The organism is Streptomyces sp. BYX5S (genome assembly GCF_054724165.1).
The window spans coordinates 7543906-7600110 of record NZ_CM138829.1 but is presented as its reverse complement, the minus strand read 5'-3'; the positions used below and the strand labels follow the sequence as shown (position 1 = coordinate 7600110).

General features: G+C 70.0%; 54 protein-coding genes and 4 tRNA genes (2 of these 58 cut by a window edge). 42 read left to right on the top strand and 16 right to left on the bottom strand.

Translation table 11 applies throughout. The features are described 5' to 3' along the window. Positions 1 to 299, bottom strand: partial view of an EamA family transporter RarD gene (gene rarD, locus ACYBSK_RS34285; protein WP_460244412.1) — the 5' portion only. 715 nt of this gene lie to the left of the window's left edge; 299 of the gene's 1014 nt are visible here — the first part of the coding sequence; its start codon is at positions 297 to 299; its stop codon lies off the left edge, out of view. A gap of 132 nt (positions 300 to 431) precedes the next feature. Then, a complete protein-coding gene (locus ACYBSK_RS34280) occupies positions 432 to 1289 on the bottom strand; it encodes an SDR family oxidoreductase (RefSeq protein ID WP_460244411.1) in 858 nt (285 codons plus the stop codon). 136 nt (positions 1290 to 1425) lie between these two features. On the opposite strand from ACYBSK_RS34280, the gene ACYBSK_RS34275 reads away from it, so the two are divergent. Next, complete coding sequence (locus ACYBSK_RS34275) at positions 1426 to 1764, top strand: winged helix-turn-helix transcriptional regulator (RefSeq protein ID WP_457481949.1); 339 nt, start codon at positions 1426 to 1428, stop codon at positions 1762 to 1764. A gap of 60 nt (positions 1765 to 1824) precedes the next feature. On the opposite strand, the gene ACYBSK_RS34270 is transcribed toward ACYBSK_RS34275, so the two are convergent. From ACYBSK_RS34270 to ACYBSK_RS34250, 5 genes are all read right to left on the bottom strand, one after another. Further along, positions 1825 to 2931, bottom strand: coding sequence for a 2-oxoacid:ferredoxin oxidoreductase subunit beta (locus tag ACYBSK_RS34270; RefSeq protein ID WP_460244410.1), 1107 nt, complete (start codon positions 2929 to 2931; stop codon positions 1825 to 1827). Beyond that, complete coding sequence (locus tag ACYBSK_RS34265; protein ID WP_460244409.1) at positions 2924 to 4870, bottom strand: 2-oxoacid:acceptor oxidoreductase subunit alpha; 1947 nt, start codon at positions 4868 to 4870, stop codon at positions 2924 to 2926. Before ACYBSK_RS34265 ends, ACYBSK_RS34270 begins: the two co-directional genes overlap by 8 nt. 274 nt (positions 4871 to 5144) lie before the next feature. After that, positions 5145 to 5804 carry a LuxR C-terminal-related transcriptional regulator gene (locus tag ACYBSK_RS34260; protein ID WP_457481948.1) on the bottom strand — a complete coding sequence of 220 codons (660 nt, stop codon included), beginning with the start codon at positions 5802 to 5804 and terminating at the stop codon, positions 5145 to 5147. Between the two features lie 871 nt (positions 5805 to 6675). Then, entirely contained in the window at positions 6676 to 8070 is a 1395-nt protein-coding gene (locus ACYBSK_RS34255; protein ID WP_457481128.1) for a sensor histidine kinase, read from the bottom strand. A 131-nt stretch (positions 8071 to 8201) separates the two neighbouring features. Continuing rightward, positions 8202 to 9398, bottom strand: coding sequence for a sensor histidine kinase (locus ACYBSK_RS34250; RefSeq protein ID WP_460244408.1), 1197 nt, complete (start codon positions 9396 to 9398; stop codon positions 8202 to 8204). A 194-nt stretch (positions 9399 to 9592) separates the two neighbouring features. Between ACYBSK_RS34250 and ACYBSK_RS34245 the strand changes: the two genes are divergently transcribed. The 13 genes from ACYBSK_RS34245 to ACYBSK_RS34185 all read left to right on the top strand — a co-directional run bounded on the left by ACYBSK_RS34245 (position 9593) and on the right by ACYBSK_RS34185 (position 21439). After that, positions 9593 to 9991 carry an NADH-quinone oxidoreductase subunit A gene (locus tag ACYBSK_RS34245; RefSeq protein ID WP_457481126.1) on the top strand — a complete coding sequence of 133 codons (399 nt, stop codon included), beginning with the start codon at positions 9593 to 9595 and terminating at the stop codon, positions 9989 to 9991. A 5-nt stretch (positions 9992 to 9996) separates the two neighbouring features. Beyond that, the gene (locus ACYBSK_RS34240; RefSeq protein WP_457481947.1) at positions 9997 to 10632 is read left to right on the top strand and encodes an NADH-quinone oxidoreductase subunit B; all 636 of its coding nucleotides are present in this window, start codon (positions 9997 to 9999) and stop codon (positions 10630 to 10632) included. Beyond that, positions 10629 to 11666: an NADH-quinone oxidoreductase subunit C gene (locus tag ACYBSK_RS34235; protein ID WP_460244407.1), complete on the top strand. Its 1038-nt coding sequence runs from the start codon at positions 10629 to 10631 to the stop codon at positions 11664 to 11666. The genes ACYBSK_RS34240 and ACYBSK_RS34235 overlap by 4 nt, the downstream gene beginning before the upstream one ends. Next, positions 11663 to 12631: a complex I subunit 1/NuoH family protein gene (locus tag ACYBSK_RS34230; RefSeq protein WP_457481124.1), complete on the top strand. Its 969-nt coding sequence runs from the start codon at positions 11663 to 11665 to the stop codon at positions 12629 to 12631. Before ACYBSK_RS34235 ends, ACYBSK_RS34230 begins: the two co-directional genes overlap by 4 nt. Continuing rightward, the gene (locus ACYBSK_RS34225; RefSeq protein ID WP_457481123.1) at positions 12631 to 13263 is read left to right on the top strand and encodes a NuoI/complex I 23 kDa subunit family protein; all 633 of its coding nucleotides are present in this window, start codon (positions 12631 to 12633) and stop codon (positions 13261 to 13263) included. The genes ACYBSK_RS34230 and ACYBSK_RS34225 overlap by 1 nt, the downstream gene beginning before the upstream one ends. Beyond that, a complete protein-coding gene (locus ACYBSK_RS34220) occupies positions 13260 to 13913 on the top strand; it encodes an NADH-quinone oxidoreductase subunit J family protein (RefSeq protein ID WP_460244406.1) in 654 nt (217 codons plus the stop codon). Before ACYBSK_RS34225 ends, ACYBSK_RS34220 begins: the two co-directional genes overlap by 4 nt. Then, positions 13913 to 14302 (top strand): NADH-quinone oxidoreductase subunit NuoK, encoded by a 390-nt coding sequence (gene nuoK, locus ACYBSK_RS34215; RefSeq protein ID WP_460244405.1) that lies wholly within the window; start codon positions 13913 to 13915, stop codon positions 14300 to 14302. Before ACYBSK_RS34220 ends, nuoK begins: the two co-directional genes overlap by 1 nt. Further along, a complete protein-coding gene (locus ACYBSK_RS34210) occupies positions 14299 to 16326 on the top strand; it encodes an NADH-quinone oxidoreductase subunit 5 family protein (RefSeq protein ID WP_460244404.1) in 2028 nt (675 codons plus the stop codon). Before nuoK ends, ACYBSK_RS34210 begins: the two co-directional genes overlap by 4 nt. 6 nt (positions 16327 to 16332) lie before the next feature. After that, positions 16333 to 17907 carry a complex I subunit 4 family protein gene (locus ACYBSK_RS34205; protein WP_460244403.1) on the top strand — a complete coding sequence of 525 codons (1575 nt, stop codon included), beginning with the start codon at positions 16333 to 16335 and terminating at the stop codon, positions 17905 to 17907. Next, complete coding sequence (locus ACYBSK_RS34200) at positions 17904 to 19484, top strand: NADH-quinone oxidoreductase subunit N (protein ID WP_460244402.1); 1581 nt, start codon at positions 17904 to 17906, stop codon at positions 19482 to 19484. Before ACYBSK_RS34205 ends, ACYBSK_RS34200 begins: the two co-directional genes overlap by 4 nt. Before the next feature lie 48 nt (positions 19485 to 19532). Continuing rightward, on the top strand, positions 19533 to 19988 hold the full coding sequence (mscL, locus tag ACYBSK_RS34195; RefSeq protein WP_457481118.1) for a large conductance mechanosensitive channel protein MscL: 456 nt from the start codon (positions 19533 to 19535) through the stop codon (positions 19986 to 19988). A 198-nt stretch (positions 19989 to 20186) separates the two neighbouring features. Beyond that, on the top strand, positions 20187 to 21050 hold the full coding sequence (gene htpX, locus ACYBSK_RS34190; protein ID WP_457481117.1) for a zinc metalloprotease HtpX: 864 nt from the start codon (positions 20187 to 20189) through the stop codon (positions 21048 to 21050). Beyond that, positions 21047 to 21439: a YccF domain-containing protein gene (locus tag ACYBSK_RS34185; protein WP_457481116.1), complete on the top strand. Its 393-nt coding sequence runs from the start codon at positions 21047 to 21049 to the stop codon at positions 21437 to 21439. Before htpX ends, ACYBSK_RS34185 begins: the two co-directional genes overlap by 4 nt. Here the strand turns inward: ACYBSK_RS34185 and ACYBSK_RS34180 are convergent. Further along, positions 21436 to 22695 (bottom strand): APC family permease, encoded by a 1260-nt coding sequence (locus tag ACYBSK_RS34180; RefSeq protein ID WP_460244401.1) that lies wholly within the window; start codon positions 22693 to 22695, stop codon positions 21436 to 21438. The two genes, ACYBSK_RS34185 and ACYBSK_RS34180, sit on opposite strands and share 4 nt — an antisense overlap. A 179-nt stretch (positions 22696 to 22874) precedes the next feature. Here ACYBSK_RS34180 and ACYBSK_RS34175 point away from each other — a divergent pair, with 179 nt between their 5' ends. Continuing rightward, positions 22875 to 23147, top strand: coding sequence for a GlsB/YeaQ/YmgE family stress response membrane protein (locus ACYBSK_RS34175; protein ID WP_457481114.1), 273 nt, complete (start codon positions 22875 to 22877; stop codon positions 23145 to 23147). Positions 23148 to 23232: 85 nt separating this feature from the next. Here the strand turns inward: ACYBSK_RS34175 and ACYBSK_RS34170 are convergent, their stop codons facing one another. Next, a complete protein-coding gene (locus tag ACYBSK_RS34170) occupies positions 23233 to 23721 on the bottom strand; it encodes a YajQ family cyclic di-GMP-binding protein (protein ID WP_457481113.1) in 489 nt (162 codons plus the stop codon). A 225-nt stretch (positions 23722 to 23946) separates the two neighbouring features. Here ACYBSK_RS34170 and ACYBSK_RS34165 point away from each other — a divergent pair. The 5 genes from ACYBSK_RS34165 (at position 23947) to ACYBSK_RS34145 (ending at position 28007) form a co-directional block, all read left to right on the top strand. Continuing rightward, positions 23947 to 24028 (top strand) — tRNA-Tyr (locus tag ACYBSK_RS34165). Between the two features lie 219 nt (positions 24029 to 24247). Beyond that, complete coding sequence (locus ACYBSK_RS34160) at positions 24248 to 24841, top strand: hypothetical protein (RefSeq protein ID WP_460244400.1); 594 nt, start codon at positions 24248 to 24250, stop codon at positions 24839 to 24841. Positions 24842 to 25077: 236 nt separating this feature from the next. Beyond that, the gene (locus ACYBSK_RS34155; RefSeq protein WP_460244399.1) at positions 25078 to 26991 is read left to right on the top strand and encodes a RiPP maturation radical SAM C-methyltransferase; all 1914 of its coding nucleotides are present in this window, start codon (positions 25078 to 25080) and stop codon (positions 26989 to 26991) included. A gap of 404 nt (positions 26992 to 27395) precedes the next feature. Beyond that, positions 27396 to 27698 (top strand): DUF5825 family protein, encoded by a 303-nt coding sequence (locus tag ACYBSK_RS34150; RefSeq protein WP_460244398.1) that lies wholly within the window; start codon positions 27396 to 27398, stop codon positions 27696 to 27698. A 96-nt stretch (positions 27699 to 27794) separates the two neighbouring features. Further along, entirely contained in the window at positions 27795 to 28007 is a 213-nt protein-coding gene (locus ACYBSK_RS34145; protein WP_356375939.1) for a hypothetical protein, read from the top strand. 124 nt (positions 28008 to 28131) lie between these two features. Here ACYBSK_RS34145 and ACYBSK_RS34140 read toward each other — a convergent pair whose 3' ends face one another. Then, positions 28132 to 28788 (bottom strand): SDR family oxidoreductase, encoded by a 657-nt coding sequence (locus ACYBSK_RS34140; RefSeq protein ID WP_457481110.1) that lies wholly within the window; start codon positions 28786 to 28788, stop codon positions 28132 to 28134. A gap of 147 nt (positions 28789 to 28935) precedes the next feature. Next, the gene (locus tag ACYBSK_RS34135; RefSeq protein ID WP_460244397.1) at positions 28936 to 30186 is read right to left on the bottom strand and encodes an amidohydrolase family protein; all 1251 of its coding nucleotides are present in this window, start codon (positions 30184 to 30186) and stop codon (positions 28936 to 28938) included. Between the two features lie 262 nt (positions 30187 to 30448). On the opposite strand from ACYBSK_RS34135, the gene ACYBSK_RS34130 reads away from it, so the two are divergent. From ACYBSK_RS34130 to ACYBSK_RS34090, 9 genes are all read left to right on the top strand, one after another. Beyond that, a tRNA-Thr gene (locus ACYBSK_RS34130) sits at positions 30449 to 30521 on the top strand. Between the two features lie 46 nt (positions 30522 to 30567). Next, positions 30568 to 30640 (top strand) — tRNA-Met (locus ACYBSK_RS34125). Positions 30641 to 30733: 93 nt separating this feature from the next. Further along, on the top strand, positions 30734 to 30898 hold the full coding sequence (gene rpmG / locus ACYBSK_RS34120) for a 50S ribosomal protein L33 (protein ID WP_003948671.1): 165 nt from the start codon (positions 30734 to 30736) through the stop codon (positions 30896 to 30898). A 153-nt stretch (positions 30899 to 31051) separates the two neighbouring features. Beyond that, positions 31052 to 31504, top strand: a complete 453-nt coding sequence (locus tag ACYBSK_RS34115) for an FAS1-like dehydratase domain-containing protein (RefSeq protein ID WP_457481108.1) — start codon at positions 31052 to 31054, stop codon at positions 31502 to 31504. Positions 31505 to 31509: 5 nt separating this feature from the next. Continuing rightward, positions 31510 to 31938 (top strand): MaoC family dehydratase, encoded by a 429-nt coding sequence (locus tag ACYBSK_RS34110; RefSeq protein ID WP_457481107.1) that lies wholly within the window; start codon positions 31510 to 31512, stop codon positions 31936 to 31938. Between the two features lie 168 nt (positions 31939 to 32106). Beyond that, positions 32107 to 32664, top strand: coding sequence for a TetR/AcrR family transcriptional regulator (locus ACYBSK_RS34105; RefSeq protein ID WP_457481106.1), 558 nt, complete (start codon positions 32107 to 32109; stop codon positions 32662 to 32664). 88 nt (positions 32665 to 32752) lie between these two features. Beyond that, complete coding sequence (locus tag ACYBSK_RS34100) at positions 32753 to 34189, top strand: DHA2 family efflux MFS transporter permease subunit (RefSeq protein WP_460244396.1); 1437 nt, start codon at positions 32753 to 32755, stop codon at positions 34187 to 34189. Between the two features lie 29 nt (positions 34190 to 34218). Further along, a complete protein-coding gene (locus ACYBSK_RS34095; protein ID WP_460244395.1) occupies positions 34219 to 34599 on the top strand; it encodes a DUF3291 domain-containing protein in 381 nt (126 codons plus the stop codon). A 62-nt stretch (positions 34600 to 34661) separates the two neighbouring features. After that, the gene (locus ACYBSK_RS34090; RefSeq protein WP_460244394.1) at positions 34662 to 35717 is read left to right on the top strand and encodes a UDP-N-acetylmuramate dehydrogenase; all 1056 of its coding nucleotides are present in this window, start codon (positions 34662 to 34664) and stop codon (positions 35715 to 35717) included. A gap of 19 nt (positions 35718 to 35736) precedes the next feature. On the opposite strand, the gene ACYBSK_RS34085 is transcribed toward ACYBSK_RS34090, so the two are convergent. Next, positions 35737 to 36369 (bottom strand): NAD(P)-dependent oxidoreductase, encoded by a 633-nt coding sequence (locus ACYBSK_RS34085; protein ID WP_457481102.1) that lies wholly within the window; start codon positions 36367 to 36369, stop codon positions 35737 to 35739. A 108-nt stretch (positions 36370 to 36477) separates the two neighbouring features. On the opposite strand from ACYBSK_RS34085, the gene ACYBSK_RS34080 reads away from it, so the two are divergent. Both ACYBSK_RS34080 and ACYBSK_RS34075 read left to right on the top strand, forming a co-directional pair. Next, a complete protein-coding gene (locus tag ACYBSK_RS34080; protein ID WP_457481101.1) occupies positions 36478 to 37077 on the top strand; it encodes a TetR/AcrR family transcriptional regulator in 600 nt (199 codons plus the stop codon). A gap of 30 nt (positions 37078 to 37107) precedes the next feature. Next, positions 37108 to 37872: a DsbA family protein gene (locus ACYBSK_RS34075; protein ID WP_460244393.1), complete on the top strand. Its 765-nt coding sequence runs from the start codon at positions 37108 to 37110 to the stop codon at positions 37870 to 37872. Position 37873: 1 nt separating this feature from the next. Here the strand turns inward: ACYBSK_RS34075 and ACYBSK_RS34070 are convergent, their stop codons facing one another. Together ACYBSK_RS34070 and ACYBSK_RS34065 are read right to left on the bottom strand one after the other, a co-directional pair. Next, positions 37874 to 38896, bottom strand: a complete 1023-nt coding sequence (locus ACYBSK_RS34070; RefSeq protein WP_460244392.1) for an adenosine deaminase — start codon at positions 38894 to 38896, stop codon at positions 37874 to 37876. A 121-nt stretch (positions 38897 to 39017) separates the two neighbouring features. Then, a complete protein-coding gene (locus ACYBSK_RS34065) occupies positions 39018 to 40265 on the bottom strand; it encodes a pyridoxal phosphate-dependent aminotransferase (protein ID WP_457481098.1) in 1248 nt (415 codons plus the stop codon). 201 nt (positions 40266 to 40466) lie between these two features. Between ACYBSK_RS34065 and ACYBSK_RS34060 the strand changes: the two genes are divergently transcribed. The 11 genes from ACYBSK_RS34060 (at position 40467) to ACYBSK_RS34010 (ending at position 54560) form a co-directional block, all read left to right on the top strand. Beyond that, positions 40467 to 40539 (top strand) — tRNA-Trp (locus ACYBSK_RS34060). A gap of 107 nt (positions 40540 to 40646) precedes the next feature. Beyond that, positions 40647 to 40925 (top strand): preprotein translocase subunit SecE, encoded by a 279-nt coding sequence (gene secE / locus ACYBSK_RS34055; RefSeq protein WP_457481097.1) that lies wholly within the window; start codon positions 40647 to 40649, stop codon positions 40923 to 40925. Positions 40926 to 41002: 77 nt separating this feature from the next. Then, positions 41003 to 41857 carry a transcription termination/antitermination protein NusG gene (nusG, locus tag ACYBSK_RS34050; RefSeq protein ID WP_457481096.1) on the top strand — a complete coding sequence of 285 codons (855 nt, stop codon included), beginning with the start codon at positions 41003 to 41005 and terminating at the stop codon, positions 41855 to 41857. Positions 41858 to 42050: 193 nt separating this feature from the next. Next, a complete protein-coding gene (gene rplK / locus ACYBSK_RS34045; protein WP_040252631.1) occupies positions 42051 to 42485 on the top strand; it encodes a 50S ribosomal protein L11 in 435 nt (144 codons plus the stop codon). Between the two features lie 77 nt (positions 42486 to 42562). Next, on the top strand, positions 42563 to 43294 hold the full coding sequence (rplA, locus tag ACYBSK_RS34040) for a 50S ribosomal protein L1 (protein ID WP_457481095.1): 732 nt from the start codon (positions 42563 to 42565) through the stop codon (positions 43292 to 43294). Positions 43295 to 43434: 140 nt separating this feature from the next. After that, complete coding sequence (locus tag ACYBSK_RS34035; RefSeq protein ID WP_460244391.1) at positions 43435 to 44136, top strand: hypothetical protein; 702 nt, start codon at positions 43435 to 43437, stop codon at positions 44134 to 44136. Between the two features lie 73 nt (positions 44137 to 44209). After that, positions 44210 to 45157 carry a hypothetical protein gene (locus ACYBSK_RS34030; protein WP_460244390.1) on the top strand — a complete coding sequence of 316 codons (948 nt, stop codon included), beginning with the start codon at positions 44210 to 44212 and terminating at the stop codon, positions 45155 to 45157. Between the two features lie 266 nt (positions 45158 to 45423). Next, positions 45424 to 45954, top strand: a complete 531-nt coding sequence (gene rplJ / locus ACYBSK_RS34025; protein WP_457481092.1) for a 50S ribosomal protein L10 — start codon at positions 45424 to 45426, stop codon at positions 45952 to 45954. 144 nt (positions 45955 to 46098) lie between these two features. Then, positions 46099 to 46488 carry a 50S ribosomal protein L7/L12 gene (gene rplL / locus ACYBSK_RS34020; protein WP_460244389.1) on the top strand — a complete coding sequence of 130 codons (390 nt, stop codon included), beginning with the start codon at positions 46099 to 46101 and terminating at the stop codon, positions 46486 to 46488. 589 nt (positions 46489 to 47077) lie between these two features. Beyond that, the gene (gene rpoB / locus ACYBSK_RS34015) at positions 47078 to 50563 is read left to right on the top strand and encodes a DNA-directed RNA polymerase subunit beta (RefSeq protein WP_457481090.1); all 3486 of its coding nucleotides are present in this window, start codon (positions 47078 to 47080) and stop codon (positions 50561 to 50563) included. 97 nt (positions 50564 to 50660) lie between these two features. After that, positions 50661 to 54560: a DNA-directed RNA polymerase subunit beta' gene (locus tag ACYBSK_RS34010; protein ID WP_457481089.1), complete on the top strand. Its 3900-nt coding sequence runs from the start codon at positions 50661 to 50663 to the stop codon at positions 54558 to 54560. A gap of 56 nt (positions 54561 to 54616) precedes the next feature. Here the strand turns inward: ACYBSK_RS34010 and ACYBSK_RS34005 are convergent, their stop codons facing one another. Both ACYBSK_RS34005 and ACYBSK_RS34000 read right to left on the bottom strand, forming a co-directional pair. After that, positions 54617 to 55627: a M48 family metalloprotease gene (locus ACYBSK_RS34005; RefSeq protein WP_460244388.1), complete on the bottom strand. Its 1011-nt coding sequence runs from the start codon at positions 55625 to 55627 to the stop codon at positions 54617 to 54619. 65 nt (positions 55628 to 55692) lie between these two features. Beyond that, positions 55693 to 56205, bottom strand: the 3' portion of a protein-coding gene (locus ACYBSK_RS34000) for a Pycsar system effector family protein (RefSeq protein WP_460244387.1). Its footprint extends 6 nt past the window's final position; 513 of the gene's 519 nt are visible here — the last part of the coding sequence; its start codon lies beyond the right edge, outside the window — the gene reads right to left on this strand; it ends in the stop codon at positions 55693 to 55695.

Here is a 56205-nt window from a genome sequence, read left to right as displayed (position 1 = left end):
CAGTTGACCGTGATGACGGCGGCGGCGACGGTGACGAGCCCCAGCCGCTTCGGCTGCCGGACCAGCTCCTTGGCCCAGCCCCACTTCCGTACGAAGAGCAGCGCGAGGCCCACGACGGCCAGCGACCACACCATGCGGTGGGCGAGGATCTCCCCGGACCCGGCGGGCTTCAGCACGGGCCAGAACAGGGGGACCAGGCCCCACATGCCGTAGGCCGCGAACCCGTTGAGCAGGCCGATGCGGCCCTCGTTCTTCCCTTGTCCCCGCAGCCCCGGTTCCGCTCCGGCCCCGTCCCGCATGACCCCTCCTCATGACACCCGGCAGCCCGGCGGCGGCCCCCACGAAGGTAGCGCCGCCGGGGGCCGTCCGTCATGTACGTATCGGCATACGGTCCTGACGCATCCGCCGGTGTCCGCCGGAGGAGACAGGTCCTAGCGCAGGGCCGCGGCGATGGCGTCGGCGATCGGGGTGGTGGGGCGGCCGATGAGCCGTGCCAGGTCCCCGTCGCCGCGCGCGAGCAGGCCCTGTTCGATCGCGGTGTCCACGCCCACGAGGATGTCGGCGAACGGGGCGGGCAGTCCGGCGCCGAGCAGGATCTCCCGGTTCTGCTCGGGCGCGACCGGGCGGTAGACGATCTCCTTGCCGGTCTGCCGGGCGATCTCGGCGGCGTACTCGGCGAGCGACCAGGCGACGTCGCCGCTCAGCTCGTACGCCGTGTTCTCGTGGCCCTCGCCGGTCAGTACGGCGACGGCGGCCGCGGCGTAGTCGGCGCGCGAGGCGGAGGCGATCCGGCCGTCGCCCGCGTTCGCCACGACGGCGCCGTGCTCCAGGACGGGGGCCAGGTTCTCCGTGTAGTTCTCGTGGTACCAGCCGTTGCGCAGGAACGTGTACGGCAGGCCGGAGTCGAGGATCGCCCGCTCGGTCGCCTTGTGCTCGGCGGCGAGCTCGAAGTCCGCGTCCGGGCCGCCCAGCACGCCGGTGTACGCGAGCAGGGCGACGCCCGCGGCCTTCGCGGCGTCGATCACGGCCTGATGCTGCGGGACGCGCTGTCCGACCTCGCTGCCGGAGACCAGCAGCACGCGGTCGCCCGCGCGGAAGGCGTCCGCGAGCGTCTCGGGCGCGCTGTAGTCGGCGACGCGCACCTCGACGCCGCGCTCGGCCAGGTCGGCGGCCTTGTCCTTGTTCCGCACGACCGCGGCGATCTCCGGGGCGGGGACGCCCGCGTCGAGCAGGCCGGTGACGACGAGGCGGCCGAGGTGGCCGGTGGCGCCGGTGACTACGTAGCTCATGTCTGAAATCTCCCTGATGAGGCGGTTCACCCTCCACGGTAGGGGAGCAGCTAAACATTCGTAAGTACCCACTTTGAAGTAAGGTACTGGTGTGACGGTAAGCAGGGTGAAGCAGTGGACGCAGACCGGCGCGGAGATGTGTCCCCAGCGCCTCGTGCTGGAGCACGTCACGAGCCGCTGGGGCGTGCTCGTACTGCTCGCGCTGGAGGAGCGCCCGTACCGGTTCAGCGAGCTGCGCCGGGAGCTCGGCGGGGTCAGCGAGAAGATGCTCGCGCAGACGCTGCGGACCCTGGAGCGCGACGGAGTGGTGCACCGCGACGCCCAGCCCGTGATCCCGCCCCGCGTCGACTACTCGCTCACCGGCCTCGGCCGCGAGGCCGCCGCGCAGGTGCGCGCGCTCGCGGACTGGACGGACCGGCGGCTGCCCGAGGTGACGGCGGCGCGCCAGGCGTACGACGAGGTCAAGGACGCGTGAAACGCGCGAGGTCCGGGCGCGCAACGCCGCGCCCGGACCTCGTCGCTCACGTGCGGGCGCTCAGCCCACGACCGTCCAGGTGTCGCCCCCGGCCAGCAGCGCGCCGAGGTCGCCCTTGCCGTCCCGCTCGATCGCGGCGTCGAGCTGGTCGCTCATCTGCACGTCGTACACGGGGCGCTCGACGTCGCGCAGGACACCGATCGGCGTGTGGTGCAGCGTGTCCGGGTCGGCGAGCCGGGAGAGCGCGAACGCCGTGGTCGGGGACGCCGCGTGGGCGTCGTGGACCAGGATGTCCGCCTGGTTGTCCGCCGTGACCGGCACGACCGCGAGGTCGCCGGTGACCGGGTCGCGCACGACGCCCTTCGCGCCCTCGGGGCCGAAGGTGATCGGCTGCCCGTGTTCGAGCCGGATCACCGCCTCCTCGGCCTGCTGCTTGTCCTTGAGGACCTCGAAGGCGCCGTCGTTGAAGATGTTGCAGTTCTGGTAGATCTCGACGAGCGCCGTGCCCCGGTGATCGGCCGCCGCGCGCAGCACCGAGGTGAGGTGCTTGCGGTCGGAGTCGACGGTGCGCGCCACGAACGACGCCTCCGCGCCGATCGCGAGCGACACCGGGTTGAAGGGCGCGTCGAGCGAACCCATCGGCGTCGACTTGGTGATCTTCCCGACCTCGGAGGTCGGGCTGTACTGGCCCTTGGTGAGCCCGTAGATCCGGTTGTTGAACAGCAGGATCTTCAGGTTCACATTGCGGCGCAGCGCGTGGATGAGGTGGTTGCCGCCGATCGACAGCGCGTCGCCGTCACCGGTCACGACCCAGACGCTCAAGTCCCGCCGGGAGGAGGCGAGTCCGGTCGCGATGGCCGGGGCGCGGCCGTGGATGGAGTGCATCCCGTACGTGTTCATGTAGTACGGGAAGCGGGACGAGCAGCCGATTCCGGAGACGAAGACGATGTTCTCCTTCGCCAGGCCGAGCTCGGGCATGAAGCCCTGCACGGCGGCGAGGATCGCGTAGTCGCCGCAGCCGGGGCACCAGCGCACTTCCTGATCGGACTTGAAGTCCTTCATGGACTGCTTGGCCTCGGCCTTGGGGACCAGGGACAGAAGCGTCTCCGCGCCGTCCCCCGTCTCCCCGGCGGTCTCCTCGGTCTCCCTGGTCTGCGTGTCAGCCATCGATGGCCTCCTTGAGAGCGGTGGCGAGCTGCTCAGCCTTGAACGGCATGCCGTTGACCTGGTTGTAGCTGTGGGCGTCCACCAGGTACTTCGCCCGTACGAGTGTGGCGAGCTGACCGAGGTTCATCTCGGGGATCACCACCTTGTCGTAACGCTTCAGGACCGTGCCCAGATTCCTCGGGAACGGGTTGAGATGGCGCAGATGGGCCTGCGCGATGTGCTCGCCCGCGCCCCGCAGCCGGCGGACCGCTGCGGTGATCGGGCCGTACGTCGAACCCCAGCCGAGGACCAGCGTGCGGGCCTCGCCGGTGGGGTCGTCGACCTTGATGTCGGGCACGTCGATGCCGTCGATCTTCGCCTGCCGGGTGCGGACCATGAAGTCGTGATTGGCCGGGTCGTACGAGATGTTGCCCGTGCCGTCCTGCTTCTCGATGCCGCCGATCCGGTGCTCAAGCCCCGGCGTGCCGGGGACCGCCCAGGGGCGGGCGAGGGTCTGGGGATCGCGCTTGTACGGCCAGAAGACCTCGGTGCCGTCCGCCTCGGTGTGGTTCGGGCCGGAGGCGAACTGCACGCGCAGGTCCGGGAGTTCGTCGACCTCGGGGATGCGCCACGGCTCGCTGCCGTTGGCCAGGTAGCCGTCCGACAGCAGCATGACCGGGGTGCGGTAGGTGACCGCGATCCGGGCGGCTTCGAGCGCCGCGTCGAAGCAGTCGGCGGGCGTCCTGGGCGCGACGACCGGGACCGGGGCCTCGCCGTTGCGCCCGTACATCGCCTGGAGCAGGTCGGCCTGTTCGGTCTTGGTCGGCAGGCCGGTGGAGGGGCCGCCGCGCTGGATGTCGATGACGAGCAGCGGCAGTTCGAGGCTCACGGCGAGGCCGATGGTCTCGGACTTGAGCGCGACACCGGGGCCGGACGTGGTCGTGACGGCGAGCGAGCCGCCGAAGGCCGCTCCGAGGGCGGCGCCGATCCCGGCGATCTCGTCCTCCGCCTGGAAGGTCCGCACGCCGAAGTTCTTGTGCTTGCTCAGCTCGTGCAGGATGTCACTCGCGGGAGTGATCGGGTACGAGCCCAGGTACAGCGGCAGATCCGCCTGCCGCGAGGCGGCGATCAGCCCGTACGACAGGGCCAGGTTCCCCGAGATGTTGCGGTAGGTGCCGGTGGGGAAGGCGGTGGCGGCGGGGGCGACCTCGTAGGAGACCGCGAAGTCCTCCGTCGTCTCCCCGAAGTTCCAGCCGGCGTGGAACGCGGCCAGGTTCGCCTTCATGATCTCGGGCTTGCGGGCGAACTTCTGCTTCAGGAACCGCTCGGTGCCCTCGGTGGGCCGGTGGTACATCCAGCTGAGCAGCCCCAGCGCGAACATGTTCTTGGAGCGCCCCGCGTCCTTGCGCGAGAGGTCGAACTCCTTCAGCGCCTCGACGGTGAGCGTGGTCAGCGGCACGGGGTGCACGTGATACCCGTCGAGCGAACCGTCCTCCAGGGGACTGGTGTCGTAACCGACCTTCTGCATCGCCCGTTTGGTGAACTCGTCCGTGTTGACGATGACTTCGGCGCCGCGCGGCACGTCCCCGATGTTCGCCTTCAGCGCGGCCGGGTTCATCGCCACCAGCACGTTCGGGGCGTCGCCCGGCGTGAGGATGTCGTGGTCGGCGAAGTGCAGCTGAAAGGACGAGACACCCGGCAGGGTCCCCGCGGGGGCGCGGATCTCGGCCGGGAAGTTCGGCAGCGTGGACAGATCGTTGCCGAACGACGCGGTCTCCGAGGTGAAGCGGTCCCCCGTGAGCTGCATGCCGTCACCGGAGTCACCCGCGAACCGGATGATCACCCGGTCCACGCGCCGTACGTCCTTGCTCGATGCGCCTGCCGCTGCGCGCTGCTCGCCGACCACAGCGTTGTCGGTCTCGTCGGCCTGCTCGGTGGTGCTACTGACCTGGCTGGTCACTGAACTGGACCTCCCTCGAGGCGGCTGTGCGGGCACGGCCGTCCCACCGGCCCACCCACAGCCCACCCTACGTCTGTAAGGGTCGCCTTCCTGAGGCAATCCGTATGGCGGACCAGGAAATGAGACGGCAAGTCGCCCCGTTTTGTTACGGAAGACGCGCTCGATCGGTCGTCGGTTTCGGGCGTTTCGGACTCCGACCGGTGCGGATGCCGGTGCGGTGGCCGGGGGTGGTCGGTGTCGTCCGGCAGGTGCTATCTGACAGGGTGTCAGGTAATCAGGAGTTCAGGTAGGTGAGAACCGCCAGTACACGGCGGTGATCCCCGTCACTCGGGGACAGGCCCAGCTTCAGGAAGATGTTGCTCACGTGCTTCTCGACGGCGCCGTCGCTCACCACGAGCTGCCGCGCGATCGCCGAGTTCGTACGTCCCTCCGCCATCAGGCCGAGCACCTCGCGCTCGCGCGGCGTGAGATTGGCCAGCACGTCCTGCTTGCGGCTGCGGCCCAGCAGCTGCGCCACCACCTCGGGGTCGAGGGCCGTGCCGCCCTCGGCCACGCGGACCACCGCGTCCACGAACTCCCGGACCTCGGCGACCCGGTCCTTCAACAGGTAGCCGACGCCGCGGCTCGAACCCGCGAGCAGTTCAGTGGCGTACTGCTCCTCCACGTACTGCGACAGCACGAGTACCCCGAGGTCCGGGAACCTCGCCCGCAGGCGCACCGCCGCGCGCACGCCCTCGTCGGTGTGCGTGGGGGGCATCCGGACGTCGGCGACCACCACGTCCGGCAGTTGTGCCTGCTCTCCGAGCTCCGTGATGGTCTTGACCAGTGCCTCGCCGTCGCCGACGCCCGCGACGACCTCGTGTCCGCGGTCGGTGAGCAGCCGGGTCAGGCCCTCCCTGAGCAGCACTGAATCCTCGGCGATGACCACCCGCACCTTGTCCTCCACGTTCCTCGGCCCCCCACCGCAGAGGCGTCCCGGCACGGTGCGCGCCAGAAACGATCGCCGCTGCTGCCCTTCAGCATTCCAGGGTTGGGGGGCGGACGGGGAGGTTACGCGGCGCCCCTCGCGGCGCGGCCGAGCGGGCACGGTGACGGCCCCTCACCGGGGCGTTGGTGTGACGGCCTGCCGTCCCTACGTCGCGGGGCTCTGCTGCGCCGCCGCCGGGGAGGCTTGAGGTGGCGGCTTCCCGCCGGGGCGTTGGTGTGACGGCCCCCCCGTCCTTACGTCGCGGGGCTCTGCCCCGGGCCCCGCTGCTCAATCGCCGCAGGGGCTTGATGGGCCATCCGCCGCCGAGGCTTGGTGGGCCATCCGCCGCCGAGGCTTGAGGTGGCCGATCCGTCGCCGGGGCTTGATGGGCCCATCCGCCGCAGAGGCTTGATGGGCCCATCCGTCGCCGGGGCTCGATTGGGCCCGCGCATCGCCGGGGTCCGATTGGGCCCACCCGTCGCCGGGGTTCGATTGGGCCCGCGCACGCCGGGGCTCGATGCGGCTCGCCTGCCCCGCCTCGGGTGATCAGCCGCCAGCACGGTTCCCGCCCCCGCAGGGCTACCGCATCCCGCCTTGGGCAATCTGCCGCCTGGGGCGGCAGGGTGGGCAAGGCGGCCCCCGGTGCCGCGCAATGGTGGGGACGGGGTTCGGCAACGGGTGGGTCGGCGAGGTGTGGTGCGGCGCATTGGGGAGATGGGGGCCGGTCACGGATGGGACGGCGGCCCCCCCCCCGGCGCCGCGCGCGTCTGGGTGACGGGCCCCCGCCACGGGTGGGACCCCGGTGCCGCGCAACCGGGAGACGGGACCCCGCCGCGGGCTACGACCGACGCCACGGCAGCTCCGCCGTTACCCGCGTCGGCCCACCCGTCGGAGACTCCACCACCAGGATCCCGTCGACCGCGTCGAGACGCCCCGCGAGCCCCGCCAACCCCGACCCGCCGGAGGCCACCGCTCCGCCGCCCCCGTTGTCGTACACCTGCACCATCAACCGGTCCCGCGACCGCCACACGTCGACCTCGGCCCGGGTCGCCCCACTGTGCTCGCTCACGTTCCGCAGGAGCTCGGTCACGGTGAAGTAGGCGATCCCCTCGATGGCCGGCGCCGGCCGCTGCTCCAGGTCGACCTCCACCCGCACCGGCACCGCGCACCGTGACGCCACCGCCGACAACGCCGCGTCGAGCCCCCGGTCGGTCAGCACCGCCGGGTGGATCCCGCGCGCCAGGTCCCGCAGCTCCTGAAGCGCCGTCTTCACCTCACCGTGCGCCTCGCCCACCATGCGCGCCGCCGTCGCCGGGTCCTCGCTCAGCTTCTCCTTGGCCACACCGAGATCCATGGCCAGCCCGACCAGCCGCGCCTGCGCGCCGTCGTGCAGATCCCGCTCTATGCGCCGCAGGTCCGCCGCCGCCGTGTCGGCCACGACGCCCCGGTCGGACTCCAGTTCCACCACGCGCGACGCCAGCCGCGACGGGCCGAGCAGCCCGACCACCATCAGCCGGTCCACCGTCGTCAGCGCCCGTATCACCCACGGCGTCGCCAGCGTGACGAGCAGCCCGGCCCCCGCCGTCACCGCGATCTCGAACGGGTTGTCGAGGTACACGGCGTGCGTGGCGTCCCCGTACAGCTGGATGCCGTCCTGCCCCGCGTACATGGGGAGCACCCACCGCCACAACGGGTACGTGAGCATCGACCAGCCGGTCGCCCAGAACGTCAGCCCCACGGAGAACCCGAACACCGCCCACGGCATGTGCAGCACCCCGAACAGCAGATGCCGCCACGAGACCCCGCTCTTGAGCGTCGCCCCGATCCACCCCATCGGCCCGCCCGACCGCGGCCGCAGCGGCTCCGGCGTACCGACCTCCACCCCGAGCAGCCCCCGCGCCCGCACCCGCTCCAGCGCCCCGAGCCCACGCGCCCCGGCCAGCGCCCCCGCGAGCACCGGAACCCCGATGAACGTGATCAGCAGGCCCACCCCGAGCGAGGTCATCGTCACGGCCCACACGAAGCCGATGATGCTGAGCGGCAGGCTGAGCAGCAGATATCCGAACTCCCGCCACGTCCGCCCCTCGATCGGCGCCCGCAGCCCGGCCGGCAGCCGGTCCAGTCCGCGCGGCGGCCGCGAACCGCCACCGCGACGCTCCTCTTCGTAGGAGGACGAGTACGAGTACGCGTACGTGTCACGGTCCTCGCCGTATCCGTACTGGTGCGTGGCCATCGGTGTCCGTCCGTTCTGCTCGGGTCTGCCGGGGAGCCGTCGTTGCGCTGTCTCGGGCTCTGCTTCAAGCCTCCTCGCGGTCGTGTCCCGCGACCATGCGGCCGGTCGGCGTCTTCGACCGGGGGTTTTCCCTACCTCTGCCGTGTCGGCCCGGTCCGGTCGCGCCACGGAAGCTCCGCCGTGACCGTGGTCGGGCCGCCCTCCGGGGAGATCACGACGAACAGGCCGTCCACCGCGCTCAGCCGGTCTGCGAGGCCCGCCATACCGGTGCCCTTGTGGACGCTCGCGCCGCCCCGCCCGTCGTCGTACACCTGGATGAGCAGCCGGTCCCGCGAGCGCCACACGTCCACCGACGCCGACCGCGCGCCACTGTGCTTGCTCACGTTCTGGAGCAGCTCGGAGACCGTGAAGTACGCGATGCCCTCGATCGCCTCGGCGGGCCGGGCCGGCAGCTCGGCCGTCACCTTCACCGGCACCGTGCAGCGCGAGGCCACCGACGACAGGGCCGCGTCGAGTCCGCGGTCGGTGAGGACCGCCGGGTGGATGCCGCGCGCCAGGTCCCGCAGTTCCTGAAGCGCCAGCTTGACCTCGCCGTGCGCCTCGTCGACCATCGCCGCCACGACGTCGTCGGCCTGGCCCTCCAGGAGCTTCTCCTTCGCGAGACCCAGCCCCATGGCCAGATTGACCAGCCGCGCCTGCGCCCCGTCGTGCAGATCCCGCTCGATGCGCCGCAGGTCCGCTGCGGCCGTGTCGACGACCTGCCCCCGGTCCGACTCCAGCTCCGCGATCCGCCGCTCCAGCTCGTCGGACGGCGAGAGCAGCGCCCGCACCATCGCCCGGTCCGCGTTGCCGAGCCCGCGCGCGATGAACGGCAGCACCGGCCACAGCACGAAGAGCCCGACCAGCGTGATCGTGAACGTCAGGATGGCCCACGGCAACCGGATCACCTCGTACAGCACCGTGCGCCAGCCCACCGGGTCCTTCAGCCCGGTCCACAGCCAGCCGAAGAAGCCGCCCGAGCGTTTCAGCGGCAACGGGCTCGGCTCCTCGATGCGCACCCCGAGCAGCGCCCGCGCCCGCCCGCGCTCCGCCTTGCCGAGCAGCCGCGCGCCCCGGAGGCCGCCCGCGATCAGCGGCAGGCCGATCACCGTGACCGTGAGGCCCGCGCCGAGCGCCACCATCGTGACGGCGTACACGAATCCGAGGACGGCCAGCGGAAAGCTGCTCAGGAGATACGCGATCTCCTTCCACGTGGCGCTGTCGTACCCCAACCGCGGCGGGGGCAGCACCGGGTGGTCGTCGTCAAAGGTGGCGTGTGGCTCGGTCATAGCCGAAAGAGTGCCCTGGTGCGGGGCGGGGCGCCATGAGGACGACCGCCAAGTCGAGCGGGGGATAACCCCACCTCGATCCACATCCCACCCGAGCCCCTCGGCCCCGGGCTGCTTACCGTCCCTTTAACAGGGCCTAGACTCCCGTGCGTACAGATCGTCGAACACAACGAAGACACGAGGGGCGCAGGTACGTGACGGGATCGGACGTGACCGTCATCGCGGCGGACTACTTCCAGTCGTACTCGGTGGTCGGACTGCTCGCCGTCGTCGGCGTGCTCTTCGTCGCCGTCGCCTTCAGCGCGGGAAAACTGCTGCGCCCGGTGGTCCCCACCAGGGAGAAGTTCCTGACGTACGAGTGCGGCGTGGACCCGGTCGGCGACGGCTGGGCGCACACCCAAGTCCGCTACTACGTGTACGCCTTCCTCTACGTGATCTTCGCGGTCGACTCGATCTTCCTCTTCCCCTGGGCCACGGTCTTCGCCGCGCCGGGCTACGGCGCGACGACCCTCGTCGAGATGTTCGTCTTCCTCGGCTTCCTCGCCGTGGGCCTGCTGTACGCATACAAGAAGGGCGTCCTTACGTGGGCGTGAGTGACGTGGACGTGAGCGCTGTGACCCCCGCGGAGCAGGAGCCGACGCCGGAGCCGGTGTTCCTGCCCGAACCGAAGAAGCTGGGCGTGCTCTCGCGGCTCGCCCCCGAGCCGATGAAGGTGGTCCTCAACTGGGGCCGCCGCTACAGCCTGTGGGTCTTCAACTTCGGTCTCGCCTGCTGCGCCATCGAGTTCATCGCCGCCTCCATGGCGCGCCACGACTTCATCCGGCTCGGCGTCATCCCGTTCGCGCCGGGGCCGCGCCAGGCCGACCTGATGGTCGTGTCCGGCACGGTGACCGACAAGATGGCCCCGGCGGTCAAGCGGCTGTACGAGCAGATGCCCGAGCCCAAGTACGTCATCTCGTTCGGCGCCTGTTCCAACTGCGGCGGCCCGTACTGGGATTCGTACTCCGTGACCAAGGGCGTCGACCAGATCATTCCGGTCGACGTGTACGTGCCCGGGTGCCCGCCCCGTCCCGAGGCGCTGCTCCAGGGCATCCTCAAGCTCCAGGAGAAGATCGCCCGCGAGTCGCTCGGCGAGCGGTACGCGTCCGCCGACGCGGCGGCCGGCCGGCCCTCCACGGCGGCGCTGAGCAGCGGCCTCGTCCAGCCGCCCGCGCCTTCCGGGGGTGAGCGATGAGCTGGCTGCCCGCCCCCGTCGACGAGCTGTTCGGCGCCGAGGCCACGGTCGAGGAGGCGTACGACCTGCTGACCGTCGACGTCCCGGCCGCCGAGTGGATCACCGCGCTCACGACGGCCCGTACGACGCTGGAGTGCACGTACTTCGACTGGCTGAGCGCGGTCGACGAACCGGAGTCCGGCTTCCGCGTGTGCGCGCACGTCGCCGCCGTCGCCCCCGGGTCCGTACGCCGGCTGCTGCTGCGCACGACCGTTCCGCACGCCACGCCCGTGCTCGCGTCGGCGGTCGACGTGTACGCGGGCGCGGCCTGGCACGAGCGCGAGACGCACGAGATGTTCGGCGTCGACTTCACCGACCACCCGGGCCTCGACCCGCTCCTCCTGCCCGACGGCTTCGAGGGCCACCCGCTGCGCAAGGACTTCGTGCTCGCGGCGCGCGTCGCGAAGGCGTGGCCGGGCGCGAAGGAGCCGGGTGAGCCCGAGCACGGTGGCCCCAAGCGCCGTCAGATGCTGCCGCCGGGCGTCCCCGACCCGAACGAATGGGGCCCGCAGAAGGGTCAGTTGCCGCCTGCTCCGGCACGGCCCGCGCGGGGCGCGCGCGCCGCGGGCGCCGGTGCGGCGGGTGCCGCGGGGGAGCGGCCCGCGCGGCGCACCCGGTCCGTGAGCCAGGGCTCGGCCAGTCAGGCCGCCGCGCCGGCGGGCGAATCCCCGCAGGCCCCGGACGCGGCGCCGCGTCCGGTACGGCGCTCCCGCAGCGCCTCCCAGGGCTCCGCCTCGCAACGCGCGACACCCACCGAGCCCACCGAGCCCCAGGCCCCGGCTCCGGCCGCGGAACCTCGTTCGAGCGACGCCCCCTGGCACCACGCCAAGCCGGCCTTCGACGAGGAACCGAAGAAGCCGGAAGCCGCTCCGGCGGCCACTCCTGACGACGCTCCGAAGGCCGCTCCTGACGCCGCTCCGGAAGCCACCCCGGACGCCGCTTCGGACGCCGCTTCGGACGAGAACCCGACAGACACCAACGGAGGCAACGAGTGAACGACGCCCTCGACGTCGCCCTGCGCCTCGTCGTCGTCTTCGTCGCCTTCCTGGTGCTGCCCCTGGTCGTCGGCCAGACCGAGCACAAGGTCATGGCCCACATGCAGGGCCGCCTCGGCCCCATGTACGCGGGCGGTTTCCACGGCTGGGCCCAACTGGTCGCCGACGGCGTCAAGTTCGCGCAGAAGGAGGACGTGGTCCCGGCCGACGCCGACCGCCGCGTCTTCCAACTCGCCCCCGCGGTCGCCCTCCTCCCGTACCTCCTCGTGCTGCTCGCCATCCCCGTCGGTCCCGGCGACGGCGCGGTCGGCGCCGTCATCGACGCGGGCATCTTCTTCGTCCTCGCGGTCATGGGCGTCGGCGTGCTCGGCTCGCTGATGGCGGGCTGGGCGAGCGCCAACAAGTTCTCCCTCCTGGGCGGCCTGCGCACCGCCGCCCAACTCCTGGCGTACGAACTCCCGATGCTGCTCGCGGCGGCCTCCGTGGCCATGGCCGCGGGAACGGTCTCCCTGACCGGCATCCTCGACGCCTTCGAGTGGTGGTGGCTGCCCTGGCAGATCGTGGGCGCGCTCGTCTTCTTCGTGGCGGGCCTCGCCGAACTCCAGCGCCCTCCCTTCGACATGCCGGTCGCCGACTCCGAGATCATCTTCGGCGCGTACACCGAGTACACGGGCCTGCGCTTCGCCCTTTTCCTGCTCGCCGAGTACGCGGGCATCGTGGTGCTCTGCGGTCTGACCACGGTGCTGTTCCTCGGCGGCTGGCACGGCCCCTGGGGCGCCGACGGCCTGGGCTGGGTGTGGACCCTGCTCAAGACGGCGGTGCTCGCCTTCGTCGTGATCTGGCTCCGCGTCACGTACCCCCGACTGCGCGAGGACCAGCTCCAGAAGCTCGCCTGGACCACCCTCGTGCCCCTCGCCCTCGCGCAGATCGCGCTCACCGGAATCGTGAAGGTGGCGATCAACTGATGCCTCCGATCCCTGGCAGCGGCCTGGCCAAGGGCCTCGCCGTCACCCTCCGCACCATGACGCGCAAGACCGTCACCGAGCAGTACCCCGACGCCCAGCCCGAACTCCCGCCCCGCACGCGCGGCGTGATCGGCCTGTTCGAGGAGAACTGCACGGTCTGCATGCTGTGCGCCCGCGAGTGCCCCGACTGGTGCATCTACATCGACTCCCACAAGGAGACGGTGCCGCCCGCCGCGCCCGGCGGCCGCGAGCGCAGCCGCAACGTCCTCGACCGTTTCGCCATCGACTTCTCCCTCTGCATGTACTGCGGTATCTGCATCGAGGTGTGTCCTTTCGACGCGCTGTTCTGGTCCCCGGAGTTCGAGTACGCCGAGACCGACATCCGCGAGCTCACCCACGAACGCGACAAGCTCCGCGAGTGGATGTGGACCGTCCCGTCCCCACCCGCCCTCGACCCCGCCGCCGAGGACCCCAAGGAGCTCACGGCGGCCCGCAAAACCGCGGACAAGCTGGCGGCGGCCCAAGAGGCGGCTGCCCAGGAAGCAGCAGCCCAGGAGGCAGCGGCCCAGGAGGCGGCTGCCCAGGATCCGGCAGCCGGGTCCGCCGAGCCCGGAGAGGAGCCCACCGCATGACCCTCTCCGCAACGGCCGCCGCCACCGCGGCGGCCGACGGCCCCGGGTTCCTCTCCCCGTCGGGCGTCGAGATCGCCTTCGTCCTCGTGGGCCTCGTGACCTTCGCCGCGGCGATCGTCACCGTCACCACGAAGCAACTGGTGCACGCCGCCCTGTGGCTGGTCGTCGCCCTCGGCGGGCTCGCCGTCGAGTACCTCCTGCTCACCGCCGAGTTCATCGCCTGGGTGCAGGTCCTCATCTACGTCGGTTCCGTCGTCGTCCTCCTCCTGTTCGGTCTGATGCTGACCCGCGCGCCCATCGGCCGCTCCCCGGACGCGGACAGCCCGAACCGCTGGGCCGCGCTGACCGTGGCCGTCGCCTCCGCCGCCGCCCTGGTCTGGGTCGTCGTCGACGCCTTCCGCACCACCTGGATCGACCTCGACGGCGCGCCCCAGGGCACCACGGACGTGACCGGCTCGATCCTCTTCAAGCACTGGGTCCTGCCGTTCGAGGCGCTCTCGGTGCTGCTCCTCGCCGCGCTGGTCGGCGCGATCGTCCTGTCCCGCAAGAAGAACGCCGACGCCGCCCCGGCGGCCGACGCGCCCGGCGCGCCCGCGACCCCGAGCGCACCCGCGGCCCCCGGCGCATCCGAAGGTGAGGCAACCCGCTGATGCACCTCGCCTACCCCGCCGTCCTCTCCTCCCTCCTCTTCTGCACGGGCCTGTACGGCGTACTGGCCCGCCGCAACGCGATCCTGGTCCTGATGTCGGTCGAGCTGATGCTCAACGCCGTCAACCTGAACCTCGTCGCCTTCGACGTCTGGCTGCGCGACACCCTCCACGCCGGCCAGGCCCTGACCCTGTTCACCATCGCCATCGCCGCCGCCGAGATCGGTATCGGCCTGGCGATCGTCCTGGCCGTCTACCGGGGCCGCGGCACGTCGGACATCGACAAGCTCCGTGACTCCGCCGAGCCCCAGGACCCGGACGAAGACCCGCACGACCCGTCCGAGGCCCCGGCGACCGCCACCCCGGACGAGAAGGCCGAGGCCACCGCGTGACCACGACGAACCTCGCCGTCCTCGTCCCCCTCCTGCCGTTCCTCGGCGCCGTCGCCGGCCTGCTCCTCGGCCGCACGGCCCCCGGCTTCGTCCGCCCGCTGGCCGTCCTGCCGACGCTGGCCGCGCTGGCCCTCGCCGCCGTCGTCGCGCTCGACCAGGGCGGCGGCACGGGCAACGGCACAGCCGCCCTCGACGCGCACACCCAGCTCGCCCCGACCGGCTCCGTGCCGATCGAACTCGCCCTGCACATCGACGGCTTCGCCGCCCTCGTCGCCGTCCTCGTCGGCCTGGTCGCGACCTGCGTGCAGATCTACTCGACGGGCTATCTGCGCGACGACCCGCGCTACCCCTCGTACGCCGCGCTCGTCTCGCTCTTCACCTCCGCGATGCTCCTGGTCGTCTACTCGGGCGACCTGATGGTCCTGCTGGTCGGCTGGGAAATCATGGGCATCTGCTCGTACTTCCTCGTCGGCCACTACTGGGAGACCCCCGAGGCGCGGGCCGCCTCCCTCAAGGCGTTCCTGGTCACGAAGCTCGGCGACGTCCCCTTCCTCATCGGCCTGTTCGCGCTCGCCGTCGACACGGGCTCGTTCCGCATCACGACGATCCTGGGCAAGGTCACGAGCGAGGGCGGCCTCGACCACCCGACCCTGATCGCCCTGCTGCTCCTCGCCGGTGTGGCGGGCAAGTCCGCGCAGTTCCCGCTGCACACCTGGCTGCCCGACGCGATGGCGGGCCCCACGCCCGTCTCCGCGCTGATCCACGCCGCGACGATGGTCGCCGCCGGTGTCTACTTCGTCGCCCGCCTCCTCCCGGTCTTCGCCGCCTCGCAGGCGGCGCTGATCGTGCTCGCGGTCATGGCCGCCGTGACGATGCTCGGCTCGGCCCTGGCCGCGCTCGCCCAGGACGACATCAAGCGCGTCCTCGCGTACTCGACCGTCGGCCAGCTCGGCTACATGACCGGCGCGCTCGCCGTCGGCAGCCGCGACGCCGCCGTCTTCCACCTCCTCTCGCACGGCGCCTTCAAGGCGCTGCTGTTCCTCGCGGCGGGCGTGGTCATCCACGCCGCCGGTACCAACTCGCTGGCCGCGATGTCCCGCATGAGGGGCCTGCGCGACCGGGTGCCCGACGCCTTCTGGACGATGACCGTGGCGCTGCTCGCGCTCGCCGCGATCCCGCCCTTCAGCGGCTTCTTCTCCAAGGAGGCCGTCCTCGGCGCCGCCGAGCACACCGCCACCGGCCACGGGAACGGCGCCCTGGGCGCGCCGATCGCGTCCGGCTGGATCGTCCTCGTCGCGGGCCTGGTCACGGCCCTGCTCACCGCCGCCTACGCGACCCGCCTGTGGCTCCTCGCCTTCAACGGCCGCGGCAGCGAGGCCCCCGACCACGGCAAGCAGCCGGTCGCGATGAACGTCGTCCTGTGGGTCCTGGCGATCCCCTCCCTCGCCTTCGGTCTGCTCACGGGCGTGCTGCCCGACTGGTTCGACGGCGTCTCCCTCACGCCGACGCTGACCACCTCCGTCCTCGGCACCGGCTTCGCGCTGGTCGGCGGCCTGGTCACCTACGCGGCCTGGCGCCACACCACCGCGATGGCGGCCCGCCGCACCCCGATCGGCGCCGTCGCGGTCGACACCGAGTCCGGTGACCCGGGCCTGGTCGAGGCCGAGGCCATCGCGACGCACACCCCCGCGTACGGCGACATCGCGAGCGCCCCCGACCCGTCCGACCCGGGCCGACTCCTGCTCGGCCCGCTCCACCGGCACGCGGCCGTCGGCTTCCACCTCGACGCCGCATACACGACGCTCTTCGTCCGCCCGGTGCAAGCCGGCGCCGCACTGGTCCGCTTCCTCGACCGCGCCGTCGTGGACACCTACGTGCGCGGAGCGGCCGAAGCCCCCAAGGCGCTGGGCTGGGCCGTGCGCAGGGCCCAGACCGGCAACGTGCAGACCTACCTCAGCGCACTGCTCGCAGGCACCGTCGTCCTGGTGGTCGCCGTCGTCCTCGTCGCCACCGCCGGAGCGTGAGCAGCCGTGATCGATATCAGCGAATCCGTGATGCAGTTCCTTCTCGCATTGATCGTCGTCGGCCCGCTCATCGGCGCCGTCCTCGCCCTTCTCCCGGCCCCGCCCGGACTGAAGGGGAAGTCACCCGACCAGGCCGTGCTCCGCCACGGCGTGACCGTGACCGGCGCGATCCTCGCCGCCGCGATCGTCCTCGCGCTCGGCTTCGACCACGACCAGCCGTCGAGGATGCAGGCCACGACCGACATCAGCTGGATTCCCGCGCTCGACGTGCGGATCCACCTCGGCATCGACGGCATCTCCCTCCCCCTCCTGGTCCTGACCGCGCTGCTGACGTTCCTGTGCGCGCTGTACTCCTACTTCCGCATGCCGGCCGGGCCGTCCCCCAAGGGCTTCGTGGCCCTGATCCTCGTCCTGGAATCGGGCACGCTCGCGACCTTCGCCGTACTGGACCTCCTCCTCTTCTTCCTCGCGTTCGAGATGGTCCTCATCCCGATGTACTTCCTCATCGCCCGCTGGGGCGGCGAGCAACGAGCGCAGGCGGCCTGGAAGTTCATCCTCTTCACGCTGCTCGGCTCGGTCGTGATGCTGCTCGGCCTCCTCCTTATCGGCGTTAAGTCGGGCACGTTCGACATGATGGCACTCGCCACTGACAACGGCCGGAACCTGACCGCATCCGTGCAGGTCATCGCCGTTCTGGCGATCGGGATCGGGCTCGCGGTGAAGACCCCGATGTGGCCGCTGCACAGCTGGCTGCCGGACGCCCACACCGCCGCCCCGACCGTCGGCTCGGTGCTCCTCGCCGGCGTGCTGCTGAAGATGGGTACGTACGGGTTCGTCAGGATCCTGCTGCCCATCACGCCCGACGGGATGCGGACCTTCGCGCCGTACCTCGCCGCGCTCGCCGTCATCGGGATCATCTACGGGTCCCTGGCCTGCCTGAACCTGGCGAAGCAGGGCGCGAAGGGCGACCTCAAGCGCCTCATCGCGTACTCCTCCGTCGGCCACATGGGCTTCGTGCTGCTCGGCATCGCGACGATGAGCCCGACCGGCGTGAACGGCGCGCTGTTCGCCAACATCGCCCACGGCCTCATCACCGGCCTGCTCTTCTTCCTCGTCGGCGCGCTCAAGGACCGGGCCGGCACCAGCGACCTCGACGCCCTCGCCGAGCAGGGCGGCATGGCCCTGTACGGCAAGGCCCCGCGCCTCGGCGGCCTGCTCGCCTTCGGCGCCGTCGCCTCGCTCGGCCTGCCGGGGCTGGCCGGGTTCTGGGGCGAGATGCTCGCCCTGTTCGGCGCGTTCAAGCCCGCCGACGGCCTCAGCCGCCCGGCCTTCCTCGTCTTCATGGCGATCGCGGCCTTCGGCACCCTGCTCACCGCCGCGTACATGCTCATCGTCGTCCGCCGCGTCTGCATGGGCCCCCGCCCGACGGAGGCGGTGGCCGTCGCCGACGTCCGTGGGTACGAGTTCGCCGCCTGGACCCCGCTCGTCGCCCTCACCGTTCTCGCGGGTCTGTGGCCCGCGGCCCTGCTCGGCCTCACCAACCCGGCCGTCCAGAAGCTCCTCGCAGGAGGCCTCCAGTGATCGCCGTCGCAGCGCCCTCCGTGGCGTCCGCCGCGCCCTCCGTGACGTCCCTCGTCCAGTCCGTCGACTGGGTCGCCATCGCGCCGCCCACGATCGCGGCGGTCGTGGCCCTCGCCGTGCTGGTCGCCGACCTGTTCGTGGGGGAGGCCCGCAAGCAGGTCCTGGGCTGGATCTCCGTGGCGGGCCTGGCCGCCGCGGCGCTCGCGCTGGTGCCGCTGGTCGGCGACGAGCGCTCCACGTTCTGCCTCAAGGGCGCCCCCTACGACGCGTGCAGCTACACGGCGGACCGCTTCACGCTCGTCATCCAGTTCCTGGTCCTGGCGGGCGCCCTGCTCACCGCGCTGCTCTCGATCAGCTCCCTGAAGGACGCGAAGAACGCCAACAAGCAACTCCCCGAAGGGGAGTTCTGGTTCCTCCTGCTGTCCTCCGCCGCGGGCGCCGCCCTGCTGCCCGCCTCCCGCGACATCGCCACGCTCGTCGTCGCCCTCGAAGTCGCCTCGCTGCCCGCCTTCGCCCTCGTCGGCCTCAAGCAGGGCGACAGGCGCTCCTCCGACGCGGCCCTGAAGTTCTTCCTCTCCTCGGTCACCGCGACCGCCGTCACCCTCCTCGGCGCGAGCTTCGTCTACGCGGCCACGGGCAGCCTGCACCTCACCAGGATCGCCACCGAACTCACGCACGTGGACGGGCAGTTCCAGACCCTCGCCCAGGCCGGCGTCGCGCTCACCCTCGTCGGCTTCGCCTTCAAGACGGCCGCCGTACCGTTCCACTTCTGGGTGCCCGACACCTACGTGGGCGCGCCGCTGCCGATCGCCGCCTACCTGTCGGTCATCGGCAAGGCCGTCGGCTTCTCCGGCCTCATCCTCGTCACGGTCGTCGCGTTCCCCTCGTACGCCGACGTGTGGGGGCCCGCCCTCGCGGCCCTCGCCGCCTTGACGATGACCGTCGGCAACGTCGCCGCCCTCCGCCAGCAGTCCACGCGCGCGTACAGCGCCGTACGGCTGCTCGCCTGGTCCTCGGTCGGCCAGGCCGGATACCTCCTGGTGCCGATCGCCGCGGCCGCGTACTCCGACGACCCCCAGAAGTCGATCGGCTCCACCCTCGCCTACGCCCTCATGTACGCCGCGGTGAACCTCGGCGCCTTCGCCGTGGCCGCCCTGGTGGCGCGTACGAAGCCGCTCAACCGCGTCAGCGACTACCGCGGCCTGTACGCCACGCGCCCGCTCGCCGCGCTCGTCCTGGGCTTCTTCCTGCTGTGCCTCGCCGGTCTGCCGCCGGGCATCATCGGGCTCTTCGCGAAGGTCACCGTCTTCTCCGCGGCCGTCGACGCGGGCCTCGGCTGGCTCGCCGTCGTCATGGGCGTGAACGTGGTGATCGCGCTCTTCTACTACCTCCAGTGGACCGCGACGCTCTTCCGCGCCCCCGAGGGTGCCCCTGAAGGCACTCCTGAAGGCGTACCGGCCACCTACCGGCCCTCGGCGCCCCTCACCGCAGCCATCGCCGTGACGGCCTTGGTGGGCGTCGCCCTGTCCGGAGCGCCGCAGCTCGTCCTGCGCTTTGCTTCCACGGGCCTCTTCTAGCACCCTCGTACGGCATTCGAAAACGCCCCACCTTCAAGGAGAAATGCCGTGCTGAGCGGGTTCAAGGACTTCATCCTTCGCGGAAACATCATCACGATGGCCATCGGCCTCGCGGTCGGAACCGCGTTCACGGCTGTGGTCACCGCTCTCAGTACGGCGTTCATCGCGCCCCTCATCGGTATCGCCACGCAGTCGACCGGCGACTTCAGCGAGGCGCACTTCACGGTCGAGGGCACCGACTTCCCGTACGGCAAGTTCGTCAGCGCGATCATCGCCTTCCTGATCACCGCCGCGGTGCTCTACTTCCTGATCGTCGTCCCGATGATGAAGCTCCAGGCGCGCATCGACCGCGGCAAGCCCGTCGACATCAAGGCGGCGCTGCGCGACTGCCCGCGCTGCTACACGCAGATCCCCGGCATCGCCACCCGCTGCGCGCACTGCACGAGCGAGATCGAGGCGGACCCGGAGGCCCTGGAGCTCGCCGGGCTGCCGAAGCAGCGCTGACCCGGTCGGCCTACACGCCCGCACGGGCCGCCCGGCGCGCACAAGGGAACTCGGCCTCCTCGTCTGGCGTTGACCAGTAAGGGAGGGTCCACTGGACGTGGAAGCACGGCGTGGCGACACGCACCGGCTCCAGACCCAGTGGAAGCAGCAGATCAGCAAGCAGTGGGTTCCCCTGCCGCACCATCAGGAGGGCGTACCGTGCACCGCCGGCACAACGGGTTGAAGACCGCCGTACTCCTCGGCGGCCTGTCCGCCCTGATCCTCGTCATCGGCAGCTTCTTCGGCCGTACGGGACTCATCATCGGGCTCGTCATCGCCCTGGGAACGAACGCGTACGCGTACTGGAACAGCGACAAGCTGGCCCTGCGCGCCATGCGCGCGCGCCCGGTGAGCGAATTCGAGGCGCCCGCTCTCTACCGGATGGTGCGCGAGCTCTCCACGCAGGCACGGCAGCCGATGCCGCGCCTGTACATCTCTCCCACCGAGGCGCCGAACGCGTTCGCGACGGGCCGCAACCCGCGCAACGCGGCGGTGTGCTGCACCGAGGGAATCCTGCGCATCCTGGACGAGCGCGAGCTGCGCGGTGTCATCGGGCACGAGCTCAGCCACGTCTACAACCGGGACATCCTGATCTCCTCGGTCGCCGGCGCCCTCGCCTCCGTGATCATGTTCCTGGTCAACTTCGCGTGGCTGATCCCGGTCGGCCGTTCGAACGACGACGACGGCCCCGGCATCTTCGGAATGCTCTTGATCATGATCCTGGGGCCGCTCGCCGCGTCCCTCATCCAGCTCGCCATCAGCCGCTCGCGCGAGTACGAGGCCGATGCCTCGGGCGCCCAGCTGACCGGTGACCCGCTCGCTCTGGCGAGCGCCCTGCGCAAGCTCGACGCGGGCACCAAACAGCTGCCGCTGCCGCCCGAGCCGCGCATCGAGACGGCGAGCCACATGATGATCGCCAACCCCTTCCGCCCCGGCCAGGGAATGTCGAAGATGTTCTCCACGCACCCGCCGATGGCGGAGCGGATCTCCCGGCTCGAGCAGATGGCAGGTCGCCAACAGTGAAGACAATCCTCAACGTCATCTGGCTGGTCCTCAGCGGCTTCTGGCTGTTCCTCGGCTACCTGCTGGCCGGCCTTCTCCTGTGCATCACCGTCATCGGGATCCCGTTCGGCATCGCCGCCTTCAGGATCGGCGTCTACGCCCTGTGGCCCTTCGGGAAGACGACCGTCGAGCGCAGGGACGCGGGCGCGCCCTCCTGCGTCGGCAACGTCCTGTGGCTGATCCTCGCGGGCTGGTGGCTGGCCCTGGCGCACATCACCACGGGCATCGCCCTGTGCATCACGATCATCGGCATCCCGTTCGGCATCGCCAACTTCAAGATGATCCCCATCTCGCTGCTGCCGCTCGGCCGCGACATCGTGCCCACGGACCAGCCGTTCGCGGCCCGCTAGGCGGACGCGTTCCCGGCCCCACGCGCGCGTAGCCGCACCGCGTAGGCGAGCGCGCCCAGGGCGAGGACGCCCGCGCCCGTCGCCACGGACGACGCGGGCAGCGAGCACGCCAGCGCCAGGCACCCCACGACCCCCAGCGCGGGCAGCGCCCGCGCGCGTACCGCGGAACTCAACGTCCACGCCGAGGCGTTGGCGATCGTGTAGTACACGAGCACGCCGAACGACGAGAACCCGATCGCCCCGCGTACGTCCACGAGAGCCGCCACGACGGCCACCGCGGCGCCCACCGCGAGCTCGGCCCGCCGCGGCACCCGGTAGCGCGGGTGCACGGCCGCCAGAGCGCCCGGCAGATGCCGGTCCCGCGCCATCGCCAGCGTCGTCCGGGACACCCCCAGGATCAGCGCGAGCAGCGACCCCAGCGCCGCCACCGCTGCCCCGACCCGCACCACCGGCACGAGCCCGTCACCGCCTGCCGCCCGCACGGCGTCCGCCAGCGGCGCGGAGGCCCCCGCGAGCCCGTCCACGCCCAGCACCGTGAGGGCGGCCGCGCCCACGGCGGCGTACACGACCAGGGCGATCCCGAGCGCCATGGGGATCGCCCGCGGGATGGTCCGCGCGGGATCGCGCACCGCCTCGCCGAGCGTCGCCACGCGCGCGTACCCGGCGAACGCGAAGAACAGCAGCCCCGCGCCGCCCAGCACCCCGCTCACGCCCTCGGAGAGGCCAGGGGCGAGCCGACCCACCTCGGCGCTCCCCGAGCCCGTACAGGCCACTACGACGGCCGCCAGGACGGCGAGCACGACCGCCACGACGATCCGCGTCACCCAGGCCGACTTCTCGACGCCGAAGCAGTTCACGGCCGTCAGCGCCACGACCGCCGCGACCGCCACCGCGTGCGCCTGCCCCGGCCACACGTACGTGCCCACGGTCAGCGCCATCGCCGCGCACGAGGCCGACTTGCCGACCACGAACGCCCAGCCCGCCAAGTACCCCCAGAAGGGCCCGAGCCGCTCCCGCCCGTACACGTACGTGCCACCGGAAACGGGATACAGGGCCGCCAGCCGCGCCGACGACATCGCGTTGCAGTAGGCCACCACGGCCGCCACCGCCAGCGCGTACAGCACCCCCGTACCGGCAGCCCGCGCGGCGGGTCCCAGCGCCGCGAAGACGCCCGCCCCGATCATCGACCCGAGACCGACGACGACGGCGTCCCGTACCCCCAAAGCCCTCCGCAGGGGCGTTCCCGACTGTGTCATGTGCCGCACCCTAGAGGGCTCTTGCAACCACTCCGTGCCTGCCCGTCGTCCTTCTGGGCAGCAGGAGGCCAGGAACGCACCCCGCGCGCCAGGGCACTTCAGAACAGCACTACAGATCAAAAGCACTACAGATCAGCAGCACTACAGATCGAAAGCACTAGAGAAGGGCAGAACACGGCATGAGCATCATCGGCTGGATCATCCTCGGGCTACTGGCCGGTGCCATCGCCAAGTTCCTTCTGCCGGGCAGGGACCCGGGCGGCCTGATCGGCACGACCCTCATAGGCGTCGCCGGTTCCTTCATCGGCGGCTGGATATCGTCCCGCTGGCTCGACCGCCCCGTCTCCACCGACTTCTACGACGGTGCCACCTGGGTCGCCGCGATCGGCGGGGCCCTGGTCCTCCTGATCGCGTACCGCATCTTCTTCGGCCACTCGCGCGGCCGCCGCTGAGACGCAGCCGGCAGCAAGAAGGGGCGGCACCCGCCGGGTGCCGCCCCTTCCCACGTCCGAGGGCCCGCAAGGGTCCACGGAGGTCCTACCGGTAGTTCACGAACTGCAGAGCGAAGTCGAAGTCCTTGCCCTTGAGCAGCTGCTGGACGGCCTGCAGGTCGTCCCGGCTCTTGGAGCTGACACGCAGCTCGTCGCCCTGCACCTGCGCCTTGACGCCCTTCGGCCCCTCGTCGCGGATCGTCTTCGCGACCTTCTTGGCGTTCTCCTGGGAGATGCCCTCCTCGATGGAGGCGAAGATCTTGTACTCCTTGCCGGACAGCTGCGGCTCACCGGCGTCCAGCGACTTCAGCGAGATCCCGCGCTTGACCAGCTTGGTCTGGAAGATGTCGAGGATGGCCTTGACCCGGTCCTCGCCGTTGGCCTCCATCAGGATCTTCTCGCCGGACCAGGAGATGGAGGCGCCCACGTTCTTGAAGTCGTAGCGCTGCGAGATTTCCTTGGCGGCCTGGTTGAGGGCGTTGTCGACCTCCTGCCGCTCGACCTTCGAGACGATGTCGAAACTGGAGTCGGCCATGTCCTGTGGCTCCTTGTATCGGGGTTGGATCGGCTGCCGGTCGGCTTCCGACCGGCTTCCGCTCGGGCTGCGCGGCGCGCGGTCGCGCCGAGTGCAAAGCCTAGTCACCGCACGGCACGCGGCCGCCGGTCAATCGGGTGGCGAAGCACCCCTGTGCATCAGGTATTGTTTACGTCGTTGCCAGCGAGCACCGCCGAGAGGCGAGGCCCCAGGCAGCAAACCCAAGGCGGTGTGCCCGAGCGGCCAAAGGGAGCAGACTGTAAATCTGCCGGCTCAGCCTTCCCAGGTTCGAATCCTGGCGCCGCCACACTTGGGAAAGACCCCTCCGAACTGCGGAAATGCAGGGCGGAGGGGTCTTCTTTTTGTTCGGGTGGCGATCGGCGGCGATCGGTGGCCCGTGGCCGGGCGGCGCGTCGCCTTGTCGGAATCGTTATATATGCCGATTGTCTTCGCTATGTACCAAAAACACGCGATCTTTGGCCGCGGGGGACTGAGGGGCGGCGTGCGGAGGACGGTGGTGGGGGCCGTGACGGCAGCGGCGATCGGTTGTGCCACGACCACGGCCCTGGCCGCGACCGTGGCCACGGGGGCACCGAGCGCCGCCGATGACGGGCCTCCCGCGCCCGGCAGTGGGTTCCACGCCGCCCCGGAGGAGCCCGGCGGCTACGGGGCCGCGGAGGCGCCGGGCGAGAGCCAGGCGCCCGCGTCCGGATACGGCGACGAGCCGGACGGCTACGGAGCGGAGGAAGGGCCCTCCGGCTACGGCGAGGAAGCGACGCCCTCGACGACCTCGTCGGTGGGGGCTCCGGTCGTGGGCACGCCCTCCCCGTCCACGACCGCACCCCCGTCCACCACCCCCTCCACGACCCCGCCCTCCGGCCGGGCCACGCCCCCGGCTGGACCCTCGGCCGGGACGTCGTCGCCCAGCACCCCCGGCACCCCCGGCAGTCCGCCGTCGGCCACCGCGGGGCCGAAGTCGCCCACCGCCTCCGCTCCGCCCGCCCGACAGCTCGCCGAGACGGGCCCGGAGTACGGGAGTTACGTCCTCGGCGCGATCGCCGCGATGCTGGTCGCCGCCGGTGCGGGTCTCCGGTTCCTGTCGCGCAAGCCGCGTTCCTGACCGAGGCCCGGCACCGCCCCGCCGCCGTCCCGTCACCCGCCCTGCCACCGCCCCGTCGCCCACGGGGCGAGCATGGGCCCCCGCCCTCACCCCCGCCCGCCGCCCACCCGCATCCAACGCCCTTGTGTGATGGGTGAGGCGCCCATAAGGTGAACCGCCCTGTGGGGTACGGGCGTTCGGCCCGAGGTGGGGGGCGGGGGGCGGTATGTGAGCGGCGGCGGAAAAGGCAGGGCGGCATGCGCGTTGAGCTGGTGACCATGCCCTGGCACCCGATCGACCTGCCCTCCCTCCAGGTGGGCCTGCTGCACCAGCTGCTCCGCGAGGTCCGCCCGAGCGACGAGGTGCGCGAGTTCCACGGTTCGCTGCGCTGGGCCGAGTATCTGCTCGAACGGTCCGGAGGGCGCCTGAGCCCCGGCGACTACGAGGCGATCGGCAGCGACTCGATCTTCCACGGGATCGGCGACTGGGTGTTCTCGGGAGTCCTCTACGACGACGAGGACTGGGGCGCCACGCGGCTGCGCTCCTACGCGCGCGAGCGCGGGGTGAGCGCCGAGACCGTCGACACGGCCTTCGAGATGCGCCGCCACGCCTCCGCGTACATCGAGCGCTGTGCCACCGAGGTGCTGGCCCGCACCCCCGACCTCGTCGGCTTCACGACCACGTTCATGCAGAACGTTCCGTCCCTCGCCCTCGCCAGGGAGCTCAAGCGCCGCCGCCCCGCCCTGACCGTCGTCTTCGGCGGCAGCAACTGCGACGGACCCATGGGCCACGCCCTGCACCGCAACCACTCCTATGTGGACCACGTGGTGCGCGGGGAGGGCGAGTACGCCTTCCCGGCCCTCCTCGCCCACCTGGACGCGGGCACGGCCCCCTGCGACGTACCGGGGCTGTGCTGGTGGGACGCGGGCACCCCGGACACCCGCGACCGCGTATCCCGAGCCAACACCGAATCCCGTCGCACCGTGGCCCCGGCCCACATCCCCTCGCCCGACTACGACCAGTGGCACGCGGAGATCGAGGCCTCACCGGTCCTCGCGCACGTGTTCCCCAAGCTGGTCGTCGAAGGGGCCCGCGGCTGCTGGTGGGGCGAGAAGCACCACTGCACGTTCTGCGGCCTCAACGGCACCACCATGGCCTTCCGCGCCAAGCCCGGCGAGCGCCTGTGGGGCGAGATCGAGCGCCTCGTGCGCCGCCACCGCATCCTCGACGTCGTCACCGTCGACAACATCATCGACATGGCGTACTTCAAGGACTTCCTGCCGCTCGCCGCCGAGACCGGCTGGGACCTGCGGATCCACTACGAGGTGAAGTCCAACCTCAACCGAGCGCAGATCGCCCAGCTGGCCGCCGCGGGCGTCGTCCTGATCCAGCCCGGGATCGAAAGCCTCAGCAACCGCGTCCTCGACCTCATGGACAAGGGCGTCACCGGCGCCCGCAACATCCGCACCCTGCGCGAGTTCGACAACCACGGGATCACCTGCACCTGGAACTACCTCTACGGCTTCCCCGGCGAGACCGTGCGCGACTACGCGCGCGTGCTCGACCAAATGCCCGCCCTCGTGCACCTCCAGCCGCCGAGCGGCGCCTTCCGCATCCAACTGGAGCGCTTCAGCCCGCACTTCACCGACCCCGCCCTCGGGTTCGGCAAGCGGCGCCCGGCCGACATGTACCAGCACGTCTACGAGCTGCCGGAGTCCGAACTCGCCGACCTGGTCTACCTGTTCGACACCGAGGACGCCGGCATCGGCGGCGACACCGCGGACCGGCTGCTGCGGGCCGTGGACCAATGGCGGGCTCAGCACGCCACCTCGACGCTCGTCATGGAGCAGGCTGGCGAGGACGGGAACACGCTCCTCGTCCGCGACCGCCGCGAGGGCTGGCCGCGCCGCACCTACTGGTTCAACGGCTGGGAGGCCGCCGCCCTGCGCATCCTGGAGGAGGGCTGCGGCGAACCCGCCCTGCACCGCAGACTCGCCGCAGCGGGCCACGACGTCCAGGCCGAGGACCTGCGGGAGTGGATCGCCCAGGCCGTGCTGTTCGGCCTCCTCTACCGCGACGCCCGCACCTACGTGGCCCTGCCCACCCGCACCGCGCCGATCCGCGTCGGCCACGACCCCTCCGCCCCCACCGCACCGGCGACCGCCCCGTGACCGCGCTCCCGGACCTCGTCCCGCACCGCGTCCTCGGCACCCGCGTCCGCGTGACCGAACCGCTGGCCCTGCACGCCGACGGCCGCACGGCCACCCGGGCGGTCCAGCTCCTGCGCGAGTGCCAGGCGCGGGGGCTCACGGTGCACTGGGAGATGGAGCTCCCCACGCGCGCGGAAGAGAACGCGAGCGCCGCCACGCGTCATACGTATGACGCCCCGGCCCTCCATCGCCGTGTTACGTATGACGCTCCGTCCTCCAATCCCCGTGTTACGTATGACGCCCCGGCCCCCAACCCCCGTGTTACGTATGACCTCCGCCCTCTCCACCCTTCGCCCCCTCTCAACCCTCTCCGCTCCCTGCGCCACCTCCCACCCCCGGCCCAACATCCCGACGAGTCGGCCGAGTTGACGGCGTGGCGGACCGATCACGCCTACGGCCTGCTCTACCACCGCCGCGGCCCCGGCTTCGTCACGGTCATGGACCGCAGGGAGCGCCCCGCCTCGGCACGGTTCACGCTCGACCACCCCGACCTGCTCGCCGCATTCGACGCCCTGGACGACGCCGCGCCGCTCGACACGCTCGAACCGGCCCACCAAGAGGCGGCCCGCCACCTGGCAGAGGAACGGCTCGCGCTGATCGTGGACGGGTGGGCCGTGACGCTGCCGCCCCGTATGCGCCGCTGGCCCGTGCCGTGCATGGGGATCTGACGCCTCGCCGGAGCGCAAGAAACCCCCTCAGGAACCTTCCTGAGGGGGTTTCACCGTGTGCCCGTGGCGATCACGACGCAGACTGAACCCATGCCGATCACATCCCGCCGCCGAAATTGCCCCGAGTGCCGTCGCGAGATCGCGGTCGTCGCGGGCCGCTTCGCCCGCCACGATCCCCCCGGCACCCGCGCCGCAGGAGAGCTGGTCTCCTGCCCCGGCTCCCGTCGCCCCGCCCAGCTCGGCGCCGTGCAGGACGCGCTCGACGGATACGTGGTCCCGCACGTTCCGGGCCAGTTGCCGCTGTTCTGAGACGCGGGCGAGCTTGCGCGCAGGCCCCTGAGCGCCCTGCTGAGGGGCCGCGCGCGGACGACCGGCGCCGTCCCGCCAACCGTCCTGACCCGCCACCATCCCGGCGGTGTACGCGACCGACCGCTCAGTTCCCGGCGATCGACTTCACCGCGACCGTGACCGGCGTGGAGCCGGAGACCAGCTCCAGCGTCAGCCCGGTCGCGGCGGGCGTGTCCACCAGCTCCGCGAGGACGGCGGCCACGTCGTCGCGCGGCACGGGCCCACGTCCGGTCGAGGCCTCCAGACGGACGAGCCCGGTGCCGGCGTCGTTCGTCAGTTGGCCGGGCCGCAGGATCGTCCAGTCGAGGCCGGTACGGCGCCGTACGTCGTCGTCGGCCGCGCCCTTGGCCCGCAGATACACGTCGAAGATCTCGTCGCCCTGGTGCGCGGAGTCCGCCCCCATCGACGACACCACGACGTAGCGACGCACCTTGGCCCGCTCCGCGGCGTCCGCGAACAGCACGGCGGCGTCCCGGTCCACGGTGTCCTTGCGTTCGGCGCCGCTGCCCGGACCCGCGCCCGCCGCGAAGACGGCCGCGTCCGCACCCTGCAGATGCGCCGCGACCTCCTCGACGGACGCCGACTCCAGGTCGCACAGAACGGGTTCCGCTCCGGCGGCCCGCAGGGCCTCACCCTGCTCCGACCTGCGGATGATCCCGGCTACTTCGTCCCCGCGCGCGGAGAGCAGACGCTCGAGCCGCAGCGCGATCTGACCATGACCCCCAGCGATGACAATGCGCATGCCTTCGACCGTACGCCCGAGACGGAAGGTTCACCGCGCAACCATGCGGGCCGACGGGGCAGGTTCACCGCGCAACCACCCTGCGCGCCCCCGCAACCACGTGAGCCCGCACCGCCACCGCCCCGGGCCGCACGGCCGCACCCCCCCTCAAGCCGGCCCCCCACCCCCGTACTTGGCCGCCCGCCCCTGCCGCGGCAGATCGAGCGCGACCGCGGCCGCCGAGTCGCAGTACTCCCGCACCGCGCTGGTCCGCGCCACGACGCGCCCCCGGTGCACGACGATCCGGCTGTACGCGAGCGAGAGCGCCCCCGCGAGCCGGTCGCCCCGCACCGCGATCAGCTCCGCCGGGAACCCCGCCTCCACTCGCACCTCCGGCAGCCCGAGCGCCGCCCTCGCCGTGGAACTCACCGCGGCGTAGGCGTCCTCGGGGCGCAGCCCGTAGCGCGAGGCCAGCAGGTAGGCGGCCTCCAGCGGATCGCCGCGCCCCACCGGGTTCGACACGTCGCGCAGCGCCCCACTGCCCGCCGCGACCGGCACCCCGGCCGCCCGCAGCAGCCGCACCGGCGCCACCGCGCGCTCGTCGACGCCCGCGCACCCGCCCTGAGGCAGGCACGTCACGGTCACCCCGGCGGCCGCGAGCCGGTCCACGACGGGCCGCGCCACCTCCCCGGGCAGCCGGGAGAGCCCGCCCAGCGGACCGAGCGTGACACCCGTACGCAGCCCGGCGGCAGCCGCCGCGAGCCGCCCGAGCCGTGCCGGGTCGGCTCCGTCCGTGTGCAGGTCGACCGGGCAGCCGTGTTCGGCGGCGACCTCGAGGACCGCCTCGACGTAGCCCGTCGGATCGGGGTCCAGGTCCGGACAGCCGCCGACGACGGAGGCGCCCATCTTCACCGCGTCGCGCAGCATGGCCAGCCCGTCCGCCCCGGCGAGCCCGGTCAGCAGCCGCGGCATCGCGACCGTCCGCAGATCCGCCAGCCCCACCAGCGAACGCCGCGCCTGAAGGACGGCCTCCATCGAACCGAGCCCCTCCATGTCGCCGATCCGCACATGGGAGCGCACCGCGGTGGCCCCGTGGCCGAGTTGCAGCAGGGTGCTCTCGGTGGCCCGGCGTTGGACCTCCTCGGGGTCGTACGCGACGGGCCCCTCGCAGTCGGCCGACAGGGCCGTGTCGCCGTGCGCGTGCGGCTCGGCGGGGGCGGGGAGCAGGAGGCAGCCGGAGAGGTCCAGGCGCGTGCCGTGCGGGGCGAGGCTGCCCGTGGTGCCCACGGCCTCGATGCGCCCGCCGTCGAGCCGCACGTCCACGGTCCTGCCGTCGGTGAGCCGCGCGCCGCTCAGCAGCAGGCCGGAGCTGTCGGGCGCGTCGGGGGACGGTGGCTGCTGCGACGGACTGCCGGGCATCGCGCTCCTGAGGGCTCGGGGACGGCTCGGGGAGGGTTCGGTGGGGCTCCTACGAGGACTCGTGTCGCGCAACAAGATCACGCAGGGTGGGTCGAGCCTAGGACCGCGGCAGGGGCGCTCCGAGGAACGCCGCAAAAGTCGTACTGATGTGGTCCGAGGGGCGCAAGTGCCGCTCGGGAGAAGGCCGCAGCGTGCCCGGCAGACGGGGGCACGAAACGGATTTGGGCGATCGGCGGGCAACCGTGTAATGTCTTCATCGCTCGCCCCAATAGCTCAGTCGGTAGAGCGTCTCCATGGTAAGGAGAAGGTCTGCGGTTCGATTCCGCATTGGGGCTCTGGTGTGAAGTTCCCTCGCCTTCGGGTGAGGGGTCATCGCATCACAGCGGTGTAGCTCAGTCGGTAGAGCAAGCGGCTCATAATCGCTGTGTCACCGGTTCAAGTCCGGTCACCGCTACTGACAGTAGCCGATTGTGGGGTCGGTCCTTCGATCGGCTACTCTGCTATGTGTTAAACCTTTTGTCCCATCCGTTCGTCAAGGAGCACTCACGTGGCTGCCACCGACGTCCGCCCGAAGATCACGCTGGCCTGCGTGGAGTGCAAGGAGCGGAACTACATCACCAAGAAGAACCGGCGTAACAACCCGGACCGTCTTGAGATGAAGAAGCACTGCCCGCGTTGCAACGCGCACACCGCGCACCGCGAAACGCGATAAATCAGGCTCGTACACGAGGCCGTCCCCACTAGGGGGCGGCCTCGTGTCGTTTCCTCGATCTTCCTTCTCAGATTTCCCTTCCCAGATCTTGTTTCGTAGATCTCGTCCTGCGGATCAGGCAGGTCGAGAACACATCCAGGAGGTGCCGGGCCCATGGCGCTCGACCAGTCCTTCGTGGGGCGGACCTATCCGCCCACCGCCCCGTACGAGGTCGGCCGGGAGAAGATCCGTGAGTTCGCGGAGGCGGTGGGGGACACCAATCCCGCGTACGTCGACCGTGCCGCGGCCGAAGAGCTCGGTCACGCCGATGTGATCGCCCCGCCGACCTTTGTGTTCGCGATCACGTTCAAGGCCGCGGGCGAGGTCGTCCACGATCCGGAGCTGGGTCTCGACTACAGCCGGGTCGTGCACGGTGACCAGAAGTTCGCCTACACCCGTCCGGTGCGCGCCGGGGATCGACTCTCCGTGACGTCCACCATCGAGGGCATCAAGTCGCTCGCGGGCAACGACATCCTCGACGTGCGGGGCGAGGTGCACGACCAGAACGGTGAGCACGTCGTGACCGCCTGGACCAAGCTCGTCTCGCGCGCCGCTGAGGAGGCCTGATCGTCATGGCGACGACCATCAAGTACGCCGAGGTCGAGGTCGGCACCGAGCTGCCGGCGCAGACCTTCCCCGTGACGCGCGCCACGCTCGTGCAGTACGCGGGTGCCTCCGGCGACTTCAACCCCATCCACTGGAACGAGAAGTTCGCGGTCGAGGTCGGACTGCCGGACGTGATCGCGCACGGCATGTTCACCATGGCCGAGGCGATCCGCGTCGTCACCGACTGGACCGGCGACCCGGCCGCCGTCGTCGAGTACGGCGTGCGCTTCACCAAGCCGGTCGTCGTCCCCAACGACGACAAGGGTGCCGAGATCGAGGTCAGCGCCAAGGTCGCGGCCAAGCTCGACGACAACCGCGTACGGGTCGACCTGACCGCCATGAGCGCGGGCCAGAAGGTGCTGGGCATGTCGCGGGCGGTCGTGCAGCTGGCGTGATCGCCGCACCGTTCGGTCCATTGCCGCGCGTAAGGGGCGCTCTCCATGGGGGAGCGCCCCTTACGCGTTGCCGCAGCCCACAGCCCACAGCCCGCAGCCCGCAGCCGTTTCCTGGAGCCGCCGCGGAAGGGGTTGACGTAGATAGTGATTGGCCACTAACTTGCTCGCATGGTCAGGATGAGTGCGGAGGAGCGGCGCGAGAGCGTCGTCCGCGCGGCGATGGTCGAATTCGCCCGCGGCGGCTACAAGGGCACGTCCACCGAGGCGATCGCCAAGCGTGTGGGTGTCTCGCAGCCGTACCTCTTCCGGCTCTTCCCCGGCAAGGAGGCCATCTTCCTCGCGGCCTCGCGGCGCAGCTGCGACCGCACCATCGAGGTGTTCCGGCAGGCTGCGGAAGGACTCGAAGGCCAAGAGGCGCTGCACGCCATGGGCGCGGCCTATCAGGCCCTCATCGCCGACGACCCGGACGTGCTGCTCATGCAGATGCAGATGTACGTCGCCGTGGCCTCGGCCGAGGCGGCCGGCGACCGGGAGTTCGGCGAGACGCTGCGGGCCGGGTGGATGGAGATGTACGACACGGTGCAGGTGGCGCTGGGCCCGGACGTCGACGAGACGACCCAGTTCCTCGCCTACGGAATGCTCGTCAACGTGCTCGTGTCCATGGGTTTCCGGGCCGACCACCGGGTGTGGAAGGGCTTCTACGAGTCGGTTCAGCCGCGGCAGTAAGGCGCCCCGCGCGCGGAGCGGAGTGCCTTTTTTCATGGCCGCAAAAGTTAGTGATCAATAACTATCCAAGTGCACACTGGGGGAAGCAATGTCACAGAACACAGCACCAGTGCAACGCGGAGGAGCCCTCTGGGCCCTCCTGATCACCAGCGTCGCCGGCTTCATGGCGGCCCTCGACAACCTCGTCGTCACCACCGCCCTGCCGTCCATCCGCCAGGATCTCGGCGGCGCCCTGGACGACCTGGAGTGGACCGTCAGCGCCTACACGCTCACCTTCGCCGTCCTGCTGATGTTCGGCGCGGCGCTCGGCGACCGGTTCGGGCGGAGGCGGCTCTTCCTGGTCGGGCTCACGATCTTCACCGGGTCCTCCGCGGCCGCGGCCCTGGCCACCGGGATCGACGCGCTGATCGCCGCCCGCGCCGTCCAGGGCGTCGGCGCCGCGATCATGATGCCGCTCACCCTGACCCTGCTCACCGCGGCCGTCCCGGCGGCCAAGCGCGGCCTCGCGTACGGGATCTGGGGCGCGATCAACGGGCTCGCGGTGGCCTCCGGGCCGCTCATCGGCGGCAGCCTCACCGAGCACGTCTCCTGGCACTGGATCTTCTGGCTGAACGTTCCGCTGGGCCTCGCCCTGCTGCCGCTCGCCCGCCTGCGCCTGAAGGAGTCGTACGGCACCGGGGCCCGGCTCGACCTCCTGGGCACCCTCCTCGCCAGCGGCGGCCTGTTCGGCATCGTGTACGGCCTGGTGCGCGCGCCCGTCGTCGGGTGGACCGACACGCTCGTCCTGACCGGCCTGTTCGCGGGCGCGGCGCTGCTCGTCGGGTTCGTGCGCCACGGGATCCGCAACGAGAACTCCATGCTCCCCATGCGCCTCTTCCGCTCCCGGGCCTTCTCCGGGATCAACGCCGCGAGCCTGCTGATGTTCCTCGGGATGTTCGGCTCGATCTTCCTGCTCAGCCAGTTCCTGCAAGGCGTGCTCGGCTACTCGCCGACCGAGGCGGGCCTCAGGATGCTGCCCTGGACCGGCATGCCGATGCTCGTCGCGCCGATCGCCGGGATCCTCTCCGACCGCATCGGCGGCCGGCCCGTCGTCGCGGCGGGGCTCTTCCTCCAGGCCGTCGGACTCGGCTGGTTCGCCGCCGTGGTCGCCGTGGACGTCTCGTACGCCGCCCAACTGCCCGCCCTGATCATCAGCGGCATCGGCATGGCCCTCTACTTCGCCCCGGCCGCCAACCTGGTCATGTCCAGTGTCCTGCCCCAGGAACAGGGCATCGCCTCCGGTGCCAACAACGCGCTGCGCGAGGTCGGCGGCGCCCTGGGCATCGCGGTCATGTCGTCCGTCTTCTCGGCGCAGGGCGGCTACGACACCGCACAGCACTTCGTGAACGGGATCGAGCCCGCACTGTGGGTGGGCGCTGCGCTCGTGGCCGTGGCCGGCCTCGCCGCCCTGCTCATTCCCCGGGCCCGTCGCACCGCGCCCGTCGTGCGGGACGCCGAGCCCGCTCCCGCCCTGGAAAACGCCTGATCACCCGAGAACCCGCCGGGAGGAACGCGATGCCGACCCTGCCCTGGACCACACCGAACACCCCACCCGCGCGCGTGGAGGCCCATGTCTTCGCCTCCCGCTTCGAGACCCGCACCCTGTGGGGCGCCCTGAAGTTCCTTCTCCGCACGCCCGCCGTCTGGCGCCAGGTGGGACGGGCGCGGGGCGCCTACGGAGCGACCCTGAAGGCGGAGCCCCTGAAGCGCACCTTCTGGACGCTCTCCGTATGGGAGTCGCCCAAGGCCCTGCGAGACTTCGCGGCCACCGCGCCGCACGCGGGGATCTCCGCGGGCCTGCGGCGCCAGATGAGGGACGCGGCCTTCCGTACCTGGGAGACGTCGACCGACGAACTGCCGCTCCACTGGAAGGACGTCCAGCGGCGCTTTCAGTGAGTCCGGCCACGGCAGCAACGGCCCCGTCCGAGCGGCGGGGCCGTTCTCGTACCCTTGAGCGCGTGCAGGAACTCCACGACGCCCCTCTCGCCCCCCTGACCACCTTCCGGCTCGGCGGGCCCGCCACCCGGCTGCTCACCGCCACCACCGACGCCGAGGTGGTCGAAGCGGTGCGCGAGGCCGACGCCACCGGTACGCCGCTGCTGATCATCGGCGGCGGCAGCAACCTCGTCATCGGCGACAAGGGCTTCGCGGGCACCGCCCTGCGCATCGCCACGAAGGGCTTCGAACTCGACGGTACGAAGCTGGAGTTGGCGGCCGGTGAGGTCTGGACGGACGCCGTCGGGCGCACCGTCGACGCGGGCCTCGCGGGCATCGAGTGCCTCGCCGGGATCCCCGGCTCCGCGGGCGCGACGCCGATCCAGAACGTGGGCGCGTACGGCCAGGAGGTGTCCTCCACGATCACCGAGGTGATCGCCTACGACCGCACCACCGGCGAGACCGTCGCGCTCCCGAACGCCGAGTGCGCCTTCTCGTACCGGCACAGCCGCTTCAAGGCCGAACCCGACCGCTACGTGGTGCTGCGCGTGCGGTTCGAGCTGGAGGACGCGGGCGGCCTGAGCGCGCCCCTGAAGTACCCCGAGACCGCGCGCGCCCTCGGCGTGGAGGCAGGCGGCCGGGTGCCGGCCGCCCTCGCGCGCGAGACCGTGCTGAAGCTGCGCGGCGGCAAGGGCATGGTGCTCGACCCGGAGGACCACGACACCTGGTCGGCGGGGTCGTTCTTCACCAACCCGATCCTCGACGACCAGCAGTTCGCGGCCTTCCACGCGCGCGTGGTGGAGCGTCTGGGGCCGGACGCCAAGGCGCCCGCGTTCCCCGCGGGGGAGGGGCGCACCAAGACCTCGGCGGCCTGGCTCATCGACAAGGCGGGCTTCACCAAGGGCTACGGCGCCGGGCCCGCCCGCATCTCCACCAAGCACACGCTCGCCCTGACCAACCGCGGCGAGGCCACCACGGAGGACCTGCTCGCGCTCGCCCGCGAGGTCGTCGCCGGGGTCCGGGACGTCTTCGGCGTGACGCTGGTCAACGAGCCGGTGACGGTCGGCGTCAGCCTCTGAGCTCCATCCGGGGAGCGGCCTAGTAGGCCACCCCGACGCCCTGCTTCACCGTCGCCGGGTCGTCCACCATCGCCAGCATCGCGTGCGCCACGTCCGCGCGGCCGAGGAAGCGCCCCGCGCGCGGGAAGCCGCCCACGACCTTCCGGTACGAGCCGGTGACTGGCTTGTCCTGGAGGCGGGGCGGTCGCACGGAGGTCCAGTCCGTCGCGCTGCGCGCCAACTCGGCCTCCATGGCCGCCAGATCGACGTAGACGTCCTTGAGGACCGCGCCGACGACCTTGAGCATCAGCCGGTCGGCGACCGGTGAGTCCGCGGGCTGCGGCCCCACCGGCGCCGCGCTGACCACCAGGAGCCGGCGCACGCCCTCGGCCTCCATGGCCTTCAGGACCGAACGCGTCAGCTCCGCGGCGATGCCCGCGTCCGCCTTCCTGCGGGCGCCCAGGCCGGACAGCACGGCGTCCCGGCCCGCGACCGCCGTACGCAGCGACTCGGGGTCCTTCAGGTCGGCACGCACCACCTCCAGGCGCTCGCCGGTCACCGTGAGCCGCGCGGGGTCGCGGACGACCGCCGTGACCTCGTGTCCGGCCGCCAGGGCCTGCTTGACGATCTCCTGTCCGACCCCGCCCGTCGCGCCGAAAACCGTGAGCTTCATGGCGTACCTCCAGGTGCGCGTCTCATGGTGGGTGAGTACTCACTCACCTCCGTTGACACTTAGAGTGAGTGAGCACTCACCCCCGCGTCAAGCATCGTTGGAGCCTGCATGGACCAGAAGCCGACCCGTGTCCGCATCGTCGAGGCGGCCCACGAGCTCATGCTGAGCCTCGGCCTCGCCCGCACCACCACCAAGGAGATCGCCAAGGCGGCGGGCTGCTCCGAAGCGGCGCTCTACAAGTACTTCGCCAACAAGGAGGAGCTCTTCGTGACGGTGCTCAACGAGCGCCTCCCGAAGCTGGGCTCCCTGCTCGGCCGGCTCCTCACGGAAGGCGCGCCCGACCGTACGGTCGAGCAGAACCTCACCGACATCGCGCGCGAAGCGGCGCTCTTCTACGAGCAGTCCTTCCCGATGGCCGCGTCCCTGTACGCCGAGCCAAAGCTGAAGCGCCGCCACGAGGAGGTGATGCGCGAACTGGGCACCGGGCCGCACAAGCCGATCCAGGGACTCGACGCCTACCTGCGCGCCGAACAGAAGGCGGGCCGCATCAGCGCCGACGCCGACACGTACGCGGCCGCCTCACTCCTCCTGGGCGCCTGCTCCCAGCGCGCCTTCGCCTACGACATGTCCCCGGACCGCAAACCGCCGCAGCCGGTGGACGAGTTCGCGGCCCACATCGCGCACACTCTCCTCACAGGAATCGCATAAAGTCCCCCCACCTCGAGGGAGGGGATCTTCATGCGTGCAGGGGTACGCCGTGCTGTCGTGTCCGCGGTGAGCACGGTCCTGGTGGGGATGATCGCGACGTCCGGCTGCGGCCGGGCGGCCGAGGCAGGGGGCGACGGGAAGGACACGCCCCGCGCGCGGGACGCAGCGTCCCTCGCGGCCCTGGACCGGCTTCCGGAGCGGATGGCCGACGACGGCACCACCGTCGTGGTCGGCCGCCCCGAGGCGAGCACTGTCGTGCACGTCTACGAGGACATGCGCTGCCCGGTCTGCAAGGAGTTCGAGCGCGAGGGCGGGGGTGAGGCGCTCCAGCTGATGGCGCTGAGGGGCCAGATCAGGCTGGAGTACAGCTTCGCGACCTTCCTCTCCGACAAGGAGCACCTGGGTGGCAGCGGTTCGCGCAAGGCGGCCAACGCGCTGCGGGCCGCCGTCGACCAGGGAAAGTTCGTCGAGTACCACACCCTGCTCTTCGAGCGGCAGCCGGAGGAGGTCGTCGACGGCTTCACCGACGCCTTCCTGCTGCGCACGGCCTCCCGGGTCGACGGCCTGCGGGGCAAGAAGTTCGACACGGCGGTACGGACCATGAAGTACCGCGACTTCGTGAAGGCCTCCGAAGAGATGTACAAGGCCGACGGCGTGCCCGGCACACCGGGATTCTCCGTGAACGGGAACCTGGTGCCGGACGATCTGTGGGGCGCCATGTTCGACGCCGAGCCCCTCCCCACGGCCGTCCGGATGCTGGCCGCCGGGACGACGCCGGTGCCCGCCGCGCCGTAGCTCAGCCGGCCAGCCACTCCTCCACGCCGCTCAGAAGCTTCTCCTTGACGTCGTGCGGGGCCGCCGAGCCGCGTACCGACTGGCGGGCCAGTTCGGCCAGTTCGGCGTCGGTGAAGCCGTGGTGGCGGCGCGCGATGTCGTACTGGGCGGCGAGCCGGGAGCCGAACAGGAGTGGGTCGTCCGCGCCCAGCGCCATCGGCACCCCGGCCTCGTAGAGGGTGCGCAGGGGGACGTCCTCGGGCTTCTCGTAGACGCCCAGCGCGACGTTCGACGCCGGGCACACCTCGCAGGTCACGCCGCCGTCCGCGAGGCGCTTCAGCAGGCGCGGATCCTCGGCGGCCCGCACCCCGTGACCGATCCGGGTGGCGTCCAGGTCGTCGAGGCAGTCGCGCACCGAGGAGGGGCCGGTCAGCTCGCCGCCGTGCGGGGCCGACAGGAGCCCGCCCTCGCGCGCGATGTGGAAGGCGCGGTCGAAGTCGCGCGCCATGCCGCGGCGTTCGTCGTTGGAGAGGCCGAAGCCGACGATGCCCCGGTCCGCGTACCGCACCGCGAGCCGCGCCAGCGTACGGGCGTCCAGAGGGTGCTTCATACGGTTCGCCGCGACCAGGACGCGCATTCCCAGGCCGGTCTCCCGCGCGGCGCTGTCGACGGCGTCGAGGATGATCTCCAGGGCCGGGATGAGCCCGCCCAGCCGTGGCGCGTACGACGTCGGGTCGACCTGGATCTCCAGCCACCCGGACCCGTCCGCGATGTCCTCCTCCGCGGCCTCCCGCACCAGTCGCTGAATGTCCTCGGGCTCCCGCAGGCAGGACCGCGCCGCGTCGTAGAGCCGCTGGAAGCGGAACCAGCCGCGCTCGTCCGTGGCCCGCAGCTTCGGAGGCTCGGCCCCGGTCAGCGCGTCCGGAAGCCGTACGCCGTACTTGTCGGCGAGTTCCAGCAGGGTCGTGGGCCGCATCGACCCGGTGAAGTGCAGATGCAGGTGGGCCTTCGGCAACTGACGTACATCACGTCCTACACGCTCCATCCCAAGATCTTGCCGTACACACCTGTCGTACCGGTAGCGCCTTTCCACCTTCGGGGCCCCGCCCGAACGAACAAGCGGGCCGCCTCCAAAGGGAGACGGCCCGCCTGCGTGGAACGGCGAATCAGTCGCGCGCCTCGGCCAGCAGCTTCTGGATGCGCGACACGCCCTCGACGAGGTCCTCGTCGCCGAGCGCGTACGAAAGACGCAGGTAACCCGGCGTGCCGAAGGCCTCACCAGGAACCACGGCGACCTCGGACTCCTCCAGGATGAGCGCGGCGAGCTCGACGGAGTCCTGCGGGCGCTTGCCGCGGATCTCCTTGCCGAGCAGCCCCTTCACCGACGGGTACGCGTAGAAGGCGCCCTCGGGCTCGGGGCAGACCACGCCGTCGATCTCGTTGAGCATCCGCACGATCGTCTTACGACGCCGGTCGAAGGCCTCGCGCATCTTCTCCACGGCGGTCAGGTCGCCGGAGACGGCGGCGAGCGCGGCCGCCTGCGCCACGTTGGAGACGTTCGACGTGGCGTGCGACTGGAGGTTCGTCGCGGCCTTCACGACGTCCTTCGGGCCGATGATCCACCCGACGCGCCAGCCGGTCATCGCGTACGTCTTCGCCACACCGTTGACCACGATGCACTTGTCGCGCAGCTCCGGAAGGATCGCCGGCAGCGACGTGAACTTCGCGTCCCCGTAGACGAGGTGCTCGTAGATCTCGTCCGTCATCACCCACAGGCCGTGCTCCACGGCCCAGCGGCCGATGGCCTCCGCGTCGGCCTCGCTGTACACGGCGCCCGTCGGGTTCGACGGCGACACGAACAGGACGACCTTGGTGCGCTCGGTGCGCGCGGCCTCCAGCTGCTCCACGGAGACGCGGTAGCCGGTCGTCTCGTCGGCCACGACCTCCACCGGCACACCGCCCGCGAGGCGGATCGACTCCGGGTAGGTGGTCCAGTACGGGGCCGGGACGATGACCTCGTCGCCCGGGTCGAGGATCGCGGCGAACGCCTGGTAGATGGCCTGCTTGCCGCCGTTGGTCACCAGGATCTGCGAGGCGTCGACCTCGTAGCCGGAGTCGCGCAGCGTCTTCGCGGCGATCGCGGCCTTCAGCTCGGGCAGACCGCCGGCGGGGGTGTAGCGGTGGAACTTCGGGTTCTTGCAGGCCTCGATGGCCGCCTCGACCACGTAGTCCGGCGTCGGGAAGTCGGGCTCACCGGCGCCGAAGCCGATCACCGGGCGCCCGGCGGCCTTGAGGGCCTTGGCCTTGGCGTCGACGGCGAGGGTCGCGGACTCGGAGATCGAGCCGACCCGGGCCGACACCCGGCGCTCGGTGGGAGAGGAACCTGCGGACGGAGAAGGAGTTGCAGCGCTCATGGGCCCATCGTTCCAGACCGCAAAGCCGCCGGGCACACGGGTTTCGAAGACCGGGAAACCGCTCTTGATCCACAGGCGGACGTTGCTCGTTCGACCTGGGGCCCGGGAACACGTACACTCACTGCTCGTTGGCCTTCAGCGGCCGCGCCTTCCAAGTGCACTCCGTGCATCGGGGCGGATGCGGTACGTTGGGGGAGACAAAGGGTCGTAGCTCAATTGGTAGAGCACTGGTCTCCAAAACCAGCGGTTGGGGGTTCAAGTCCCTCCGGCCCTGCTACACACTCCTTCGCCAGGATGTGTGCGCATGTACGTACTGCATTGCACCGCCGTGCGGCTCCACCGGGCGCGGCACGGCCACGACCCGGAATCAGGTGAGGACGAGTGACGGACGCCGTGGGCTCCATCGACAAGCCTGATGCTGAGGCGCCGGAGTCCAAGAAGGCCCGCAAGGGCGGAAAGCGCGGCAAGAAGGGCCCCTTCGGGCGCCTCGCGCTCTTCTATCGCCAGATCGTCGCGGAACTCCGCAAGGTCGTCTGGCCGAGCCGCAGTCAGCTCACGACGTACACCACCGTGGTGATCGTGTTCGTCGTCATCATGATCGGTCTCGTGACCGTGATTGACTATGGCTTCAACCACCTTGTCAAGTACGTCTTCGGCTGAGCCGAAAGCGGAGGGCGCCGTGTCCGGCGCCCCTTTCGCATGTTCCACCCCTATGTATCCAGGAAGAAGCAGCCACAGTGTCTGACCCGAACCTGAACGAGGCGATCGAGCCGGTCGAGTCCGCTGAGGACGAGCTCGACATCGTCGAGGCGGCGGACGCCGAGGAGCCGGACCAGGCCGAGGCTGCCGACATCGCCGCCGGTGAGCCCGCCGAGGAAGCCGCGGTCGAGACCGTGGCGGACGCCGACGCCGAGGCCGAGGAAGCCGCCGACGCCGACACCGAGGAGGCCGCCGAGGCCGTCGAGGAGGAGCCGGTCGACCCGATCGCTGCCCTCCGCGAGGAGCTCCGGTTCCTGCCCGGCGACTGGTACGTGATCCACACCTACGCGGGCTACGAGAAGCGCGTGAAGGCGAACCTGGAGCAGCGCGCCGTCTCGCTCAACGTCGAGGAGTTCATCTACCAGGCTGAGGTCCCCGAGGAAGAGATCGTCCAGATCAAGAACGGCGAGCGCAAGAACGTCCGGCAGAACAAGCTGCCCGGCTACGTGCTCGTCCGCATGGACCTGACGAACGAGTCCTGGGGCGTCGTCCGCAACACGCCCGGCGTCACCGGCTTCGTGGGCAACGCCTACGACCCGTACCCGCTGACCCTGGACGAGATCGTCAAGATGCTCGCCCCGGAGGCCGAGGAGAAGGCTGCCAAGGAGGCCGCCGAGGCCGAGGGCAAGCCGGCTCCGGCCCGCAAGGTCACGGTCGAGGTCCTCGACTTCGAGGTCGGCGACTCGGTCACCGTCACCGACGGCCCGTTCGCGACGCTCCAGGCGACGATCAACGAGATCAACGCCGACTCGAAGAAGGTCAAGGGCCTCGTCGAGATCTTCGGTCGCGAGACCCCGGTCGAGCTGAGCTTCGACCAGATCCAGAAGAACTAGCCTTTCCGGCACCTTCTGGGCACACGCTTCCGAACAGGTCAGACGGGCTGCAAAGCCGGTCTGACCTGCTCGGTTTTTAGCCGCGCATGGATACCCGTTATCGTTGTGCGGTATGCCTCCATCCGGATGATCCCAACGATCGTTCATGAGGATGGCGGCTGAACACTCTCACTAAGACCCGGAGAGAGAGCACATGCCTCCCAAGAAGAAGAAGGTCACGGGGCTCATCAAGCTCCAGATCCAGGCCGGCGCCGCCAACCCGGCCCCGCCTGTCGGCCCCGCGCTGGGCCAGCACGGCGTCAACATCATGGAGTTCTGCAAGGCCTACAACGCCGCGACCGAGTCGCAGCGCGGTTGGGTCATCCCGGTGGAGATCACGGTCTACGAGGACCGCTCCTTCACCTTCATCACCAAGACCCCGCCGGCCGCGAAGATGATCCTCAAGGCCGCTGGTGTCGAGAAGGGCTCGGGCGAGCCGCACAAGACCAAGGTCGCCAAGATCACCGAGGCGCAGGTCCGTGAGATCGCCACGACCAAGATGCCCGACCTCAACGCCAACGACCTGGACGCCGCGTCGAAGATCATCGCCGGCACCGCCCGTTCCATGGGCGTCACGGTCGAGGGCTGACCTCCACCTCGCAGATCCATCCGTGGCAGGGCCTGCTCGGCCCGCACCACGACTCCTCTAGAACTCAGGAGAAGCAAGTGAGCAAGCGCAGCAAGTCTCTCCGCGCTGCGGACGCCAAGATCGACGGGGCCAAGCTCTACGCCCCGCTCGAGGCCGTCCGTCTCGCCAAGGAGACCTCCACGTCGAAGTTCGACGGCACCGTCGAGGTCGCCTTCCGCCTGGGCGTTGACCCGCGCAAGGCCGACCAGATGGTCCGTGGCACCGTGAACCTCCCGCACGGCACCGGCAAGACCGCCCGGGTCCTGGTCTTCGCGACCGGTGACCGTGCTGCGGCCGCGGAGGCCGCCGGCGCCGACATCGTCGGCTCCGACGAGCTGATCGACGAGATCTCCAAGGGCAACCGCCTGAACGAGTTCGACGCCGTTGTCGCCACCCCGGACCTCATGGGCAAGGTCGGCCGCCTCGGCCGCGTGCTCGGTCCGCGTGGCCTGATGCCGAACCCGAAGACCGGCACCGTGACCCCGGACGTGGCCAAGGCCGTGAACGAGATCAAGGGCGGCAAGATCGAGTTCCGCGTCGACAAGCACGCGAACCTGCACTTCATCATCGGCAAGGTGTCCTTCGACGACACCAAGCTGGTGGAGAACTACGGCGCGGCCCTGGAGGAGATCCTCCGCCTGAAGCCGTCCGCCGCCAAGGGTCGCTACATCAAGAAGGCCGCCATCAGCACCACGATGGGCCCCGGCATTCAGCTCGACTCGAACCGCACCCGCAACCTCCTCACCGAGGAGGACCCGGCCGCGGTCTGAGCCCCCAAGGCTCGCTGAAGTCGGCGACGGGCCCCGCACCTTCCGAGGTGCGGGGCCCGTTCCTCTTTTCCGCCCCGTAAGGCGCCGCGGCTGCGCTAGCTTCACCGTGACCGGCCGACCGGGGCCGACCGACCGGGGGAGTGCAGCTGCGGTACGCGCGCGTGGTGGGCCTGACCGTCCTGGGCGTCCTGGTGGCAGCCTGCGGAGGGACACCGGAGCACGGGGAGCACGAGGGCCACGAGGCGCGCGCGGCGCTCCGCGCGGCCCGGCAGCAGGTCGCCTCGGCGGGTTCGGCGCACGTCGACGCGACGATGACCACCGGCAAGCGGCTGACCTCGCGCAGCACGGGCGCGCTCGGCTGGTCCGACGGCGTCGAGGGCACCTTGACCGTACGCGTCACCGGCGGCGAACTGGCCGCCTCCACCCGCGAGTTGGGCGGCGACCCGTCCCAGACGCGGTTCCTCCCGGACGCCTACTACACGCGCATGAGCGACCGGTTCGCCGAGCTCCAGGGCGGCCGGCGCTGGATCCGCCACCCCTACGACACCCGCAGCGACCTCACCCCGGCCGACACCCTGAAGGCGCTGAGCGGCGCGGCGGACGTCCATCGGGTGGGGCGGGAGACCGTGCGCGGCGTCCGGGCCACGCACTACCGGGGCACCGTCGGCCGCCAGCGCGTCGACGTATGGCTCGACGCCCGGCGGCTCCTGGTGCGGCGCACCCAGCGCGCGGGCGACTTCACCGCCACCGTCCACTACCGCGACTACGGTGCCGCGGCCGGGGCCGAGCGTCCTGCCGGGCGCGACACGGTCGACTTCGCGGATGTGGTGGGGGCCGGTTGAAGCTGTGGGGCAGCTGTCAGAGGGGTCGGATATGGTGCGGGCAGTTCAGCAATACCAAGGGGTGGGAATCCAGATGACTGTTTCCGTACGACGTGTGGTGGGCGCCGCCGCCGCGACCGCTCTGCTGTGTTCCGCCGTCGCGGCCTGTGGTGGAGGGGACGACAAGGGCAGCGGGAAGAAGGCCGCCGGTGCGGGTCCCGAGTCGGTCGCGCAGGCGGTCACGGCCGCGTTCAAGAAGACCTCCGAGGCCAAGTCCGCCAAGGTCGAGATGACGATGAAGACGCCGACCGCGGCCGCCCAGGGCGGCGGGGACATGAAGATGTCCGGCGTCATGGGCTGGGACCCGACCGTGATGGACATGACGATGTCGGGCTCCGCGCTCGCCTCGGGCAGCGCCAACGCGCCCAAGAACATCCGCATGGTCATGCAGGACAACGTCATGTACATGGACATGGGCGCCGACGCCGCCAAGCAGATGGACGGCAAGCGCTGGATGAAGATGGACTTCGCGGCCATGGCGAAGGAGTCCGGCGACGAGAAGCTGGCGAGCCAGATGACCGGCAGCCTGGACAGCATGAACCAGGACCCGGCCCAGCAGATCGCCGTCCTGCTCGACTCGCCCAACCTCAAGCACGTCGGTGCGGCCAAGGTCGACGGCGAGCAGACGCAGCACTACAAGGGCAAGCTGACGGTCGACGAGATGCTGGAGAAGAACGACTCGCTGAAGGTCCTCAGCAAGTCCGAGCGCGACCAGCTGCTCAAGAACGTCAAGAAGGCCGGCATCAAGACCTACGACACCGAGCTGTGGATCAACGAGCAGGACCTGCCGGTCCGGCTCGACGTCACGATGGACAGCTCGCAGGGCGACATCGAGATCTCGGAGAAGTTCTCGGACTACGGCGCCGCGGTGAAGGCCGTCACGCCGCCCGCGAGCGAGACCTTCGACATGATGGAGATGCTCAAGGACCTCCAGGAGGCCTCCGCCGGCACCGGCACCACGGGCGGCGGCAGCGGCCTCTGACCGGATTTGCTTGACGCGAACCGTTTCGCGTACTCTTCCACAGAAGCCAAAGACCGCTGGTCGTTGCCGTGCGCTCGCAAGAGAGTTCGGTGGCCGAAGGATCCGCTGAAACTGCGGACGACCCGCGCAGGTGACTGTGGAAGTGCTCCCTTCCGGATTCGTTCGTGAAGGTCGAGCTCACGCCCCGTGCGCCTGCGCCGGGGCGTTTCGTTTTCCCCAGCCTCCTTGCGAGCGGTCCTCATCACCCGGAAGGAGGCTGACGCTCTATGCCGACGCCCGACAAGGCTGCCGCCGTAGCCGAGCTCACGGACAAGTTCCGCAGCTCGAGCGCCGCCGTGCTGACCGAGTACCGGGGTCTCACCGTGGCCCAGCTCAAGCAGCTGCGCCGTTCGCTCGGTGAGAACTCCGAGTACGCCGTGGTGAAGAACACGCTGACCAAGATCGCGGCCAACGAGGCCGGGATCAACACGCTGGACGACCTGTTCAACGGTCCGACGGCGGTTGCCTTCGTCACCGGTGACCCGGTGGAGTCGGCCAAGGGTCTTCGTGACTTCGCCAAGGAGAACCCGAATCTCGTCATCAAGGGCGGTGTCCTTGACGGCAAGGCGCTGACCGCCGACGAGATCAAGAAGCTTGCGGACCTCGAGTCCCGCGAGGTTCTGCTCTCCAAGCTGGCCGGTGCCTTCAAGGCCAAGCAGTCCCAGGCTGCCTCGGTCTTCAACGCGCTGCCGACGAAGCTCGTCCGCACCCTGGACGCGCTCCGCGCCAAGCAGGACGAGCAGGGCGGTGCCGAGTAACTCGGCTCGCTTTCTGATCCTCGCCGCCTGACAGGGCGGCACGGATCACAGCGGGCCGAACTTCTACGAAGTAATGCCGAAAGGCATACGCCCGCCTCACCCAGTACATCCGGCACCTGCCGATTTAGTGGAAGGACCGCCATCATGGCGAAGCTCACCCAGGACGAGCTGCTTGCGCAGTTCGAGGAGATGACCCTCATCGAGCTCTCCGAGTTCGTGAAGGCCTTCGAGGAGAAGTTCGACGTCGAGGCTGCCGCCGCCGCCCCGGTCGTCGTCGCCGGTGGTGCCGCTGGTGGCGCCGCCGCCGAGGCCGCCGAGGAGCAGGACGAGTTCGACGTCATCCTCACCGGCGCCGGTGACAAGAAGATCCAGGTCATCAAGGTCGTGCGCGAGCTGACCTCCCTGGGCCTCAAGGAGGCCAAGGACCTCGTCGACGGCACCCCGAAGCCGGTCCTCGAGAAGGTCGCCAAGGACGCCGCGGCCAAGGCCAAGGAGCAGCTCGAGGGCGCCGGCGCCTCCGTCGAGGTCAAGTAAGACCTCTGCGAGTCTGCTGACTCCTCCTCGGTGAAAACTGCTCCCCCGGGAGCTGTAACACCGACGTACCGAAGGGCGATCACCCAACTGGGTGGTCGCCCTTCGGCGTTGTCTGGCTCGCAGGCCGAGGGTGCCTTGCGCTGTCGGTCGCGCAGAGTATGGTGATCTTCGTTGTGCCTGGCGCCACCCCTGTTCGGCCAAGAGGGGGCCTTGACGAACAGCACGCAGCGCGCAATTCTCAGGACGCGTCGTCACAACGATCCGGATCCGAGGCATGGATCGACGGCGAAGAGGGCAGTAAGGATGTGCGCTCGCTCAGCGCGCAGGGCATGCCGCAGACGGTGAACGGTTGAGAACAACGAGGGTCTCAAAAAACCCGCACTGGACATCAGTGGGCCTTCTGGCTACACTGTCCCTTTGCGCTGCCTGTTAGCTGCTCCCTGCCCGTCACCAGGGGCATGCCCTCGCCTCAGCACAGTGGATTGAATCGGCTCTGACCTGGCCAAATGCCAGATCAGGGGCTCTGTCCCGTGTATGGCTTGGGACCGGTACGCGCGTAGTGAGTCCGAGCCCTCGGAAGGACCCCCTCTTGGCCGCCTCGCGCAACGCCTCGACCGCGAATACGAACAACGGCGCCAGCACCGCCCCGCTGCGCATCTCCTTTGCAAAGATCAAGGAGCCTCTCGAGGTTCCGAACCTGCTCGCGCTGCAGACCGAGAGCTTTGACTGGCTGCTCGGCAACACCGCTTGGCAGAGTCGGGTCGAGGAGGCTCTGGAGTCGGGTCACGACGTCCCCACGAAGTCCGGTCTGGAGGAGATCTTCGAGGAGATCTCCCCGATCGAGGACTTCTCCGGGTCGATGTCCCTGACCTTCCGCGACCACCGCTTCGAACCGCCGAAGAACTCGATCGACGAGTGCAAGGAGCGCGACTTCACGTACGCGGCTCCGCTCTTCGTCACCGCTGAATTCACCAACAACGAGACCGGCGAGATCAAGTCCCAGACGGTCTTCATGGGCGACTTCCCGCTCATGACGAACAAGGGCACCTTCGTCATCAACGGCACCGAGCGTGTCGTCGTGTCGCAGCTCGTCCGTTCGCCCGGTGTCTACTTCGACTCCTCCATCGACAAGACGTCCGACAAGGACATCTTCTCCGCCAAGATCATCCCGTCCCGGGGTGCCTGGCTGGAGATGGAGATCGACAAGCGCGACATGGTCGGTGTCCGCATCGACCGCAAGCGCAAGCAGTCCGTCACCGTTCTCCTGAAGGCTCTCGGTTGGACCACCGAGCAGATCCTCGAGGAGTTCGGCGAGTACGAGTCCATGCGCGCCACCCTGGAGAAGGACCACACCCAGGGCCAGGACGACGCGCTGCTCGACATCTACCGCAAGCTGCGTCCGGGCGAGCCGCCCACGCGCGAGGCCGCGCAGACGCTGCTCGAGAACCTCTACTTCAACCCGAAGCGCTACGACCTCGCGAAGGTCGGCCGCTACAAGGTGAACAAGAAGCTCGGTGCCGAGGAGCCGCTGGACGCCGGCGTGCTCACCACCGACGACATCATCGCCACCATCAAGTACCTGGTGAAGCTCCACGCGGGCGAGACCGAGACGGTCGGCGAGTCGGGCCGGGAGATCGTCGTCGAGACCGACGACATCGACCACTTCGGCAACCGTCGTATCCGTAACGTCGGCGAGCTGATCCAGAACCAGGTCCGTACGGGTCTCGCCCGTATGGAGCGCGTCGTGCGCGAGCGCATGACGACCCAGGACGTCGAGGCGATCACGCCGCAGACCCTGATCAACATCCGCCCGGTCGTGGCGTCGATCAAGGAGTTCTTCGGTACGTCGCAGCTGTCCCAGTTCATGGACCAGAACAACCCGCTGTCGGGGCTGACGCACAAGCGTCGTCTGAACGCCCTCGGCCCGGGTGGTCTGTCCCGTGAGCGGGCGGGCTTCGAGGTCCGAGACGTGCACCCGTCGCACTACGGCCGCATGTGCCCGATCGAGACGCCCGAAGGCCCGAACATCGGTCTGATCGGCTCGCTCGCCTCGTACGGCCGGATCAACCCCTTCGGCTTCATCGAGACGCCGTACCGCAAGGTGACCGACGGCGTCGTCGGCGACGAGGTGGACTACCTCACCGCCGACGAGGAGGACCGCTTCGTCATCGCGCAGGCCAACGCGCCGCTGTCCGAGGACATGCGTTTCGCCGAGGCCCGCGTCCTGGTCCGCCGCCGCGGCGGAGAGGTCGACTACGTCCCCGGTGACGACGTCGACTACATGGACGTCTCGCCGCGCCAGATGGTGTCGGTCGCGACCGCGATGATCCCGTTCCTCGAGCACGACGACGCCAACCGTGCCCTCATGGGCGCGAACATGATGCGTCAGGCCGTGCCGCTGATTAAGTCCGAGGCGCCGCTCGTCGGCACCGGCATGGAGTACCGCTGCGCCACCGACGCCGGCGACGTGCTCAAGGCCGACAAGGACGGTGTGGTCCAGGAGGTCTCCGCGGACTACATCACCACCGCCAACGACGACGGCACGTACAGCACGTACCGCCTGCACAAGTTCTCCCGCTCGAACCAGGGCACTTCTGTCAACCAGAAGGTCGTCGTGGACGAGGGCGCGCGGATCATCACCGGCCAGGTCCTGGCCGACGGTCCCGCGACCGAAGAGGGCGAGATGGCCCTCGGCAAGAACCTGCTCGTGGCGTTCATGCCGTGGGAGGGTCACAACTACGAGGACGCGATCATCCTGTCGCAGCGCCTCGTGCAGGACGACGTCCTCTCCTCGATCCACATCGAGGAGCACGAGGTCGACGCCCGTGACACCAAGCTCGGCCCGGAGGAGATCACCCGGGACATCCCGAACGTCTCCGAGGAGGTCCTCGCCGACCTCGACGAGCGCGGCATCATCCGGATCGGTGCCGAGGTCGTCGCCGGCGACATCCTCGTCGGCAAGGTCACGCCCAAGGGTGAGACCGAGCTGACGCCGGAGGAGCGCCTGCTCCGCGCGATCTTCGGTGAGAAGGCGCGCGAGGTGCGCGACACCTCGCTGAAGGTGCCGCACGGCGAGATCGGCAAGGTCATCGGCGTCCGCGTCTTCGACCGCGAAGAGGGCGACGAGCTGCCGCCGGGCGTGAACCAGCTGGTTCGTGTCTACGTGGCGCAGAAGCGCAAGATCACCGATGGTGACAAGCTCGCCGGCCGTCACGGCAACAAGGGCGTCATCTCGAAGATCAACCCGATCGAGGACATGCCGTTCCTGGAGGACGGCACCCCGGTCGACATCATCCTCAACCCGCTGGGTGTGCCGTCCCGAATGAACCCGGGACAGGTTCTGGAGATCCACCTCGGCTGGCTCGCCAGCCAGGGCTGGGACGTCTCCGGTCTCAGCGACCAGTGGGCCCGCAGCCTTCAGGCGATCGGCGCCGACCAGGTCGAGCCGCGTACCAACGTGGCGACCCCGGTCTTCGACGGTGCGCGTGAGGACGAGCTCGCGGGTCTGCTGGAGAACGCCCGGCCGAACCGCGACGGCGACCGCATGGTCCTCCCGTCCGGCAAGGCGCGGCTGTTCGACGGCCGCTCCGGCGAGCCGTTCCCGGACCCGATCTCGGTCGGGTACATGTACATCCTCAAGCTGCACCACCTGGTCGACGACAAGCTCCACGCCCGGTCGACCGGTCCGTACTCGATGATCACCCAGCAGCCGCTGGGTGGTAAGGCCCAGTTCGGTGGCCAGCGCTTCGGTGAGATGGAGGTGTGGGCGCTGGAGGCGTACGGCGCCGCTTACGCCCTCCAGGAGCTGCTGACCATCAAGTCCGACGACGTCACCGGCCGCGTGAAGGTCTACGAGGCCATCGTCAAGGGCGAGAACATCCCCGAGCCCGGCATTCCCGAGTCCTTCAAGGTGCTCATCAAGGAAATGCAGTCCCTGTGCCTCAACGTGGAGGTGCTGTCCTCGGACGGCATGTCCATCGAGATGCGCGACACCGACGAGGACGTCTTCCGCGCAGCGGAGGAGCTCGGCATCGACCTGTCCCGGCGCGAGCCGAGCAGCGTCGAAGAGGTCTGACGGGAGTTCCGGTGGGGGCCCAGGGATGGGCCCCCACCGACCCCGCGACCCCCGTTTCAGACCACAGACTTACAACCCTGAGAGGGATTGACGCATAGTGCTCGACGTCAACTTCTTCGATGAGCTCCGGATCGGTCTGGCCACCGCTGACGACATCCGTCAGTGGAGCCATGGCGAGGTCAAGAAGCCCGAGACCATCAACTACCGCACCCTCAAGCCCGAAAAGGACGGACTCTTCTGCGAGAAGATCTTCGGTCCGACCCGGGACTGGGAGTGCTACTGCGGCAAGTACAAGCGTGTCCGCTTCAAGGGCATCATCTGCGAGCGCTGTGGCGTCGAGGTCACGCGCGCCAAGGTGCGCCGTGAGCGGATGGGCCACATCGAGCTGGCCGCTCCCGTCACCCACATCTGGTACTTCAAGGGCGTCCCGTCGCGCCTTGGCTACCTGCTCGACCTCGCCCCGAAGGACCTCGAGAAGGTCATCTACTTCGCGGCGTACATGATCACGTTCGTCGACGAAGAGCGCCGTACCCGCGACCTGCCCTCCCTCGAGGCGCACGTCCAGGTCGAGCGTCAGCAGATCGAGAACCGTCGCGACTCCGACCTGGAGGCCCGCGCCAAGAAGCTCGAGACCGACCTGGCCGAGCTCGAGGCCGAGGGTGCCAAGGCCGACGTGCGCCGCAAGGTGCGCGAGGGTGCCGAGCGCGAGATGAAGCAGCTGCGCGACCGTGCGCAGCGCGAGATCGACCGTCTGGACGAGGTCTGGTCGCGCTTCAAGAACCTCAAGGTCCAGGACCTCGAGGGCGACGAGCTGCTCTACCGCGAGCTCCGTGACCGCTTCGGCACGTACTTCGACGGTTCGATGGGTGCCGCGGCGCTGCAGAAGCGCCTGGAGACCTTCGACCTCGAGGAGGAGGCCGAGCGCCTCCGCGAGATCATCCGTACCGGCAAGGGCCAGAAGAAGACCCGTGCGCTCAAGCGCCTCAAGGTCGTCTCCGCGTTCCTGCAGACCAGCAACAGCCCCAAGGGCATGGTGCTCGACTGCGTGCCGGTCATCCCGCCGGACCTGCGTCCGATGGTGCAGCTGGACGGTGGCCGCTTCGCGACCTCCGACCTGAACGACCTGTACCGCCGCGTCATCAACCGCAACAACCGCCTGAAGCGCCTTCTCGACCTCGGTGCGCCCGAGATCATCGTGAACAACGAGAAGCGCATGCTCCAGGAGGCCGTGGACGCCCTCTTCGACAACGGTCGTCGTGGTCGCCCGGTCACCGGTCCCGGCAACCGCCCGCTGAAGTCCCTGAGCGACATGCTCAAGGGCAAGCAGGGTCGTTTCCGTCAGAACCTGCTCGGTAAGCGTGTGGACTACTCCGCGCGTTCCGTGATCGTCGTCGGTCCGCAGCTGAAGCTGCACCAGTGCGGTCTGCCGAAGGCCATGGCGCTGGAGCTCTTCAAGCCGTTCGTGATGAAGCGCCTGGTCGACCTGAACCACGCGCAGAACATCAAGAGCGCCAAGCGCATGGTGGAGCGCGGCCGCACGGTCGTGTACGACGTCCTCGAAGAGGTCATCGCCGAGCACCCGGTTCTGCTGAACCGTGCTCCCACCCTGCACCGCCTCGGCATCCAGGCCTTCGAGCCGCAGCTGGTCGAGGGCAAGGCCATCCAGATCCACCCGCTCGTCTGCACCGCGTTCAACGCGGACTTCGACGGCGACCAGATGGCCGTGCACCTGCCGCTGTCCGCGGAGGCGCAGGCCGAGGCCCGCATCCTGATGCTGTCCTCGAACAACATCCTCAAGCCCGCCGACGGCCGTCCGGTGACGATGCCGACCCAGGACATGGTCCTCGGTCTGTTCTTCCTCACCACCGACGGTGAGCTCCGTGACACCAAGGGCGAGGGCCGCGCGTTCGGCTCCACGGCCGAGGCGACCATGGCGTTCGACGCGGGCGAGCTCGCGCTCCAGTCGTCGGTCGACATCCGCTTCCCGGTGGGCACCATGCCGCCGCGCGGCTGGACCCCGCCGGCCGTCGAGGAGGGTGAGCCCGAGTACCAGCCGGGCGACAGCTTCCGGCTGCGTACGACGCTGGGCCGCGCGCTCTTCAACGAGCTGCTGCCCGAGGACTACCCGTTCGTCGACTACTCGGTGGGCAAGAAGCAGCTCGGCGAGATCGTCAACGACCTCGCGGAGCGCTACCCCAAGGTCATCGTGGCGGCGACGCTCGACAACCTGAAGTCGGCCGGCTTCTACTGGGGTACCCGCTCGGGTGTCACCGTGGCCATCTCCGACGTCGTCGTTCCCGAGGCGAAGAAGGAGATCGTCGCCGGGTACGAGGCTCAGGACGAGAAGGTCCAGAAGCAGTACGAGCGCGGTCTCATCACGAAGGAAGAGCGCACTCAGGAGCTCATCGCGATCTGGACCAAGGCGACCAACGAGGTCTCCGAGGCGATGAACGCGAACTTCCCGAAGACCAACCCCATCTTCATGATGGTTGACTCGGGTGCCCGAGGAAACATGATGCAGATGCGTCAGATCGCCGGTATGCGTGGTCTGGTGTCGAACGCCAAGAACGAGACGATCCCGCGTCCGATCAAGGCCTCCTTCCGTGAGGGCCTGTCGGTGCTGGAGTACTTCATCTCGACGCACGGTGCTCGTAAGGGTCTTGCGGACACGGCGCTTCGTACCGCCGACTCCGGTTACCTCACCCGTCGTCTGGTCGACGTCTCGCAGGACGTCATCATTCGCGAGGAGGACTGCGGCACCGACCGCGGCCTCAAGCTCGCGATCGCCGAGCGCGGCGCCGACGGTGTGCTGCGCAAGACGGAGGACGTCGAGACCAGCGTCTACGCCCGCATGCTGGCCGAGGACGTCGTCGTCGACGGCAAGGTCATCGCGCCGGCCAACGTCGACCTGGGCGACGTGCTCATCGACCAGCTGGTCGCGCACGGCATCGAGGTCGTCAAGACCCGCTCCGTGCTGACCTGTGAGTCGGCCGTCGGCACCTGTGCCTTCTGCTACGGCCGCTCGCTGGCCACCGGCAAGCTGGTCGACATCGGTGAGGCGGTCGGCATCATCGCCGCCCAGTCCATCGGTGAGCCCGGTACCCAGCTGACGATGCGTACCTTCCACACCGGTGGTGTGGCCGGTGACGACATCACCCAGGGTCTGCCCCGTGTCGTCGAGCTCTTCGAGGCTCGTACGCCGAAGGGTGTCGCCCCGATCTCCGAGGCCGCGGGCCGTATCCGCATCGAGGAGACCGAGAAGACCAAGAAGATCGTCGTCACCCCGGACGACGGCAGCGACGAGACGGCGTTCCCGATCTCGAAGCGTGCCCGTCTGCTCGTGGGCGAGGGCGACCACGTCGAGGTCGGCCAGAAGCTGACCGTGGGTGCCACCAACCCGCACGACGTGCTGCGCATCCTTGGCCAGCGTGCGGTGCAGGTGCACCTGGTCGGCGAGGTCCAGAAGGTCTACAACTCGCAGGGTGTGTCGATCCACGACAAGCACATCGAGATCATCATCCGGCAGATGCTGCGCCGCGTGACGATCATCGAGTCGGGCGACGCGGAGCTGCTGCCCGGCGAGCTGGTCGAGCGCTCGAAGTTCGAGGGCGAGAACCGTCGTGTGGTCACCGAGGGCGGTCACCCCGCCTCCGGCCGTCCGCAGCTGATGGGTATCACCAAGGCCTCGCTGGCGACGGAGTCCTGGCTGTCGGCCGCCTCCTTCCAGGAGACGACCCGAGTCCTGACGGATGCGGCGATCAACGCCAAGTCCGACAGCCTCATCGGCCTCAAGGAGAACGTCATCATCGGTAAGCTCATCCCGGCCGGTACGGGTCTGTCCCGCTACCGCAACATCCGGGTGGAGCCCACCGAGGAGGCCAAGGCCGCGATGTACTCGGCCGTCGGCTACGACGACATCGACTACTCGCCGTTCGGCACCGGCTCCGGCCAGGCCGTTCCGCTGGAGGACTACGACTACGGTCCGTACAACCAGTAAGCGAGTCGCTTGAGTTGAAGGGCGGTCACCCAACGGGGTGGCCGCCCTTCGGCGTGTCAGCGCCTGTTCTCCAGATGCGACTGGAGGTGGTGGAGGCGCGTGTACACGTCCGGGTGCGAGTCGAGGAGCCGTGTGATCACGCTCTGTTTCTCGAAGCGGACACCGACGGAAGAGGGGACCGCGTGTTCGGTTCTGCTGTCGTGTTCCCGTTGCAGCACTGTCATCAGCTGGCTCGCGAATCCGAGGCTTGCCGCGTGTTCGTCCGCCCGCAGCTCCGAGCGGCGGGACATGGCCGCTGCCAGGTAAGGCGTGGCGAGAGGCAGGAATACGAGGCCGTAAGTGGCCGTGGCCAGCGCGATCAGTACGACAACCACGAGTGCCACCACGGCTGCCGTGGCGCCTGCGGAGAGGCGGTCGACACGAGATGCCAGTCGCAACAGCAGCTGCCAGGCGATGCGCCCGGGCAGCGCGTACCAGAAGACCAGCAGCAAGGCCCAGGCATGGCCCCGCGTGTGGTGGCCCAGTTCGTGGGCGAGTACACCGGCCAGCTGGGAGGGAGTCAGGGTACGGAGCGAGTGGCTGGTCACGCCCACGATGTGTCCCGCGGCCGCGACAGCATTGATGTCGTGGCTCTCCTCGACCCAGAGCTGGTACGCGTTGCCGTCAACGCCTGCCCGGGCTGTGACCTCGCGCCAGACGGACCGTAGCGTCCGGTGCTCGTCGGGTGTGGGGTGGCGCAGCCCGAAGAGCCAGCGGGCGATGAGGCGTTCGAAGGGTCGGTGGAAGACGAGTACTCCGCTCGCCGTCCAGCAGCCGAGGAAGATCCACCACGGTGGGCCTCCGAGCAGATCGGCGATGTACGTCGCCATGCAGACAACCGCCAGGCTCGCGGCCACGTGCGGAAGATGGAGCAGCAGATGGGCCAACGCCGTGACGTCGGCCCCACGCTGCCGCGCGGTGATGTGGATCCTGCCGGTGCGGTGGGGAAGGTCCTCGCGCGGCCTTGGACCGGGAGGGCCGGGTCGGCGTGGGCGTTCAGGTTCCTTCGGTTCGTGCGGCAGGGACATGGCTGGTCCTCCTGTGATTCCTTCTCCAGGTCTCCAAGCGGCTGTTGCGGTGCGAGGGCGTGCAGTCAGGCGATCAACAGTGATCCGGCGATCAGGACCGCGGCGCAGCCGAAGGCGGTCACTCCGGCCCGGATCCAGAAGTGCTTACGGGCGGCGATACGGCTTGTCTCCGTGAGCGACAGGAGCAGGCCGCGCGCCGGATTCTGGCCGGTGTCCGCGAGAGCGTTGGCGAGGTGGCCCGTCCGTGCCGCGTCGTGGATGTCGCCGAAGTAGGTCAGTGGTCTTCCTGGAGCCCAGCCCTTGCGGCGGTAGCGAGGCATCACGGCCATGAGCAGGCAGAGAAGCGCGACGACCAGTGAGACCGTCCCCGACCACCAGAGCAGGGCGGCCGGCGGGCTCAGCGCGCCGGGTGTCCAGCGGCGATGGTTCAGCAGTGTGCCCAGGGCTCCAGCCACGATGCCGTGGGCGCCGACGAGGACCGTTGCTTTCGTATCGGCTCGGGTGATCTCGGCACGCAGGTCGGCCAGGAGTCGCGTGCCCGCCTTCAGCCGTGAGTCGTCGGGCGGCGGGGCGACGCG

What these genes read in the sequence shown, in the direction of transcription:
- ACYBSK_RS34030 (WP_460244390.1), top strand. Translation starts at nt 44,210, where the DNA reads ATGACTGTTTCCGTACGACGTGTGGTGGGCGCCGCCGCCGCGACCGCT.
- ACYBSK_RS34115 (WP_457481108.1), top strand. Translation starts at nt 31,052, where the DNA reads ATGGCGCTCGACCAGTCCTTCGTGGGGCGGACCTATCCGCCCACCGCC.
- ACYBSK_RS34180 (WP_460244401.1), bottom strand. Translation starts at nt 22,695, where the DNA reads ATGACACAGTCGGGAACGCCCCTGCGGAGGGCTTTGGGGGTACGGGAC.
- ACYBSK_RS34005 (WP_460244388.1), bottom strand. Translation starts at nt 55,627, where the DNA reads ATGTCCCTGCCGCACGAACCGAAGGAACCTGAACGCCCACGCCGACCC.
- nuoK (WP_460244405.1), top strand. Translation starts at nt 13,913, where the DNA reads ATGCACCTCGCCTACCCCGCCGTCCTCTCCTCCCTCCTCTTCTGCACG.
- ACYBSK_RS34135 (WP_460244397.1), bottom strand. Translation starts at nt 30,186, where the DNA reads ATGCCCGGCAGTCCGTCGCAGCAGCCACCGTCCCCCGACGCGCCCGAC.
- rplL (WP_460244389.1), top strand. Translation starts at nt 46,099, where the DNA reads ATGGCGAAGCTCACCCAGGACGAGCTGCTTGCGCAGTTCGAGGAGATG.
- ACYBSK_RS34085 (WP_457481102.1), bottom strand. Translation starts at nt 36,369, where the DNA reads ATGAAGCTCACGGTTTTCGGCGCGACGGGCGGGGTCGGACAGGAGATC.
- ACYBSK_RS34065 (WP_457481098.1), bottom strand. Translation starts at nt 40,265, where the DNA reads ATGAGCGCTGCAACTCCTTCTCCGTCCGCAGGTTCCTCTCCCACCGAG.
- ACYBSK_RS34110 (WP_457481107.1), top strand. Translation starts at nt 31,510, where the DNA reads ATGGCGACGACCATCAAGTACGCCGAGGTCGAGGTCGGCACCGAGCTG.
- ACYBSK_RS34080 (WP_457481101.1), top strand. Translation starts at nt 36,478, where the DNA reads ATGGACCAGAAGCCGACCCGTGTCCGCATCGTCGAGGCGGCCCACGAG.
- ACYBSK_RS34075 (WP_460244393.1), top strand. Translation starts at nt 37,108, where the DNA reads ATGCGTGCAGGGGTACGCCGTGCTGTCGTGTCCGCGGTGAGCACGGTC.
- ACYBSK_RS34155 (WP_460244399.1), top strand. Translation starts at nt 25,078, where the DNA reads ATGCGCGTTGAGCTGGTGACCATGCCCTGGCACCCGATCGACCTGCCC.
- ACYBSK_RS34175 (WP_457481114.1), top strand. Translation starts at nt 22,875, where the DNA reads ATGAGCATCATCGGCTGGATCATCCTCGGGCTACTGGCCGGTGCCATC.
- ACYBSK_RS34225 (WP_457481123.1), top strand. Translation starts at nt 12,631, where the DNA reads ATGCCTCCGATCCCTGGCAGCGGCCTGGCCAAGGGCCTCGCCGTCACC.
- ACYBSK_RS34170 (WP_457481113.1), bottom strand. Translation starts at nt 23,721, where the DNA reads ATGGCCGACTCCAGTTTCGACATCGTCTCGAAGGTCGAGCGGCAGGAG.
- ACYBSK_RS34100 (WP_460244396.1), top strand. Translation starts at nt 32,753, where the DNA reads ATGTCACAGAACACAGCACCAGTGCAACGCGGAGGAGCCCTCTGGGCC.
- ACYBSK_RS34095 (WP_460244395.1), top strand. Translation starts at nt 34,219, where the DNA reads ATGCCGACCCTGCCCTGGACCACACCGAACACCCCACCCGCGCGCGTG.
- ACYBSK_RS34255 (WP_457481128.1), bottom strand. Translation starts at nt 8,070, where the DNA reads ATGGCCACGCACCAGTACGGATACGGCGAGGACCGTGACACGTACGCG.
- ACYBSK_RS34140 (WP_457481110.1), bottom strand. Translation starts at nt 28,788, where the DNA reads ATGCGCATTGTCATCGCTGGGGGTCATGGTCAGATCGCGCTGCGGCTC.
- rplJ (WP_457481092.1), top strand. Translation starts at nt 45,424, where the DNA reads ATGCCGACGCCCGACAAGGCTGCCGCCGTAGCCGAGCTCACGGACAAG.
- ACYBSK_RS34250 (WP_460244408.1), bottom strand. Translation starts at nt 9,398, where the DNA reads ATGACCGAGCCACACGCCACCTTTGACGACGACCACCCGGTGCTGCCC.
- ACYBSK_RS34275 (WP_457481949.1), top strand. Translation starts at nt 1,426, where the DNA reads ATGTGTCCCCAGCGCCTCGTGCTGGAGCACGTCACGAGCCGCTGGGGC.
- ACYBSK_RS34235 (WP_460244407.1), top strand. Translation starts at nt 10,629, where the DNA reads ATGAGCTGGCTGCCCGCCCCCGTCGACGAGCTGTTCGGCGCCGAGGCC.
- ACYBSK_RS34270 (WP_460244410.1), bottom strand. Translation starts at nt 2,931, where the DNA reads ATGGCTGACACGCAGACCAGGGAGACCGAGGAGACCGCCGGGGAGACG.
- rplK (WP_040252631.1), top strand. Translation starts at nt 42,051, where the DNA reads ATGCCTCCCAAGAAGAAGAAGGTCACGGGGCTCATCAAGCTCCAGATC.
- ACYBSK_RS34280 (WP_460244411.1), bottom strand. Translation starts at nt 1,289, where the DNA reads ATGAGCTACGTAGTCACCGGCGCCACCGGCCACCTCGGCCGCCTCGTC.
- ACYBSK_RS34220 (WP_460244406.1), top strand. Translation starts at nt 13,260, where the DNA reads ATGACCCTCTCCGCAACGGCCGCCGCCACCGCGGCGGCCGACGGCCCC.
- ACYBSK_RS34105 (WP_457481106.1), top strand. Translation starts at nt 32,107, where the DNA reads ATGGTCAGGATGAGTGCGGAGGAGCGGCGCGAGAGCGTCGTCCGCGCG.
- ACYBSK_RS34070 (WP_460244392.1), bottom strand. Translation starts at nt 38,896, where the DNA reads ATGGAGCGTGTAGGACGTGATGTACGTCAGTTGCCGAAGGCCCACCTG.